52 protein-coding genes (1 of these 52 cut by a window edge) are annotated in these 54,688 nt (G+C 68.7%); 15 read left to right on the plus strand and 37 right to left on the minus strand.

Translation table 11 applies throughout. The features are described 5' to 3' along the window. Window positions 1-82 precede the first annotated feature (82 nt). From ACS5NL_RS02670 to ACS5NL_RS02690, 5 genes are all read right to left on the minus strand, one after another. A complete protein-coding gene (locus tag ACS5NL_RS02670; protein ID WP_439352042.1) occupies window positions 83-700 on the minus strand; it encodes a HEPN family nuclease in 618 nt (205 codons plus the stop codon). Between the two features lie 21 nt (window positions 701-721). Beyond that, a complete protein-coding gene (locus tag ACS5NL_RS02675) occupies window positions 722-2,566 on the minus strand; it encodes a glutamine--tRNA ligase/YqeY domain fusion protein (RefSeq protein WP_439352043.1) in 1,845 nt (614 codons plus the stop codon). A gap of 35 nt (window positions 2,567-2,601) precedes the next feature. After that, window positions 2,602-4,215, minus strand: a complete 1,614-nt coding sequence (locus tag ACS5NL_RS02680) for an XVIPCD domain-containing protein (RefSeq protein ID WP_439352044.1) — start codon at window positions 4,213-4,215, stop codon at window positions 2,602-2,604. Window positions 4,216-4,226: 11 nt separating this feature from the next. Next, window positions 4,227-4,724, minus strand: coding sequence for a hypothetical protein (locus ACS5NL_RS02685; RefSeq protein WP_439352045.1), 498 nt, complete (start codon window positions 4,722-4,724; stop codon window positions 4,227-4,229). Window positions 4,725-4,807: 83 nt separating this feature from the next. Continuing rightward, a complete protein-coding gene (locus tag ACS5NL_RS02690; RefSeq protein ID WP_439352046.1) occupies window positions 4,808-5,392 on the minus strand; it encodes a hypothetical protein in 585 nt (194 codons plus the stop codon). A 176-nt stretch (window positions 5,393-5,568) separates the two neighbouring features. On the opposite strand from ACS5NL_RS02690, the gene ACS5NL_RS02695 reads away from it, so the two are divergent. The 4 genes from ACS5NL_RS02695 to ACS5NL_RS02710 are packed head-to-tail and all read left to right on the plus strand — an operon-like array spanning window position 5,569 to window position 7,891. Continuing rightward, window positions 5,569-6,096, plus strand: coding sequence for a GbsR/MarR family transcriptional regulator (locus ACS5NL_RS02695; RefSeq protein WP_439352047.1), 528 nt, complete (start codon window positions 5,569-5,571; stop codon window positions 6,094-6,096). 39 nt (window positions 6,097-6,135) lie between these two features. Continuing rightward, entirely contained in the window at window positions 6,136-7,041 is a 906-nt protein-coding gene (locus ACS5NL_RS02700; RefSeq protein WP_439352048.1) for an NAD-dependent epimerase/dehydratase family protein, read from the plus strand. Next, a complete protein-coding gene (locus tag ACS5NL_RS02705) occupies window positions 7,038-7,415 on the plus strand; it encodes a DoxX-like family protein (protein ID WP_439352049.1) in 378 nt (125 codons plus the stop codon). Before ACS5NL_RS02700 ends, ACS5NL_RS02705 begins: the two co-directional genes overlap by 4 nt. Beyond that, window positions 7,412-7,891 carry a DUF2269 family protein gene (locus tag ACS5NL_RS02710; RefSeq protein ID WP_439352050.1) on the plus strand — a complete coding sequence of 160 codons (480 nt, stop codon included), beginning with the start codon at window positions 7,412-7,414 and terminating at the stop codon, window positions 7,889-7,891. Before ACS5NL_RS02705 ends, ACS5NL_RS02710 begins: the two co-directional genes overlap by 4 nt. 16 nt (window positions 7,892-7,907) lie before the next feature. Here the strand turns inward: ACS5NL_RS02710 and ACS5NL_RS02715 are convergent, their stop codons facing one another. Then, complete coding sequence (locus ACS5NL_RS02715) at window positions 7,908-8,852, minus strand: glutaminase (RefSeq protein WP_439352051.1); 945 nt, start codon at window positions 8,850-8,852, stop codon at window positions 7,908-7,910. Between the two features lie 130 nt (window positions 8,853-8,982). On the opposite strand from ACS5NL_RS02715, the gene ACS5NL_RS02720 reads away from it, so the two are divergent. Further along, a complete protein-coding gene (locus ACS5NL_RS02720; protein ID WP_439352052.1) occupies window positions 8,983-9,354 on the plus strand; it encodes a hypothetical protein in 372 nt (123 codons plus the stop codon). A gap of 22 nt (window positions 9,355-9,376) precedes the next feature. On the opposite strand, the gene ACS5NL_RS02725 is transcribed toward ACS5NL_RS02720, so the two are convergent. Genes ACS5NL_RS02725 through ACS5NL_RS02735 form a run of 3 tightly spaced genes read right to left on the minus strand, consistent with a single transcriptional unit; the run spans window position 9,377 to window position 12,350 of the window. After that, the gene (locus ACS5NL_RS02725) at window positions 9,377-11,185 is read right to left on the minus strand and encodes a monovalent cation:proton antiporter-2 (CPA2) family protein (protein ID WP_439352053.1); all 1,809 of its coding nucleotides are present in this window, start codon (window positions 11,183-11,185) and stop codon (window positions 9,377-9,379) included. Then, window positions 11,182-11,733, minus strand: coding sequence for a glutathione-regulated potassium-efflux system oxidoreductase KefF (gene kefF / locus ACS5NL_RS02730; RefSeq protein WP_439352054.1), 552 nt, complete (start codon window positions 11,731-11,733; stop codon window positions 11,182-11,184). Before kefF ends, ACS5NL_RS02725 begins: the two co-directional genes overlap by 4 nt. 11 nt (window positions 11,734-11,744) lie before the next feature. Next, window positions 11,745-12,350: a DUF924 family protein gene (locus ACS5NL_RS02735; RefSeq protein WP_439352055.1), complete on the minus strand. Its 606-nt coding sequence runs from the start codon at window positions 12,348-12,350 to the stop codon at window positions 11,745-11,747. Between the two features lie 133 nt (window positions 12,351-12,483). On the opposite strand from ACS5NL_RS02735, the gene ACS5NL_RS02740 reads away from it, so the two are divergent. Further along, window positions 12,484-12,939 (plus strand): hypothetical protein, encoded by a 456-nt coding sequence (locus ACS5NL_RS02740; protein WP_439352056.1) that lies wholly within the window; start codon window positions 12,484-12,486, stop codon window positions 12,937-12,939. A gap of 70 nt (window positions 12,940-13,009) precedes the next feature. Here the strand turns inward: ACS5NL_RS02740 and hutG are convergent, their stop codons facing one another. From hutG to hutU, 5 genes are all read right to left on the minus strand, one after another. After that, the gene (gene hutG / locus ACS5NL_RS02745) at window positions 13,010-13,948 is read right to left on the minus strand and encodes a formimidoylglutamase (protein ID WP_439352057.1); all 939 of its coding nucleotides are present in this window, start codon (window positions 13,946-13,948) and stop codon (window positions 13,010-13,012) included. Further along, window positions 13,945-15,150, minus strand: coding sequence for an imidazolonepropionase (gene hutI, locus ACS5NL_RS02750; protein ID WP_439352058.1), 1,206 nt, complete (start codon window positions 15,148-15,150; stop codon window positions 13,945-13,947). Before hutI ends, hutG begins: the two co-directional genes overlap by 4 nt. After that, on the minus strand, window positions 15,147-15,713 hold the full coding sequence (locus ACS5NL_RS02755; RefSeq protein WP_439352059.1) for a HutD/Ves family protein: 567 nt from the start codon (window positions 15,711-15,713) through the stop codon (window positions 15,147-15,149). The genes hutI and ACS5NL_RS02755 overlap by 4 nt, the downstream gene beginning before the upstream one ends. Window positions 15,714-15,718: 5 nt before the next feature. Continuing rightward, the gene (gene hutH, locus ACS5NL_RS02760; RefSeq protein ID WP_439352060.1) at window positions 15,719-17,263 is read right to left on the minus strand and encodes a histidine ammonia-lyase; all 1,545 of its coding nucleotides are present in this window, start codon (window positions 17,261-17,263) and stop codon (window positions 15,719-15,721) included. An 83-nt stretch (window positions 17,264-17,346) separates the two neighbouring features. Beyond that, the gene (gene hutU / locus ACS5NL_RS02765) at window positions 17,347-19,044 is read right to left on the minus strand and encodes a urocanate hydratase (RefSeq protein WP_439352061.1); all 1,698 of its coding nucleotides are present in this window, start codon (window positions 19,042-19,044) and stop codon (window positions 17,347-17,349) included. Between the two features lie 104 nt (window positions 19,045-19,148). Here hutU and hutC point away from each other — a divergent pair, with 104 nt between their 5' ends. Next, entirely contained in the window at window positions 19,149-19,856 is a 708-nt protein-coding gene (hutC, locus tag ACS5NL_RS02770; protein WP_439352062.1) for a histidine utilization transcriptional repressor HutC, read from the plus strand. Between the two features lie 52 nt (window positions 19,857-19,908). On the opposite strand, the gene ACS5NL_RS02775 is transcribed toward hutC, so the two are convergent. The 4 genes from ACS5NL_RS02775 to ACS5NL_RS02790 are packed head-to-tail and all read right to left on the minus strand — an operon-like array spanning window position 19,909 to window position 22,778. Then, on the minus strand, window positions 19,909-20,724 hold the full coding sequence (locus ACS5NL_RS02775; RefSeq protein ID WP_439352063.1) for a LytR/AlgR family response regulator transcription factor: 816 nt from the start codon (window positions 20,722-20,724) through the stop codon (window positions 19,909-19,911). Continuing rightward, entirely contained in the window at window positions 20,721-21,824 is a 1,104-nt protein-coding gene (locus ACS5NL_RS02780) for a sensor histidine kinase (RefSeq protein WP_439352064.1), read from the minus strand. The genes ACS5NL_RS02775 and ACS5NL_RS02780 overlap by 4 nt, the downstream gene beginning before the upstream one ends. A 44-nt stretch (window positions 21,825-21,868) precedes the next feature. Beyond that, a complete protein-coding gene (locus ACS5NL_RS02785; protein ID WP_439352065.1) occupies window positions 21,869-22,177 on the minus strand; it encodes a 2TM domain-containing protein in 309 nt (102 codons plus the stop codon). 46 nt (window positions 22,178-22,223) lie between these two features. Further along, window positions 22,224-22,778 carry a DUF6622 family protein gene (locus ACS5NL_RS02790; RefSeq protein WP_439352066.1) on the minus strand — a complete coding sequence of 185 codons (555 nt, stop codon included), beginning with the start codon at window positions 22,776-22,778 and terminating at the stop codon, window positions 22,224-22,226. Between the two features lie 199 nt (window positions 22,779-22,977). Between ACS5NL_RS02790 and ACS5NL_RS02795 the strand changes: the two genes are divergently transcribed. Together ACS5NL_RS02795 and ACS5NL_RS02800 are read left to right on the plus strand one after the other, a co-directional pair. Beyond that, a complete protein-coding gene (locus ACS5NL_RS02795; RefSeq protein WP_439352067.1) occupies window positions 22,978-23,550 on the plus strand; it encodes a hypothetical protein in 573 nt (190 codons plus the stop codon). Window positions 23,551-23,563: 13 nt separating this feature from the next. Continuing rightward, a complete protein-coding gene (locus ACS5NL_RS02800) occupies window positions 23,564-24,388 on the plus strand; it encodes an undecaprenyl-diphosphate phosphatase (RefSeq protein ID WP_439352068.1) in 825 nt (274 codons plus the stop codon). Here ACS5NL_RS02800 and ACS5NL_RS02805 read toward each other — a convergent pair. Genes ACS5NL_RS02805 through mutS form a run of 4 tightly spaced genes read right to left on the minus strand, consistent with a single transcriptional unit; the run spans window position 24,372 to window position 30,579 of the window. Next, window positions 24,372-26,285, minus strand: coding sequence for a PAS domain S-box protein (locus ACS5NL_RS02805; protein WP_439352069.1), 1,914 nt, complete (start codon window positions 26,283-26,285; stop codon window positions 24,372-24,374). The genes ACS5NL_RS02800 and ACS5NL_RS02805 overlap by 17 nt on opposite strands. A 33-nt stretch (window positions 26,286-26,318) precedes the next feature. Next, window positions 26,319-27,155: an alpha/beta fold hydrolase gene (locus tag ACS5NL_RS02810; RefSeq protein ID WP_439352070.1), complete on the minus strand. Its 837-nt coding sequence runs from the start codon at window positions 27,153-27,155 to the stop codon at window positions 26,319-26,321. Further along, window positions 27,155-27,982, minus strand: coding sequence for a proteasome-type protease (locus ACS5NL_RS02815; protein WP_439352071.1), 828 nt, complete (start codon window positions 27,980-27,982; stop codon window positions 27,155-27,157). The genes ACS5NL_RS02810 and ACS5NL_RS02815 overlap by 1 nt, the downstream gene beginning before the upstream one ends. Continuing rightward, entirely contained in the window at window positions 27,979-30,579 is a 2,601-nt protein-coding gene (gene mutS / locus ACS5NL_RS02820) for a DNA mismatch repair protein MutS (RefSeq protein WP_439352545.1), read from the minus strand. The genes ACS5NL_RS02815 and mutS overlap by 4 nt, the downstream gene beginning before the upstream one ends. A gap of 151 nt (window positions 30,580-30,730) precedes the next feature. On the opposite strand from mutS, the gene ACS5NL_RS02825 reads away from it, so the two are divergent. Next, the gene (locus tag ACS5NL_RS02825) at window positions 30,731-34,027 is read left to right on the plus strand and encodes a PAS domain-containing protein (RefSeq protein ID WP_439352072.1); all 3,297 of its coding nucleotides are present in this window, start codon (window positions 30,731-30,733) and stop codon (window positions 34,025-34,027) included. A gap of 7 nt (window positions 34,028-34,034) precedes the next feature. Here ACS5NL_RS02825 and ACS5NL_RS02830 read toward each other — a convergent pair whose 3' ends face one another. Further along, window positions 34,035-34,970: an inositol monophosphatase family protein gene (locus ACS5NL_RS02830; RefSeq protein WP_439352073.1), complete on the minus strand. Its 936-nt coding sequence runs from the start codon at window positions 34,968-34,970 to the stop codon at window positions 34,035-34,037. Window positions 34,971-35,111: 141 nt separating this feature from the next. On the opposite strand from ACS5NL_RS02830, the gene ACS5NL_RS02835 reads away from it, so the two are divergent. Both ACS5NL_RS02835 and cysE read left to right on the plus strand, forming a co-directional pair. After that, window positions 35,112-35,861 (plus strand): RNA methyltransferase, encoded by a 750-nt coding sequence (locus ACS5NL_RS02835; protein WP_439352074.1) that lies wholly within the window; start codon window positions 35,112-35,114, stop codon window positions 35,859-35,861. 31 nt (window positions 35,862-35,892) lie between these two features. Continuing rightward, on the plus strand, window positions 35,893-36,663 hold the full coding sequence (gene cysE / locus ACS5NL_RS02840) for a serine O-acetyltransferase (RefSeq protein ID WP_439352075.1): 771 nt from the start codon (window positions 35,893-35,895) through the stop codon (window positions 36,661-36,663). Here the strand turns inward: cysE and ACS5NL_RS02845 are convergent, their stop codons facing one another. From ACS5NL_RS02845 to yjgA, 4 genes are all read right to left on the minus strand, one after another. Beyond that, a complete protein-coding gene (locus ACS5NL_RS02845; RefSeq protein ID WP_439352076.1) occupies window positions 36,664-38,403 on the minus strand; it encodes a chorismate-binding protein in 1,740 nt (579 codons plus the stop codon). It lies immediately after the preceding gene. Between the two features lie 77 nt (window positions 38,404-38,480). Then, the gene (locus ACS5NL_RS02850) at window positions 38,481-38,957 is read right to left on the minus strand and encodes an FKBP-type peptidyl-prolyl cis-trans isomerase (RefSeq protein WP_439352077.1); all 477 of its coding nucleotides are present in this window, start codon (window positions 38,955-38,957) and stop codon (window positions 38,481-38,483) included. Window positions 38,958-38,975: 18 nt separating this feature from the next. Continuing rightward, complete coding sequence (mog, locus tag ACS5NL_RS02855) at window positions 38,976-39,569, minus strand: molybdopterin adenylyltransferase (RefSeq protein ID WP_439352078.1); 594 nt, start codon at window positions 39,567-39,569, stop codon at window positions 38,976-38,978. Next, on the minus strand, window positions 39,562-40,233 hold the full coding sequence (gene yjgA, locus ACS5NL_RS02860; RefSeq protein WP_439352079.1) for a ribosome biogenesis factor YjgA: 672 nt from the start codon (window positions 40,231-40,233) through the stop codon (window positions 39,562-39,564). Before yjgA ends, mog begins: the two co-directional genes overlap by 8 nt. 42 nt (window positions 40,234-40,275) lie before the next feature. Here yjgA and pmbA point away from each other — a divergent pair, with 42 nt between their 5' ends. Next, window positions 40,276-41,700, plus strand: a complete 1,425-nt coding sequence (gene pmbA, locus ACS5NL_RS02865) for a metalloprotease PmbA (RefSeq protein WP_439352080.1) — start codon at window positions 40,276-40,278, stop codon at window positions 41,698-41,700. 18 nt (window positions 41,701-41,718) lie between these two features. After that, a complete protein-coding gene (locus ACS5NL_RS02870; RefSeq protein ID WP_439352081.1) occupies window positions 41,719-42,609 on the plus strand; it encodes a DMT family transporter in 891 nt (296 codons plus the stop codon). 3 nt (window positions 42,610-42,612) lie between these two features. On the opposite strand, the gene ACS5NL_RS02875 is transcribed toward ACS5NL_RS02870, so the two are convergent. The 4 genes from ACS5NL_RS02875 to lysA all read right to left on the minus strand — a co-directional run bounded on the left by ACS5NL_RS02875 (window position 42,613) and on the right by lysA (window position 46,336). Then, window positions 42,613-43,227: a hypothetical protein gene (locus ACS5NL_RS02875; protein ID WP_439352082.1), complete on the minus strand. Its 615-nt coding sequence runs from the start codon at window positions 43,225-43,227 to the stop codon at window positions 42,613-42,615. A gap of 67 nt (window positions 43,228-43,294) precedes the next feature. Continuing rightward, window positions 43,295-44,506: an ABC transporter substrate-binding protein gene (locus ACS5NL_RS02880; RefSeq protein WP_439352083.1), complete on the minus strand. Its 1,212-nt coding sequence runs from the start codon at window positions 44,504-44,506 to the stop codon at window positions 43,295-43,297. Between the two features lie 104 nt (window positions 44,507-44,610). After that, entirely contained in the window at window positions 44,611-45,057 is a 447-nt protein-coding gene (locus tag ACS5NL_RS02885; RefSeq protein WP_439352084.1) for a GatB/YqeY domain-containing protein, read from the minus strand. 40 nt (window positions 45,058-45,097) lie between these two features. Next, window positions 45,098-46,336 (minus strand): diaminopimelate decarboxylase, encoded by a 1,239-nt coding sequence (lysA, locus tag ACS5NL_RS02890; protein ID WP_439352085.1) that lies wholly within the window; start codon window positions 46,334-46,336, stop codon window positions 45,098-45,100. Between the two features lie 70 nt (window positions 46,337-46,406). On the opposite strand from lysA, the gene ACS5NL_RS02895 reads away from it, so the two are divergent. Beyond that, window positions 46,407-47,339, plus strand: coding sequence for a LysR family transcriptional regulator (locus tag ACS5NL_RS02895; RefSeq protein WP_439352086.1), 933 nt, complete (start codon window positions 46,407-46,409; stop codon window positions 47,337-47,339). Between the two features lie 51 nt (window positions 47,340-47,390). Here the strand turns inward: ACS5NL_RS02895 and rpsU are convergent, their stop codons facing one another. From rpsU to ACS5NL_RS02925, 6 genes are all read right to left on the minus strand, one after another. Beyond that, the gene (gene rpsU, locus ACS5NL_RS02900; protein ID WP_056273869.1) at window positions 47,391-47,603 is read right to left on the minus strand and encodes a 30S ribosomal protein S21; all 213 of its coding nucleotides are present in this window, start codon (window positions 47,601-47,603) and stop codon (window positions 47,391-47,393) included. 184 nt (window positions 47,604-47,787) lie between these two features. Continuing rightward, window positions 47,788-48,990, minus strand: coding sequence for a BaiN/RdsA family NAD(P)/FAD-dependent oxidoreductase (locus ACS5NL_RS02905; RefSeq protein ID WP_439352087.1), 1,203 nt, complete (start codon window positions 48,988-48,990; stop codon window positions 47,788-47,790). 4 nt (window positions 48,991-48,994) lie between these two features. Further along, window positions 48,995-50,122 (minus strand): sterol desaturase family protein, encoded by a 1,128-nt coding sequence (locus tag ACS5NL_RS02910; protein ID WP_439352088.1) that lies wholly within the window; start codon window positions 50,120-50,122, stop codon window positions 48,995-48,997. A gap of 68 nt (window positions 50,123-50,190) precedes the next feature. Continuing rightward, entirely contained in the window at window positions 50,191-51,003 is an 813-nt protein-coding gene (gene cobA / locus ACS5NL_RS02915) for a uroporphyrinogen-III C-methyltransferase (protein ID WP_439352089.1), read from the minus strand. Further along, a complete protein-coding gene (gene ybiB, locus ACS5NL_RS02920) occupies window positions 51,000-51,947 on the minus strand; it encodes a DNA-binding protein YbiB (RefSeq protein ID WP_439352090.1) in 948 nt (315 codons plus the stop codon). Before ybiB ends, cobA begins: the two co-directional genes overlap by 4 nt. Before the next feature lie 36 nt (window positions 51,948-51,983). Next, a protein-coding gene (locus ACS5NL_RS02925; RefSeq protein WP_439352091.1) for a nitrate reductase crosses the window boundary here: on the minus strand, window positions 51,984-54,688 show its 3' portion. Its footprint extends 82 nt past the window's final position; 2,705 of the gene's 2,787 nt are visible here — the last part of the coding sequence; its start codon lies off the right edge, out of view; it ends in the stop codon at window positions 51,984-51,986.

The following is a 54,688-nucleotide window of genomic DNA, read 5'->3' on the forward strand; positions in this document are numbered from 1 at the left end:
CCGCTTTGCGCGTGCGCCGCGTACTCAGATTCAGGCCAAGTTCTCGTTGGGTCATCACGCCATTGTTCCTGTCGTGCCTCGCTCATGCCATTCGGGCTTGACCGGGGGTTTTGAACACCATCCATAGGTGGTCAAGCCAGTTTTTGATGAATTTCGAGAAATCCTCTGGAGTCGCCGAAACATACTGTATGCCGTTTTCAAAGGCATGTTTTATTCCGCAGCATCCTGTTTCGTGCCTCATCCTTTTGCTGGCAAAGACTATCTCGGTTATTGGGCTACCCTTTGTATAGATGTTCCCATGGGCGAGGGCGTTTCTGATGATGGAAACCACTTGCTGCACTTTTTGGGTGTCGGTAAGTGGGGCTGATTTCCAGTTGTCGGGGGCATCCTTCCAGTTGCTGTCAGTGTGCGTTCCGTAGCGCCACGAGTTGGGGTTGTTGCTGCTGTTTACGAGGGGTGATGATGAAAAAGCCTGATTCATTAATTTATTGTGGCTTTTTATCCCTTCTGGGATTTTGCTTCCGTCGTCCGCAGGATGGCCATTTTGAAGCCGCTCAGAGGGTATGACTAGACCTGTAGATGCAATGCTAAGTAGTAAGGTGACGTCCAGGCGCTCCGCATGACAAACGTCTTCCATCAGCTTTAATAGCCGTCGGCAGCGAGTCGGAAAGTCTTGAAAAAGATTGGCGTAAGCCGTCATGCTGCATGCCTCGTGTTTTCGTTATTTCCCCCGGCTATCCTTCAACCCAGTCACCCGGTTGAACACCACCTTCCCGCCCACGCCATGGTCCGCCCGGTCGGCCACAAAGTAGCCATGCCGCTCGAACTGGAATTTCTCATCCGGCTTCGCGGCGGCCAGTGAAGGCTCCACGTAGGCGGTGACGACCTTGAGGCTGTTGGGGTTCAGGGCTTCGATGAAGTCTTTGCCGCCGGCGTCGGGGTTGGGGTCGCTGAACAGGCGGTCGTACAGGCGCACTTCGGCGCTCACGCCGCTGGCCACGCTGACCCAGGTGATGGCGGCTTTGGCTTTCACGCTGTCGGCGCCGGGGGTGCCGCTCTTGGTGCCTGGGATCACTTTGGCGTGCACTTCGGTCACGGTGCCGTTCGCGTCCCTGGCGCAGCCGGTGCATTCGATGACGTAGCCGCCCTTGAGGCGCACGACGTTGCCCGGGAACAGGCGCTTGTAGCCCTTGGGCGGCACTTCTTCAAAGTCCTCGCGTTCGATCCACACTTCCTTGCCGATCTTGAACACGCGGTCGGGCGGCGGGGTCTGGCCTTCGGCGATCGCGCTGTGGGGCAGGGCGGGCTGGGTGCAGTCTTCGGTGTAGTCGTCAGCGCCGAAGGCCTCGGCCCAGTTGGTGAGCACCAGCTTGACGGGGTCGAGCACGGCCATGCCGCGGTGGGCCTTGTTTTCCAGGTCTTCGCGCAGGCAGCCTTCGAGCGTGCTGTAGTCGATCCAGGAGTCGCTCTTGGTCACGCCGATGCGCTCGGCAAAGAGCTGGATGCTTTCGGGCGTGTAGCCGCGGCGGCGCAGGCCGACGATGGTGGGCATGCGCGGGTCGTCCCAGCCGCTGACTTTGTGGTCGTACACGAGCTGTGCGAGCTTGCGCTTGCTGGTGATGACGTAGGTGAGGTTGAGGCGGGCGAATTCGTACTGGCGCGGCGCCGGGTGCGCGAGCAGGCCGCCTTCGCACAGGCGGTCCATCAGCCAGTCGTAGAACGGGCGCTGGTCTTCAAACTCCAGCGTGCAGATGCTGTGGGTGATCTGCTCCAGCGCGTCTTCGATCGGGTGCGCGAAGGTGTACATCGGGTAGATGCACCACTTGTCGCCGGTGTTGTGGTGCGTGGCGCGGCGGATGCGGTAGATCGCCGGGTCGCGCAGGTTGATGTTGGGCGAGGCCATGTCGATCTTGGCGCGCAAGACCATGGAGCCGTCTTCGTGCGCGCCGTCGCGCATTTCGCGGAAGCGCGCCAGGTTCTGCTCGGGCGTGCGGCTGCGGAAGGGGCTGTCCACGCCGGGTTTGCCGAAGTCGCCGCGCGCGGCGCGCATCTGTTCGCTGGTCTGCTCGTCCACATAGGCGTGGCCAGCGGTGATCAGGTACTCGGCGGCGCGGTACATGAAGTCGAAGTAGTCGCTGGCCTGGAAGAGGTGGCTCTGGCCGTTGGCTTCCCACTGGAAGCCCAGCCACTGCACCGCGTCGAGGATGGAGTTGACGTACTCGGTGTCTTCCTTCTCGGGGTTGGTGTCGTCAAAGCGCATGTGGCAGACGCCACCGTAGTCGCGCGCCAGGCCGAAGTTCAGGCAGATGCTCTTGGCGTGGCCGACGTGCAGGTAGCCGTTGGGCTCGGGCGGGAAGCGGGTGCGGATCTTGGCCGGGTCGGGCTGGCCAGCGGCGTGGTGCGCGGCGTCGCCGGGGCTGCCGGCCCAGCGGCGGCCGGCGTAGGTGCCTTGCTCCAGGTCTTTTTCGATCACCTGGCGCAGGAAGTTGGAGACCTTGTGCTCCTCGCCGGTGGGGGTGGCGGGAGGATTGTTTTTAGAGGGGGAAGAGGGGGTGTTGGAGCTCATTCGCCCATTCTAGGGCGGGGGCCGGGGCAACCGGGTCAATGGGCGAGGGCAGACTCCCGCGTGAGCGCAGGCTCGGACGCTGCTGGCGTGGCGCTCCGGGTTGGCGTCTGGTCCGCCTGCACCATGCGGCCCACGGACTGGTCCACACCGGTGTTGGCCGCCACCTTGGCGTCGATCTGGGCTTCGCGAAGCGGCTCGCCCTTGGCCTGCTGGGCGAAACAGATTTGGCCGTCCTTGACTTTAAGGTGGTCAATGCAAGGCATGCCCTGTTCGCGGGCTTCGGCGGCCACTGCATGCACTGTGTTGTCCATGCCCTGGTCCCAGGCGAGCTGGTGGCGGTCGGCCAGGGCACGCACGTGACGCTCGCTGTCGTTGAGCAGTTGCTGGCTCGTTGGCGAAAGGGCGGGTCGCGATTCGTTCGGCTGCTGTTGCGGCTGCTGTGCCTGTGGCTGTTCCGCACGCTGTGCCGGTGCGCGAGGGTCGACGTGGAGCAGGGGCGTTGTCGCACCGTCGCGGGTGATGTTCAGATCAACCACTCCGTTGCCCCGATCTACGCGAGAGATCTGGCTGCGCTCGATCTCGCTCCACTGCCCACCGATGTAGGCCGCGCCATGGCCATCACGGTTCCAGTGCACGAAATCTCTGCCCGCCACGAAAAAGCCGGCCTGAGGGCTGCCGTTGGGTGGCTGCGGACGACCTTCGGCCATCGTTTCACCACGGTCCAGCGCATGGATGAAGCGCTGCGAAGCTTCCGGTGTGAGGAACAGCGAACGCACCGTGTCGTACTGGAATCCGAAATTGGGATTGGCCGGATTAGGCTGGTGTGCGTCGACAGGTCCCACGAGCGGGTTGGCGACCACATTGGTCCAGGCCTGCGACAGCGGGTTGGTCGGCGATGCGTTGTGCAGTGCGTTGAGCACCGCAGTGCCGCGCAGGGTGTTGTCGGCGCCACTCTGGATGTAGTCCGGGTCCCCATTCGCCTGGTTGGGAAGCAGGGCGTCGATCGCCGTCTTGACCTGATCGGGCGTGGTCAGCGTTCCGGCTTCGACGCGGCGCATGATGCCGGGCCAACGTCCGTCTCCGGCCTGGTTCTGCAGCTTCATGAACATGCCGGCCAGCTTCGCCTGATCGTCGTCGGACGCGTTGCGGTAGGCGTCGGTGCGCCTCAGACGTTCGAGCGCGGAGTCTCCGTTGCCGCGAACCGTGTCCTCTGCGGTCACGCCATTGACGTGCTGCGTGTCCAGGCCATGCACGAATTCCTTGCCCTGATCGGAGGCCAGAAAACGGTTGATGTTGGTGCGATCAATGTCGTGGGCGCCGGCCGCCCGCATCTGCTTTCCCGTGCGCTGAAGGGCTTCGAGCGTGTCGTCAAATCCCGCCCGCGTCAGCTCCACGGCAGCTCGGTCTGGCTGCGTGGCCGCCCAACGCTGGTAGTTGTCGAGCATCTGGCGCGCGACTTCCGGGTGCTGCCCCAGGTCGATTTGCAGGGTGCCGAATGAGTAGCCGCTGTTGCCCACCGGGTCCATGACACCGTTGCGAACGTTGCCGGCGAAGCTCAGGCGGTAGGACACGTCACGTCCTGCAATGCTGCCTTCAGAAGAGACACCGACCGCAAAATAGGCCGCTGCCTTCAGCTCGTTGTCCGTCATGGCCTTTCCTCTTACTGGCCGGAAAGACAAGCTTCAACCCATGGCTGCTTGGCGAGCGCCTCCAGCGAAGGGTCCGGACGCTTGACGCGCTCGAAATCGGCGAAGCACTTGCCACCCTTGCCATCCAGATCGCCAAGCTTGCCGTCACACAGCCGCAAGGGGCGGTCGATGGCTTCCCAACCGACGTCGCACTGGGTACGTGTCTCGCTGCCCTGCCGCCCGCAGATGCGCGTGCGCCGCGCTTCGCCAGGTGAAACCACCTCGGCCACGACCCTGCCCTCGTAACCTGCGCCCGTCGCGACATACGACCAGGTGCCGCAGATTCGCTTTCCTCGCTGAAGCAGCAGGTAGCGGCTGCACAGGTCGGGAGAGTCATTGGGCCCGCAGGACTCCCAACTGCCTGCAAACGACGCGGTCTGCATGGATTTGTTGCCGCTCGTGGTGGTCATTGTTTGCGCGCAAGCGGTCATCGCCGCCGCGATCAACAGTGGGAGAAACAGTTTTTTCATCGATTGCCTCGCCTGTGTCGTTGGAGGTAGAAACGGGTGAGCCGTCGTGCGGCCAAGGTTGAGTAGGCTTGCCAAGGGCCGGATCACGGTGTCTTTCCGCGGAGTTTTACCCACTCTGGGTCGTCGACCATCTGGGACATGAATGATCCGAGGTGGTCGTCCTTGTGGCGGTGTACACAACTCGGTTCCGAGGCAGATGCGCCCTGCGACCACCAGCCGGTCGGAGCCTTGCTCGCGGTGATCGCCAATTGGTCGTTGGCTTCAACATCTCTTCCCATTGCGAACTGTAGAAACGCCCCTTTGTCGGTCATGACAAACATGTTCTGTTGCGCAGACACAGACACTGTCTGTGTCATGAACCGTTTGTAGTCCTGGGGGTTTTCAGGGTGTCGAAACTGCACTTGACCCTTCCGGGTGCCAATGGCCACGTAGGCGTACCCTGGGTTGTCTTCGGCCTTTCCCTGGAACTTGTTGAAGCCTGGTGACCCGCAGAGCGAAATCACGCGCTGGCTTGTCAGTTCGCAGGAGAAGCCCACAACTTCTTGGGGCTTGCAAAGGTGACGCGCCACGTGGCGAGAGGTGATGGAGTCTGCCGCAGATGCGCTGCAAGACAACGCAGCGATAGCAACAGCAAGCACTGCCGACAAAAGGCAAGATGATGGATCCATGTTCTGAATTCGCTCCGCTGAACCAACGTCGCGGCGTGTGTGACAAGCGATCGATTGTGCCTTTTGGCGCGGCAGTGGCAATACCGCGAGCAGGGGAGTCGTTCAGGGCGGTTGACTCGTTTTGTGCATTAATTTCTGTATTGACAGAAATTTCAGATCGGCGCACGATGCCGCCCATGGAACTGACCGATACCGCACGACGCTTCGTGGTCCACTGGGGTGAGATGGGCACCGCCTGGGGCGTGAACCGCACCGTGGCGCAGATTCACGCGCTGCTGTTCTTCCACGGCCGCCCGCTGCACGCCGAGGACATCGCGACAACGCTGGTGGTGGCGCGCTCCAATGTGAGCACCAGCCTGCGCGAGCTGCAGAACTGGGGCCTGATCCGGCAGACGCAGGTCTTGGGCGACCGGCGCGACTACTTCGAAACTTCCTCGGACGTGTGGGAACTGTTCCGCACCATCGTGCGCCAGCGCAAGGAGCGCGAGTTCCAGCCGACGGTGCAGATGCTTCAGTCGCTGGTGGGTACGCCGGAATTCGAGCAGGAGTCGCCCGACGCGCAGGACCGCGTGCGCGAGACGCTGCGTTTCATGCAGACGCTGGGCGTCTGGACGGACGAGATGCTGCGCCTGTCCCCCGCGACGCTGGAGAAGGTGATGCGCCTGGGCGCTTCGGTGCAGAAGTTCGTGCGCTCCGAGACCTGACCGGTCTCAGGGGCTTTTTTTTGAGATCATATTTCTGTTTTGGCAGAAATTACGGAAATCAACCAGGAGATGGCGATGAAGGTCTATGTCGTGGGCACATCGGGGTTCATCGGGCGGCACGTATCGGCCGCACTGTCGGCCGCGGGGCATGCGCTGGTGACCGGGCCGCGGGTCGATCTGGCGCAGGCGACGTCGGCGGCCGACTGGCTGCCGCGGCTACAAGGCGTGGACGCGGTGGTGAACGCGGTCGGGGTATTGCGCGACACGCGGCGGCGGCCGATCTGGCCGACGCACGCCGAGGGGCCGAAGGCGCTGTTCGACGCCTGCGCGCAGGCGGGCGTGCGCCGCGTGGTGCAGGTGTCGGCGCTGGGCGTGGACAAGAGCGAGACGGTCTACGCGCGCAGCAAGCGCGCGGCCGACGAGCACCTGTGGTCGCTGGTGCAGGCGGGCAAGCTGGACGCGGTGGTGGTGCGGCCGAGCGTGGTGGTCGGGTCGGGCGGCGCGTCGACGGCGATGTTTCTCGCGCTGGCAAAGCTGCCGGCGGTGATCCTGCCCGGGCCGGTGGCGCGCGGGCTGGCGCAGCCGGTGCATGTGAACGACGTCGCCGAGGCGGTGCGGCGCGCGCTGGACGGCGAGGCGGATGCGCTGGTGGCGGGTGGGCCGAACGCGTTGCCGCTGGTCGGGCCGGAAGTGTTCACGCTGCGGGCGCTGATCGCGGGCTGGCGCGCCGCGCTGGGCCGTTCGCCTGCGCTGGTGGCGCTGCTGCCGGACGCGCTGAGCCGGCTGAGCGCGCGGATGGGCGACCAGGTGCCGGCGGTGCCGTGGTGCACCGAGGCAATGGCGCTGCTGGCGCAACCGAACACGGGCGACGTGCAGCCGTTGACACGCCTGCTGGGCCGGGCGCCGGTGTCGGTGCGGGAATGGCCGAAGGAGCTGCGGGGATGAACCCGCTGGAGCGCTGGAGCCTGGTCGCGCTCTGGTGGGGCACGGCGCTGGTGTCGGCGCTGGGCTGGGGCGGCATCAGCCACGCGCTGGTGAGCGACGCGGGCTTGGTGCCGGCGGCCTGGGTGTCGCCGCTGGTGGCGGAGGGCATCGCGCTGGATGTGGCGATGGGTGCGTGGCTGGTCTGGCGGCCCGGCGAGATGGCCTGCCGTGCGGGCATCGTGGTGGTGCTGGGATTCACGGCGCTGGCCACGTTGCTGGTGCCGGGCGCCTGGTTGCACCCCTTCGGCCCGCTGTTGAAGAACCTGCCGATCCTCGCACTGATGGCGCGCGGCAGCGGCTGGTGGGGCATGGACGCCAGGGAGGGCGTGCGATGAACCTGTATCTCTTGCTCAAGACGCTGCACATCGTGTCCAGCGTGGTGCTGGTGGGCACGGGCTTCGGCTCGGCGTTCTATCTGTTCATGACCAACCGCAGCGGTTCGGTGGCCGCGCAGGCGGTGGTGTCGCGGCTGGTGGTCAAGGCCGACTGGTGGATGACGACGCCGGCGGTGATCGTGCAGCCGCTCAGCGGCATCGCGCTGGCGCATCTCGCGGGCTGGCCGCTGACCACGCCGTGGATCGCGCTGGCGCTGGGCCTGTATGTGCTGGCGGGGCTGTGCTGGCTGCCGGTGGTGGCGCTGCAGCTGCGCATGGCGCGCATCGCGGATGCGGCGGCGCGCAGCGGTCAGACGCTGCTGCCGATTGCCTACTGGCGCATGGCGCGCTGGTGGGAAGGGCTGGGTTACCCGGCCTTCGCGGCGATGGTGGTGGTCTTCTGGCTGATGGTGTTCAAGCCGCCACTCTGGGGCTGAGGCCGCTGGCCGGGGCTCAGAAGCTGGTGTGGCCCCAGCCGGTGGCGGCCACCAGGCGTTCCAGCGCGAAGGCGCCGAGCACCGAGTTGCCCTTGGCGTCGAGCTCGGGCGCCCAGACCGCGACCGTGCCAACCTCGGGCACCACGGCCACGATGCCGCCGCCCACGCCGGTCTTGACCGGCAGGCCGATGCGGTAGGCGAAGTCGCCCGCGGCGTCGTAGGCGCCGCAGGTCAGCAGCAGGGCGTTGACGCGCCGGGTTTCGTCCGGGCCGAGGAACTGCTCGTCCGGCTGGCCGCTGCGGCTGAGGTCGCGGCCGTTGTTGGCCAGGAACAGCGTGGCCTGGGCCAGCTGGGCGCAGCTCATCTCGGTGGCGCACTGGCGGCAGTAGTTGTCGAGCACGGCCTCGGGCTCGTTGCGGAAGTTGCCGTGGCTTTTCATGAAATACGCCATCGCCATGTTGCGGTGCGCGGTGTCGCGCTCGCTGCGGGCCACGCGCGGGTTCCAGTGCAGACCGGGCTCGTCGGCCAGCCGCCGCAGCGCGCCCAGCAGGGCGTAGTCGAGGTGGGCGTAGCGGGTGGTCAGGATGTCGGTGATGACCAGGGCGCCGGCGTTGATGAACGGGTTGCGGGGCACGCCGTTCTCGGTTTCGAGCTGGACGATCGAGTTGAAGGCCGCGCCCGAGGGCTCGCGGCCGACCCGCTGCCAGAGCGCGTCGCCCTCCAGCTTGAGCGCCAGCACGAAGGTGAACAGCTTGGTGATGCTCTGCAGCGAAAACGGGGTGTGGGCGTCGCCGACGCTGTGGGTCTGGCCGTCGATGGTGGCGATCGCGATGCCGAACTGGTGAGGGTTCACTTCGGCCAGCGCCGGGATGTAGCTGGCCACCCGGCCCTGGCCGAAGAGGTCGCTGGCTTCGCGGTGGATGTCGGCCAGCAGGGCTGGCAGGTCGTGGGGCTTGGGCATGGTGGGCGCGGATTCTAGGCGCGGGCAGCCGACAAGGGGAGCGCGGGGGGGTGTCAGCGGCTGGCGCTTTCCGATATCGTTGCAAGAATTCGTAAAAATCAGGCGAACCGCATTCAAGAGAGGCGAGAAGATGAACAAGGACAACCCGGACACCTTCGTGATGGAAGACCAGAGCGAATGGGAAGCCACCCAGGTCGACGACGTCTTTCTGCCCTCGGTGCAGGTGTTGATCCGCTGGAGCGATGTGGAGGCGGCGGTGGCGCGGGGCGCGATCGTGCCGGCCGAGGCGCACGGCCTGTGGGCCAGCTGGGCAGCGCCCGGCAGCCCGCTGCGGCGCATGGGACAGCAGATCGAGCAACCCTACCAGTCGACCCAGGTGGACGACACCGAGATCGACGACCTGCCGCCCCTGCCGCCCGCCGGTGGGGGCATGAAGTCCGTGGTGATGTTGCTGCTGGGCGTGGGCGTCGGTGCCGCGCTGATGTTTGCCATCGGCCGCTGAGCGGCTTTTCCCTTCCTCCTTCTCAGTCGGGCTGGTTCCAGCCCTTGGCCGGCGCATGCTGCCGCTGCTGCGCCAGGTCTTCCTGCATCTGCCGCTCAAACTCCTCGCGGGCCTCGCGCATGCGCTTGATGATGTCGTCGCGGTCGTCTTCCTGGCGCGCGGTCCGGGCCTGACGCACGGCCTTGACCGTGTGCCGCCGGAAGTCGTCGGCCAGCTGCCGCGCATGGAAGCGGTCGAAACCCAGCAGCTCCAGCGTGGCGCGGGCGCTGCGCAGCGAGCTCTCCAGCACCTCGCGCTGCGCGTGGTGCACATGCGCGTCGACCAGGTCCATCTCGTGCACCGCGTCGAAGGCGCGCGCGACGATCGGCAGGTCCGGATGGCTCTCGTGCAGCTCGTGCGCCAGCCGCGTGGCCTGCGCGGCGTCGTCGATGGCGATCACGAAGGCGCGAGCCTTGCCCACGCCGGCCGCGCGCAGCAGGTCGGGCTGGCTCGCGTCGCCGAAATGCACCTTGAAGCCGAAGCGCCGCGCGGAGTCGACGGTGTCGGCGTCGTGGTCGATCACGGTCGGCTTGATGCCGGCGCTCAGCAGGGTACGGGCGACGATCTGGCCGTAGCGGCCGAAGCCGGCCAGCAGCACCGGCGACTCGGCGTCTTCGATGGTGTCGGCCGGCCTGTCGTCGCCGTCGGGCCGGCTGCGGCGGTCGAAGGCGATCAGCAGCAGCGGCGTCGTCACCATCGACAGCGCCGCGATCAGGGTCAGCAGGTCGGCGGTGGCGGCGGGCAGCACCGACGAGGCCTTGGCCGCGGCCAGCACCACGAAGGCGAACTCGCCCACCTGCGACAGCAGGATCGCCAGCAGCGAGCGCTGCGAGCCGGTGAGCCGGGCGACCGGGCCGAGCAGCCACAGGCCCAGCGCCTTGAGCGCGACCACCAGCACCAGACCGACGATCACCTGCAGCGGTGCGGTCAGCAGCAGGCCCAGCTGCATGCTCATGCCGACCGCGATGAAGAACAGGCCCAGCAGCAGGCCCTTGAACGGCAGGATGTCGTTCTCCAGCGCGTGGCGGTATTCGGAACTCGCCAGCAGCACGCCGGCCAGGAAGGCGCCCAGGCCCATCGACAGGCCGACATAGTCCATCAGCGCTGCGACGCCCAGCACCAGCAGCAGGGCGAAGCCGGTGAACAGTTCGCGCACCTGGATGCGGGCGACGAAGCGCATCGCCGGGTAGGCCACGTGGCGGCCGATCACGATCACCCCGGCAATGGCCGCGGCCTGCAGCAGCACACCACCGTGTGCCGCGCCGTGGCCGGCCTCGGGAGCGGCAGGCGCAGCGGTGCCCAGCACGGCGGCCAGCGCCAGCAGCGGGATCGCGGCGATGTCCTGGAACAGCAGCATTGCAAAGCCCGTCTGCCCGACCGGGCGCGGCATCAGGTTGCGCTCCTGCAGGATCGCCACCGCGATCGCGGTCGACGAGAGAGACAGTGCCAGCGCCGCGACCAGCGACGCCTGCCAGGTCCAGCCCAGCAGCAGGCCCAGGGGCATCAGCAGCGCCGCGCAGACCAGCATCTGCAGCGCGCCGCCGCCGAACACGGCGGTGCGCATGGCCCACAGGCGCTGCGGTTCGAGTTCGAGGCCGATCACGAACAGCATCAGCACCACACCGAGTTCCGACACATGCAGGATCGCGGTCGGGTCGCTCACCAGGCCGAAGCCGACCGGGCCGATCACCATGCCGGCGACCAGGTAGCCCAGCACCGAGCCGAGCCCGGCGCGCACCGCCAGCGGCACGAAGACCAGCGCGGCCAGCAGGAACAGGATGGCCTGGGTCATGCCGCACCTTCGCCCAGCGCGATCTGCGCCTGCGACAGCCGCTGCAGCAGGCCGCCGCAACTGGCGCTGACCTCGGCGTGCGAGTTGGCGTGGCCGCCGTGCACCACATAGGGCTCCAGCCAGTGCATGCCGCAGAAGCGCGCCGTGTGTTCGATAGGCGCCACGAAGTCCGCGAACGGCCGACCGTGTGCGCCGCCCGGCGTGTAGTCGCTCAGCAGGCCGCCGGCGCTGGTGACCCACCAGGCGGTCTTGCCGCGCAGGGCCTGGCCCTCCGGCCCGTAGGCCCAGCCGTAGCCGAGCACCTGTTCGAACCAGTGTTTCATCAAGGCCGGCACGCTGTACCAGTGCACCGGCGAGAGCCAGACCACCAGATCGGCCTCCAGCAACGCGGTGCGTTCGGCGGCGATGTCGATGTCGAAGTCGGGATAGAGGTCGTAGAGCGCGCGCACCGTGGTGTCGGGCTGCGCCTCCAGGGTGCGGCGCAGGGCCTGGGTGACCAGCGAGGCGCTGGCGCGTGGGTGGGCGTGGATGACGAGGGTCTGGGGCATGGGGCCAGGGATCACTGCCCGAAACGCGGGCCGTTCTGCAGGAAGGCTTCTTCTTCGGGCGTGCTGGTGCGGCCAAGCACGGCGTTGCGGTGCGGGAAGCGGCCGAAGCGCTCGACGATGCCGGCGTGTTCGCGCGCGGCCTTCAGGTTGCCGTCCAGCCGCGCCTGCAGCGCGGGCGGACTCTGCCGCCACAGGCTCTCGAACTTGATCACGCATTCGTCCTGCAGTGTCGGGCTCTCGGCGTGCATCAGCGGCATGTAGAAAAACACGCGGCCGACGGTGGGCAGCTCGGTGTCCTGTTCCAGCGCCAGGCTCTGCAGCACCAGCCGCTGCGCCCGGCCGTCGCCAGCGAAGGCGCGGGCCTGCCCGCGGTGGGCATTGCGGGTGAACTGGTCGAGCAGGATCACCAGCGCCAGGCGCGAGCTGGTGGCGCTCTCCCATTCGGTCAGGCCACCGTCGAGCACCTGTTCCACCAGGGGGCCGAAGCGCAGGCGGATCTGTGCGTCCAGTTCCTGACCACCCCGGAACCACAGCCCGCTGCGGTCGTCGGACGGCCATCCCAGGGCCAGGCCGTCGCCAAACCAGAAGTCGAGAATGTCTTGCGGATCAGGGGTCATGCGGGAAAACCAGGGGTGCGCTGTTACGAATGGCTACGAGATTGACGGTGCGTGGGGTGCAGGTTACCGGCAATCGTCCTGTAATCAGGGCTCGGGTTGCGATTCCAGCCCCGAGAACATGGAGAACCTCACGATGAACACCCTGACACACCGCCTTGAACGCTCTTCTCACTGGGCCCGTGGCCTGGCGACCCTGGGCCTGGTGGCCGGCGCCTGGGCATTGACCGTGGCCGCCAGCAGCGCCCACGCCCGCAACGATGTCTACTGGTCGGTGGGTGTGAACGGCCCTGGCGTCACCATCGGCGCCTCGAACGCCCCCGTGGTGGTCGCCTCGCCCCCGGGCTACTACTACGATCCGCGCCCGGTGGTGGTCCAGCCGGCGCCCATCTATGTGCCGCGCCCACCCGTGGTGTATGCGCCGCAGGTGGTCTATGGCCCGCCGGTCGTGTACGCACCCCGTCCGGTGGTGATCAGCGGTCCCAGCTACTGGGACGATGACCGCGGTCGAGGCCACTGGCGAGGCCGTGGTCATGGCCACGGGCACGGCCGCGACTGGGACGACGATCGCCGCGGCGGCCACTGGCGTTGAATGGTTCCCGCGCTTTGCCGCTGCGCGGGTGGCTGATCCGGCTGCCCGGCGCCGGATCGCAGGCTGCTTTTCACCCGCGGGCCATGCGGGCCGCGATGCGGGCGGCGAGCCGGGCGGTCACACCGGCCGGGTCCAGCGCGGGATTGAGTTCCGCGATGTCGCTGGCGACCAGGCGTCCCGTCGCCAGCACCTGATCGATGAAGGTTTCGACCTGGGCCAGTGGCAGGCCCAGGGTCGACGGCGCCGACACCCCGGGCGCGACCGGCGCCGGCAGCACGTCCAGGCACACCGTCAGGTACACGCCGTCGCAGGCTTGCAGCGCCTGGGCGAGTGATGCCTGTGCTTGGGCCATCTGCGCCGGACTCTGCAGGGCCTCATCCAGCCAGTAGCGCACGCCGAGTTCGTCCGCGCGGTCGAACAGCGCCCGCGTGTTGGCGAAGCGGCTGATGCCCAGCACGCAATAGTCGAACGGGCGGCCCTGAGCCGCGCACCATTGCGCGATCTGGCGGAACGGTGTGCCCGAGTTGCCGCGCGCCGCCTGCCGCAGGTCGAAGTGCGCGTCGAGGTTGACGATCAGCGGTTTTTTCAGGTCCGGCCGGGCGCGCATCAGGCCCTGGAACGTGCCCCAGGCGACCTCGTGACCACCGCCGAGCACCAGCGGCCGGCAGCCCTGCGCCATCACCGCCGCCACACGCTGCGCCAGCGCCTCCTGCGCGGTGTCGAGTGCGTCGTCGGTGGCGGCGTCCGGACATGCCACGTCGCCCGCGTCCCACAGCGCCGGCTCGCCCAGCACCGGCATGTTGGCCAGCGCGCCACGCAGGGCGTGCGGGCCTTGTGCGGCGCCGGGCCGCCCGCCGTTGCGGCGCACGCCTTCGTCGACCGCGAAGCCGATCAGTGCCACGCCGTCGTGCGACGCGGCGTCGAAGGTCTGGACCCGCTGGTGCCAGCGGGTGCTGTCGCCGGGTTCTTCGGTGTCCACGCGGCCCTGCCAGACGAATGGGGTGTTCATGCGCGCTCCTGTCCCGCCGCCACAACGCGGCGGCAAGGGTTGTGGCCGAACCAGTAGGCCAGTTCGTTCGGGTGGTCGAGGTCCCAGGCGACGAAGTCGGCGCGCTGGCCGGCGGCGAGTTGTCCGCGGTCGCGCAGGCCGAGGGCGCGGGCAGCGTTCGTCGAGATGCCGCGCACCGCTTCGAGCGGCGTGAGGCGGAAGAAGGTGCAGGCCATGTGGGCCGCCAGCAGCAGCGAGAGGCCGGGCGCGGTGCCGGGGTTGTGGTCGGTGGAGACCGCCATCGGCACGCCGGCCTCGCGCAGCGCGGCGATGGGCGGCAGCTTCGTTTCGCGCAGCATGTAGAACGCGCCCGGCAGCAGCACGGCGACCGAGCCGGCCGCTTTCATTGCGGCGATGCCGTCGGCGCTCAGGTGTTCCAGGTGGTCGCAGGACAGGGCGCCGAACGACGCCGCCAGCGCGGCGCCGCCCTGGTCGGAGAGCTGTTCGGCGTGCAGCTTGACCGGCAGACCCAGCGCATGCGCCGCGTCGAACACGCGGCGCGTCTGCGCGGGCGTGAAGCCGATGGTTTCGCAGAAGGCGTCGACCGCGTCGACCAGGCCCTCGGCGTGCAGCCGGGGCAGCCATTGGCAGACGGCGTCGATGTAGTCGTCGGCCCGTCCCTCGAATTCGGGCGGCAGGGCATGCGCGCCGAGGAAGGTGGTGCGCACATCGATGCGCCGGTCGCTGCCGATCTGGCGTGCGACGCGCAGGCAGCGGGCTTCGGCCTCCAGCGACAACCCGTAGCCCGACTTGATCTCCAGCGTGGTCACGCCCTCGTCCATCAGTGCCTGCGCGCGCCGGGCGGCGAGGGTGAACAGCGCGCTTTCGCTGGCGGCGCGCGTGGCGGCGACGGTGGAGCGGATGCCGCCGCCCGCGCGGGCGATGGCCTCGTAGCTGGCGCCGTTCAGCCGCATCTCGGCCTCGGCCGCGCGGTGGCCGCCGTAGACCAGGTGGGTGTGGCAGTCGATCAACCCCGGGGTGACGAGCAGGCCGCCGAGGTCGTGTTCCTGCGCCGCCCGACCGGCCTCGGGCAGGGCGGACAGCGGACCGGCCCAGACGATGCGCTCGCCCTCGGTGAGCAGGGCGCCGTCGTCGACCAGGCCCCAGCCGTCGCCGGTCAGCGTGGCGAGGCGGGCGTGGTGCCAGAGTTGCGGGGTGTTCATGCGGTGGCGTCCTCGTGGCAGAACCACCAGCCGGGCAGGGCGGTGGGAGCGTCGGGTTCAAAGGTCCAGCGCACGCCGTCGGCGGGGTCGGCCGTGAGCAGGGTCAGGGCGGGCAGCGCGCGGGCATCGGGGCCGGCGCGCCAGGTGCCGGCCACGCGGGTGAACAGGCCCGCCAGGCCGTGGCGCGGCGGCTGCCAGGGGCCGTCGACGGGCTGCAGCGCACCACGCCCGCCGCGTCGCATCAGGTTGAGGTCGCGCACCGGGCCGCCCAGCAGGCGGCAGCCGGGTGCGGCGGCGCCGTCGAACACCAGCGGCGCATCGCCGGGGCGTTGCTCGACGGCCGGGCGATCAGCGAAGTCCAGCGCGACACCGTCGCCGTCCAGCACCACGAAGTGGCGGACCACGCCGGGGTAGGCCGAGAACGGGCCGTCGCCGGCGATGTCCGCCACGCTGAGGCGGCAGCGCCAGTCCTGCGGCGAGGGCCAGGCCAGCAGCTCGCGCGTGAAGCCACCCCCGTTGCGCCAGGGCACGGGGGCAACGTCGCGGGTGCTCAGTTGCCGCATGGCGCTCAGTGGGTCCAGAGGCCGGCGAGGGCGTCGCCGTTGCCGTCGGTCGCGTGGCCTTGCAGCACCAGGCCGCGCGCGGCCTCGATGTCGGGCGCGAACAGGCGGTCGCGGTCGTAGAACGGCACCTGTGCGCGCAGCGTGGCGTGGATGGCCTGCAGGCGTGGCGAGGTGGCGAGCGGGCGGTGGAAGTCCACGCCCTGTGCGGCGGCCAGCCACTCGATGCCGAGGATGGTGGCGGTGTTGTCGGCCATCTCGGCCAGGCGGCGCCCGGCGTAGGTGGCCATGCTCACGTGGTCTTCCTGGTTGGCGCTGGTCGGCAGGCTGTCGACGCTGGCCGGGTGGGCGTGCGACTTGTTTTCCGAGGCCAGCGCGGCGGCCGTGACGTGGGCGATCATGAAGCCGCTGTTGAGGCCCGGGTTGTCCACCAGGAAGGGCGGCAGGCCCGAGAGTGTGCTGTCGATCAGCAGCGCAATGCGGCGCTCGGAGATGGCGCCGATCTCGCTGATCGCCAGCGCCAGCGTGTCGGCGGCGAAGGCGACCGGCTCGGCGTGGAAGTTGCCACCGGACAGCACTTCATTCGTGTCGGTGAACACCAGCGGGTTGTCGGTCACGGCGTTGGCTTCAATCAGCAGCGTGCGCGCGGCGTTGGCAATCAGGTCGCGGCAGGCGCCCATGACCTGCGGCTGGCAGCGCAGGCTGTAGGGGTCCTGCACGCGCTCGTCGTTGTCGCGGTGCGACTGGCGGATCTGGCTGCCCTGCAACAGGGTGCGCGTGACGGCGGCCTGGGCGATCTGGCCGGGCTGGCCGCGCGCGGCGTGGATGCGCGGGTCGAAGGGGGCGTCGCTGCCCTTGGCGGCGTCGACGCAGAGCGCGCCGATGGCGGTGCCGGCTTCGAGCAGGCGCTCGGCCATGAACAGGCCGTGCAGCGCGAGCGCGGTCGAGACCTGGGTGCCGTTGATCAGCGCGAGGCCTTCCTTGGCGGCCAGCGTCAGCGGCGCGATGCCGGCGGCCTTCAGCGCCTCGGCGGCCGGGCGCATCTGCCCGTTCACGCGCACCGGGCCTTCGCCCATCAGCGCCAGCGTCATGTGCGACAGCGGGGCGAGATCGCCCGAGGCGCCGACCGAGCCCTTGACCGGGATCACCGGCATCACGCCCGCGTTCAGCAGCGCCAGCAGGGTGTCGATCACGACCGGGCGCACGCCCGAGAAACCGCGCGACAGGCTGGCCGCCTTCATCAGCATCACGAGCCGCACCGTGGCGTCGCTCATGGGTTCGCCGGTGCCGACCGAGTGCGACAGGATCAGGTTGCGCTGCAGCTGTTCGAGTTGCTCGTCGGGGATGCGGGTCTTGGCCAGCTTGCCGAAGCCGGTGTTGATGCCGTAGGCCGCGTCGCCTTTTTGCACGATGGCGTGGATGGCGGCGGCCGAGGCGGCGATGCCGGCGTGGGCCGCGTCGGTCAGTGCGACGGTCACGGGCTGCTGCCAGACGGCGCGCAGGTCGGCCAGGGTCATCTGGCCGGGGTGAAGAGTCAAAGCGTTCATGGACATGGTGTGCAGGAGTGAAGTGTCTTCGGACCAGTGGCGCGGTGGAACCGGCTTTGCCGGGCCACAGGCGCCGCGGGGGGAGCCAGTTACCCGATCATGGGGAGTTTCAGGCCTTGTTTTTTGGCCGTGGCAATCGCCAGTTCATAGCCCGCATCGGCGTGGCGCATCACGCCCGAGCCGCAGTCGTTCACCAGCACACGCGCCAGGCGTTCGGCCGCGGCGTCGGTGCCGTCGGCCACGATCACCATGCCCGAGTGCTGCGAGTAGCCCATGCCCACACCACCACCGTGGTGCAGGCTGACCCAGCTCGCGCCGCCGGCGGTGTTGAGCAGGGCGTTGAGCAGCGGCCAGTCGCTCACGGCGTCGGTGCCGTCCTTCATGGCTTCGGTCTCGCGGTTGGGGCTGGCGACCGAGCCGGTGTCGAGGTGGTCGCGGCCGATCACGATGGGCGCCTTGAGTTCGCCGTTCTTCACCATCTCGTTGAAGGCGAGGCCGGCGATGTGCCGCTCGCCCAGGCCCAGCCAGCAGATGCGTGCGGGCAGGCCCTGGAAGGCGATGCGTTCGCGCGCCATGTCGAGCCAGCGGTGGGTGTGGTGGTTGTTCGGGAACAGCTCCTTGATCTTGGCGTCGGTCTTGTAGATGTCTTCCGGATCGCCCGAGAGCGCGACCCAGCGGAACGGACCCTTGCCCTCGCAGAACATGGGGCGGATGTAGGCCGGCACGAAACCGGGGAAATCGAACGCGTTTTGCACGCCCCGGTCGAACGCGACCTGGCGGATGTTGTTGCCATAGTCCACCGTGGGCACACCCATGGCGTGGAAGTCCAGCATGGCCTGCACGTGCACCGCACAGCCCTGTGCGGCCTCGACGGTCAGCCGCTGGTGCTGCGCCGGGTCCTTCTGCGCGGCCTTCCACTGCGCCACCGTCCAGCCCACCGGCAGGTAGCCGTTGATCAGGTCGTGGGCCGAGGTCTGGTCGGTCACGATGTCGGGGCGGATACCGCCGGCCTTGGCGCGCCTCACCAGCTCGGGCAGCACCTCGGCGGCGTTGCCGAGCAGGGCGATGGAGACGGCTTCCTTCTTCGCGGTGTGCTCTTTGATGAGTTCGAGCGCGTGGTCGATGTCGCGCGCCTGTTTGTCGACGTAGCGGGTGCGCAGGCGGAAGTCGATGCTGCTCTGCTGGCACTCGATGTTGAGCGAGCAGGCGCCGGCCAGCGTCGCGGCCAGCGGCTGCGCGCCACCCATGCCGCCCAGGCCGGCGGTGAGGATCCACTTGCCCGAGAGGTCGTTGCCGTAGTGCTGCTTGCCGGCTTCGACGAAGGTCTCGAAGGTGCCCTGCACGATGCCCTGGCTGCCGATGTAGATCCAGCTGCCGGCGGTCATCTGGCCGTACATGAACAGGCCCTTGCGGTCCAGTTCGTTGAAGTGCTCCCAGTTGGCCCACTTGGGCACGAGGTTGGAGTTGGCGATCAGCACGCGCGGCGCGTTGCTGTGGGTCTTGAACACGCCAACCGGCTTGCCCGACTGCACCAGCAGGGTCTCGTCGTCGTTGAGGTCTTTGAGCGAGGCCAGGATCTGGTCGAAGCAGGCCCAGTCGCGCGCGGCGCGGCCGATGCCGCCGTACACCACCAGGTGCTGCGGGTTCTCGGCCACCTCGGGGTCGAGGTTGTTCTGCAGCATGCGGTAGGCGGCTTCGGCGATCCAGTTCTTGCAGCTCAGCTGGTTGCCGCGCGGGGCGCGGACGACCCGGGTCGGGTCGAGGCGGGGATCGGTGTTGGTGCTCATGGGTGTCTCCTTCTGTCCGGACAGGTGAATGCCTTGATGGGCTTAAATGTATATACAAATTGTGCCGAAGTAAACTGAACTGTCAAGTCAATAACCCTGCGGCGATGAGCACCACCCCGACCCTTCCGGCCTATCAGCGCGTCAAGCAGCATGTGCTGGAGCGCATCCAGAACGGGCAGTGGAAGGAGGGCGACGCGATCCCGGGCGAGGAAGCGCTGGCGCGCGAATTCGGCGTCTCGCGCATGACGGTCAACCGGGCGATCCGCGAACTGAGCGACGAACAGATCGTCGAGCGGGTGCAGGGCTCGGGCACCTATGTGGCGCAGCAGAAGTACCAGTCGACGCTGGTCGCGATCCGCAACATCGCCGAAGAAATCGCGGCGCGTGGGCACCAGCACCGCAGCGAACTGCACAGGCTCGAACGCGTGAAGGCGGGCGAGGCGCTGGGGCGGGCCTTTGGCGTGAAGCCCGAGGCGACACTGTTCCACTCGGTGGTGGTGCACTTCGAGAACGGCCAGCCGATCCAGGTCGAGGACCGGCATGTGAACCCCGAGGTCGCGCCGGATTACCTCGCACAGGACTTCACCACGCAGACGCCCAACGCCTACCTGATGCGGGTCGCGCCGCTGCAGGGCGTGAGCTTTGCGATCGAGGCCTGCCTGCCGCCGGCGGGCATCGACGAGATGCTGGCGATGCCGGCGAACGAGCCTTGCCTGGTGTTGCGGCGGCAGACGCGGTCGATGGGGCGGGTGGCGTCGGTGGCGGCGATGTGGCACCCGGCTTCGCGGTACCAGTTCACCGGGAGTTTTTGAGACTCCCCCCTGCGCCGCTGCCCTGGAACCAGGCCCCTGTCTCGGGATGGGCCTACATCGCCTTGAAGCGACCCGCGTAGAGCCGGCTGACCGGTATCCGCTCCTTCAACCCGCGCACTTCCAGGCTGAGCTTGCCGGCCTCGTCGCGGTGCACGCTGCGGATCGCGGTGGCACGCACCACGGTGCCGCGGTGCACCTGCCAGAACACGCTCGCGTCCAGCTGCGGCAGCAGGTCTTTGAGCGGGGTGCGGATCAGCAGCTCGGCCTCGCCGGTCAGGACCCGCACGTACTTGTCGGCGGCCTCGAAACACAGCACCTCGTCGACCGGCACCAGGCGGATCTGCTGGCCGACGCCGGCCTGGATCACGCGCAGCGGTTCGACCGCGGCGGTGCCCGACGGTGCGAGCAGCGCGCGCAGTTTCTCCAGCGTCGCGTCCAGCGGCACTTCGACGGCCGTTGAAGGTGTGGCCGGTGCCGCGCGCTGCGCCAGCAGAGCCTGCACCCGCTGCACGGTGCGCGCCAGCCGGTCGGCCTGTACCGGCTTGAGCAGGTAGTCGACCGCCTGCGCCTCGAAGGCCTGCACGGCGTACTGGTCGTAGGCAGTGACGAACACCAGGGCGGGAAACGGCGCACCGTCGGCAGGCCATTCGTCGGCCAGTTCGGCCGCGGCTTCGAGCCCGCTCATGCCGGGCATGCGGATGTCCATGAACACCACGTCGGGGCGCTGCGCCAGTGCCTGCTCGACCGCGGCCGCGCCGTGCCCGGCGGTGGCAATGATGCGCAAGTCGGGCCAGGCGCGCGCCAGTTCGGCCTGCAGCGCGGCGGCCAGCAGCGGTTCGTCTTCGGCGATCAGGGCGGTGGCGTTCATGCGGGTTCGGCGTGGTTCAGCGGCAGCGTGAGACGGATGGTGGTGCCCGCACCGGGGCGGCTCTCGACAGCCACGCGGCCCGGGCCGCCGGGCAGGCTGTCCATGCGCTCGCGCACCTGCGACAGGCCGAAGCCGCCGTCGCGGCGGGGTGTCGGGGTCGCCGTGGTGTCCATGCCGATGCCGGTGTCGGCGACCTCCAGGGTCAGCGTGTCGCCATCGCGGGCCGCGCTGACGGTGATGCGGCCGCCTTCGACCCGCGGCTCCAGCCCGTGGCGGATCGCGTTCTCGACCAGCGGCTGCAGCAGCAGCGGCGGCAGCGCCTGCGCCTGCAGATCCTCGGGCAAGTCGAAATCGAAAGCCAGCCGCGGGCCCATGCGCACCGCCATCAGTTCGAGGTAGTCGTTCAGGCGGGCGAATTCGTCGGCCAGCGTGTGCGGGCCGGTGGCGGCGTCGCTGCGCGAGGCACGCAGCGTGGCGCGCAGGTAGTCGTTGAGCCGGTCCAGCATCTGGATCGCGCGCGGCGGGTCGATGGCGATCAGCGCACGCAGGTTGGCCAGCGTGTTGAACAGCATGTGCGGCTCCAGCTGGCTCTCCAGCAGCTTCAGCCGCGCTTCGGTGGCCTGGCGGCGCAGGTCGTCGGCCTTGGCGCGCTGGTAGAAGCCCAGCACGAAGAAGCCCGAGATCACCAGCCCGGACACCCAGAAGCCCAGCAGGCGCAGCGGCGACTGGTGGACCATGTCCCAGGTCGATCGGCCCGCGTAGGCATCGCCGACGGCGGTGCCCAGCGCGTAGCCCACCGTGCTGCTGACCAGCAGGTAGCCCAGCATGCGCAGCGAGGGGGTCCAGTAGTGCGGTGGCGCGGTGCGCAGCCAGCGGCGCAGGGCGATGCGCACCGGATCGCTGAGGAACCAGATCGCCGTGCTGATCGCGTAGCTGTAGACCAGGGCGATGTCCAGCGGGTGCGTGCGAGCGCCGGAGCCCCAGAGGATGAGCGCGATCGCCAGCGCCACGGCCCAGACCACCAGCAGGCGGCGCAGGGTGCGTTCGCGCACGCCGGCCGGCAGCCAGCCGAACAGGCGGTTGGCGATCAGGCGCTTCATGGTGTGGTCATCTGGTTGGGGGCGGGTGGGACGCGGCGATTCTGTCACGCGCCTCCGGCCGCCGGATGCTGCCGGCGGGTGGCGATGCGCTCGCGCTCGGCCTCTACCATGCGTTCGCGCAGGCCGCTGCCGGTCAGCAGCACGCGCAGGCCGTGGATCGTCAATCCCAGCCCCCAGCCCAGCGCCACGCCGACCGGCAGGTGCCGGCCGTTCGCATAGGCCAGCAGGCTCAGGCCGCCGATGACGGCGAGGTAGACGGTGGCGTGGGTCAGCCAGCCCAGGCGGGTCTTGACGGTGCGGCGGGCCTGGCGGTCGAGATCGCGGGAGAGGTCGTTGGCGTGGGGGGTGTTCATGGTGGGCTCCTGGAAAAAGAGGGAAGAGGACGAAGTTGGGATCGGGTCAGGCGCAGGCCGGGGTGTCGGGCCGGCGGGCGGCCAGCTGCCACAGCGAGAACGGGCGGGCGGCGAAGTAGCCGGTGAGGGCGCCGTAGCCGGCACACATCGACAGGGCAAAGGCGGGTTCGAGGCGCAGGGTCGGCTGCATGGCGAGTTCGACGCCGATGCCGTACTTGAGGAAGAAGATCGCCAGGATGGTCAGCAGCGGCATCACGCTGCCGGGGACCACGAAGCGGTCGGTGACCGGGTCGTGGCTGGTGCCTGGGCGCGGGCCGGAGCGGGTGCCCAGCAGCATCAGCACCGCGACGGCGGCCAGCCAGACCAGCAGGCCGGGGGCCAGCCAGGGGCTGGACGACAGGTCCCGGGCCAGGCTGAAGAGCGAAAACAGCGCCAGGCCGATGGCCGGGGCCACGGCGCGGCGCCAGGCAAGACGCCGGGTGCGCAGCTGCGACACGCCCAGCAGGACCAGGGCGGCCAGCAGGCCCCAGACCCAGTGCGGGGTCTTCTGCACGATGGTCAGGGCGGCTTCGGGGTGGTCGGTGAGCAACTGGAACAGCATGGTGGTCTCCGGTGGGTGGGTCGATGGAACGCACTGTGCCGGTGGCCCGGCGCCGATGCCATCACGGCGGGACGGAACGGCCGGATCGGTGCGCGAAACGTTTCCTGACGGGAGCGAAACGCGGGCCTTCCTACAATCGCCCGTCCGGCTGCCCCCGCGGCGGCCACCCTTGTCGGACCTGAACAGGACCCTTTCCCCCATGCACCAACCGATTCCGTTGCGCCGCCGGCTGGGCCTCGGCGCCCTGATGGCGCTTGCGCTGGCCGGCTGCGGCGGGCTGCCGACCGGCCCGCGCCAGATCGACATCAGCGAGAGCCAGCTGCTGGCGCGCGTGTCCAGCCAGTTGCCGGTGAAGCAGCGTTACCTCGGCCTGTTCGAGGTCACGCTGGACCAGCCCCGCCTGCGCCTGTTGCCCGAAGAGAACCGCATCGGCACCGACGTGGCCTACCGCATCGAGGTCGCGCTGCCCGGCATGGCCGACATCAAGGGCCGGCTGGAGATGAGCTATGGCCTGCGCTTCGAGCCCGCGGACACCACGCTGCGGCTGTCGCAGGCGCGCATCGAGCGGCTGGACGTCGACGGGCTCAATGCCGCGCAGGCGGCGCAGGTCAAGAAGGTCGGTGGCCTGCTGAGCGAGGACCTGATGAAGGAGGCGGTGGTGCACCGCTTCAAGAAAGAAGACCTCGAATCGCTCGCGGGCCGGGGCTACAAGCCCGGCGCGATCCGCGTGGTGCCCGGCGGCCTGCGCATCCAGCTCGACCCGATCCAGTAACCCGGCCTAGAACATGGACCTCATTTTTCTGATCAAGACCGCCCTGATGGGCGTGGTGGAAGGACTGACCGAGTTCCTTCCGGTGTCATCGACCGGCCACCTGATCCTGGCGGGCTCGCTGCTGGGTTTCCACGACGAACGCGCCAAGGTGTTCGAGATCGCGATCCAGACCGGCGCCATCCTCGCGGTGATCATCGTCTACTGGCAGCGCATCCGCCAGACCATCATCGACCTGCCCAGCCAGCGGCAGGCGCAGCGTTTCGCCCTCAACGTGGTGATCGGCTGCGTGCCGGCGGTGGTGCTGGGCCTGCTGTTCTCCAAGGCCATCAAGGCGCACCTGTTCAACCCCACCTCGGTCGCGCTGGCCTTCATCGTCGGTGCCTTCGTGATCCTCTGGGCCGAGAAGCGGCCGGCGTCGGCCGTGCGCGTGCGGTCCGTCGACGAGCTCACGCCGGTCGATGCGCTCAAGGTCGGGCTGGCGCAGTGCTTCGGCCTGGTGCCGGGCACCAGCCGCTCGGGCTCGACCATCATCGGCGGCATGCTGTTTGGCCTCTCGCGCCCGGTGGCCACCGAGTTCAGCTTCTTCCTGGGCATCCCGATCCTGATCGGTGCCGGGGCCTACGACACCTACAAGGCGCGGGCGTTGCTGTCGGTGGCCGATGCGCCGATGTTCGCGGTCGGCCTGCTGTTCTCGTTCCTCAGCGCCTGGGTCTGCATCCGCTGGCTGCTGCGCTACGTCGCCAGCCACAGCTTCACGCCGTTCGCCTGGTACCGGATTGCCTTCGGGGCGCTGATCCTGCTGTCGGCCCACTTCGGCTGGGTCAACTGGACAGGGTGAAGCTGAACGTGGCGCCCTCGCCGGGGGCGCTGTGCGCTTCCAGCGCACCACCGTGGCGCTGGACGATGCGGCGCGCGGTCGCCAGGCCGATGCCCAGGCCGGCGAACTCGTTGTGCTGGTGCAGGCGCTGGAAGGGCTGGAACAGCTTGTCGGCGCGGCTCATGTCGAAGCCCGCGCCGTTGTCGCTGACGCAGATCTGCCGCTGACCCTCGTGCAGCCGGGTGAACACCCGGATCCGCGCATGCTCCGCGGCGGAGGTGTATTTCCAGGCGTTGTGCAGCAGGTTCTGCATCAGGGCCTCGATCAGCGGCGGATCGGCCAGCGCCTCGATGTCGGGCTCGACCGACCAGTCGACCCGGCGCTGCGCGTCCGAGGCCGCGAGCTCTTCCAGCTGGCGCTGCGCGATGCTGCTGACGTTCAGGGGCACGCGCTGCATCTCGCCGCGGCCGTACTGCGACAGCTTGAGCAGGCCGTCGATGAGTTCCCCCATCTTCTTGCTGGCGGCCATGATGCGCGCGAGGTGGTCGTGGTTGGTCGTGCCCAGGTCGGGGTGGTCTTCCTTGAGCGCCTGCGCGAAGCCGTTGATGATGCGCAGCGGTGAGCGCAGGTCGTGGGCGACCGCGTAGGAATAGCTCTCGAGTTCGTCGTAGGCCTGCTTGAGGGCCTGCGTGCGGTTCTCGATGCGCTGTTCCAGCGAGGCGTTCAGGCGCTGGACTTCCAGCTCGATCCGCTTGCGGTCGGTGACGTCCTGCGTGACGCCCAGCACGCGCACCGCGTTGCCTTTGTCGTCGCGCTCGAACTCGGCCTTCACCGCGTGCCAGTACTCGCGGCCCTCCAGCACCACGCGGTACTCGATCTCGTAGGGCGCCTCGCCCTTGACCGCCATGGCCCATTGCCGCTGGACCCTGGGGCGGTCGTCCGCATGGATGTGGTTGAGCACATCGCTGATCGCGTACTCGGTTCTCGGAAAGCTCAGGAATGTGTTGCTGCCCATCAGGCTGGCGATGCGACCGGTGGCCATGTCGGCCTGCCAGGCACCCATCTGGGCCAGTTTCTGCGCCTGGTCGAGCAGGTTCTTGCTGGTCCGCAACGCCTCTTCGGCCAGTTTCTGTGCGCTGATGTCCTGGGCCACGGAGATGAAGTAGTCCGGCTGCCCGTGCGACTTGCGCACCAGGGCCACGGTCAGCTGGGCCCACACGGTGTGGCCGTCCTTGTGGAAATAACGCTTGACCAGGGTGTAGGCCGAACGGCGGCCGGCCAGCGCTTCCTGCAGCATGGCCAGGTCGGGAGCCAGGTCGTCGGGGTGGGTGATGTCCTGGAAGCGCAGCGTCTCCAGTTCCTCCTTGCTGTAACCGATCATGTGGCAGAAGGTCTGGTTGGTGCGCAGCAGGTGGCCGTTGACGTCGACGTGGCTGATGCCCGAGGCCGCGTGCTCGAAGGTGTCGAGGAAGCGCTGCTGGTTCAGCTGCGCCTCGCGGATCACGTCGTGCATGCGCTGGTTCTGGCGCTGCATGAACCCGATGGTGCCGATCACCACCGCCTGCGTGGTCAGGTGCCAGGCATTGAGCCAGAAGGCCTCGGCAAGGTTGCTGATCGCCAGCCTGCCGTAGGGCTCGACCATGAAGAAGTTGACCAGCACCGTGCCCAGCAGGGCGCTCAGGACGCCGGGGCCCACGCCGCCGTACAGGGCCGACAGCGCCACGGCCAGCGAGGCGGTGACGAAGCGGCCACCCGAATCGGCCGGGGCCAGGGCAATGCGGATCCAGACCGCGAGCACCGTCAGGACGATGGCTGCACCGTGGCGCCGCCAGGCCGGCCGTCCATGCGGCAGCCAGCGCTGGTCTGGGACCCGGGACACATTGCCCGGGGCGTGCAGGTCGTTGGATCTGGCGCTCATGTCAGCGTCCGATCCTACTCCCGGGACGGAGCGTCAGCCTGACAGAGCCTGCAGGACGCTGTCGATGCAGGCGGCGGTGTCCTGCGGCCGTTCCATGGGGAACAGGTGGCTGCCCTCGACCATGCGCAGCCGCCCGGGGTGCGGGCCGACCAGGCGGTGGGTCATGGACATGCCGACCTGCTGCATTTCCAGCGACTCGGTGCCGCCCAGGAACCCGACCGGGCACGGCAGGGGATGGCGGCGCAGCAGGCGGTCCAGGTTGTGCGGCAGGGTGTTGTAGATCGCGGTTTCGATCTCGCGGTCGAACGCCAGCACGCGCTGGCGTCCGTGGGGGGTGTCTGCGTCGACCGTGCCGTGTTCGATGTAGTCGCGCAGCACCTGCGGGTCCCAGCGGGCGAAGGCCTTCTTGTGGGCGAAGTGGTCGAAGGCCGACTGCGCGTCGGACCAGGCGCTGCGGCGCTTGCGGCTGATCTTGCCGGGCGAGATCGAACCCACCAGCTGGGTGCGCTTGGCCAGTTCCAGCGCGCGGGCGCGCCAGCCGCCGAGCACCGGCGAGTCGATCAGCAGCACCCCGCGCACGCCGTGGCCGCCGAGCTGCGGATGCCGCGCGGCGCACATGAGGCTCAGGAATCCGCCCAGCGAATGGCCGACCAGCCAGGCCGGCCGGCCATGCTTCTCGATCTCGGGACCGGCGAAGTCGGCCAGCTGCTGCACCAGGTGCGGCCAGTTGCTGCTGACCGGGTACTTCGGGTCGTGACCGAACTTCTCCACCGCCCGCACCGCATGGCCCCGCGCCCTCAGCGACTTGAACAGCACGCCGTAGGTGCTGGCCGGGAAGCTGTTGGCGTGGGAGAAGATGATCAGGGACATCAGATCAGCTTTTCCTTGGGGTTGGTGATCTTCTTGAGGGGCAGGCTGCGCGTGTTGCAGCCCATGAGCGGCACGCCGGTCGGGGCGCCGTCCCAGACCGGGTCCTCGATGCTGTCGAACACCTCGCGCAGTTTCTGCCCCCAGGTGCTGTGGACCATGCGGAAATACGGGTTGTTCTCGTCGATGCAGGTGATGCGGTCGCTCTGCAGCTTGCCTGCTTCGTAGACCGCCATGTCCAGCGGCAGTCCGACCGACAGGTTGGACTTGAGCGTGCTGTCCATGGAGACCAGCACGCACTTGGCGGCTTCGTCCAGCGGTGTGTCGGGGGTGATCACGCGGTCCAGCACCGGCTTGCCGTACTTGGATTCGCCGATCTGGAAGAACGGCGTCTCGGGCGTGGCCTCGATGAAGTTGCCGGCCGAATAGACCTGGAACAGCCGCATGCCTTCGTTGCCGATCTGGCCGCCGAAGATCATGGAGACGTTGAAGTCCACACCGGCGCGCTTGAGCGAATCACCGTCGCGCTCGAACACATGGCGCACCGCCGAACCCAGCACGCGCGCGGCGTCGAACATGCTCCTGGCGTTCCAGATCGTGACCGGTGCTTCGTCTTCGTCGCCGGGCAGCTGCTCGACCTGCAGGATTTCCCGCACCGACTGCGAGATCGACAGGTTGCCGGCCGAGAGCAGGCACATGAAGCGGTCGCCCGGCTTCTCGTAGACGATCATTTTGCGGAAGGTGCTGATCTGGTCCAGGCCCGCGTTGGTGCGCGAGTCGGAGAGGAAGACCAGTCCGGCCTTGAGTTTGACGGCGACGCAGTAAGTCATGGTTTCGTGGCGAGTTTCTTGAGGGCGTACAACTGGTCCAGCGCTTCGCGCGGACTCAGGGTGTCGGGGTCGATGGCGGCCAGCGCGGCGAGCACCGGCGGGGTCTCGGGTTCGGGCGCGGCTGGTGGCGGCGCGAACAGGTCGACCTGCACGCGGCTGCTTTCGCTGTGCGCCTCCAGCGCGGCCAGTGCGTGCTTCGCGTGCTGCACCACGGCACCGGGCACGCCGGCCAGGCGCGCGACCTGGATGCCGTAGCTGCGGCTGGCCGGGCCGGGCTCGATCTGGTGCAGGAACACGATGCCGCTCTTGCCACCGCCTTCGACCGCGCTGACATGCACGTTCACCGCGCCGTGGTGGCCGGCCGGGAACTCGGTGAGTTCGAAGTAGTGGGTGGCGAACAGCGTGAAGCAGCGCGCCTTGTCGTGCAGGTGGGCGGCGATGCCGCCCGCCAGCGCCAGGCCATCGAAGGTCGAGGTGCCGCGGCCGATCTCGTCCATCAGCACCAGACTTTCGGGGGTCGCGGCATGCAGGATCTGCGCCGCCTCGGTCATCTCGACCATGAAGGTCGATTGCGCGTTGGCCAGGTCGTCGGCCGCGCCGATGCGGGTGTGGATGGCGTCGATCGGGCCCAGGCGGCAGCTCTGCGCGGGCACGTAGCTGCCCATGGACGCCAGCAGCACGATGACCGCGACCTGGCGCATGTAGGTGCTCTTGCCGCCCATGTTGGGGCCAGTGATGACCTGCATGCGCTGCTTGCCGCCCAGCACCGTGTCGTTGGCGATGAAGCTGCCACCGGTGGTTTCATTGAGACGCGCCTCGACGACCGGGTGGCGGCCACCGCGGATCTCGATGCTGGGCTCGGGCGCGAAGCTGGGCTCGTTCCAGTTCAGGGTCAGCGAGCGCTCGGCCAGCGCGCACAGCGCGTCCAGCGCGGCCATGGCGCGCGCCAGCTTCGTCAGCGGGTCGATCCAGGCCTGCAGTTCGTCGAGCAGCAGCTCGTACAGGTATTTCTCGCGCGCCAGCGCCCGGTCCTGCGCGGAGAGGGCCTTGTCTTCGAAGGCCTTGAGCTCGGGCGTGATGAAGCGTTCGGCGTTCTTGAGCGTCTGGCGGCGGCGGTAGTCGTCCGGCACCTTGTCGATCTGGCCCTGCGTGACCTCGATGTAGAAGCCGTGCACCTTGTTGAACTGCACGCGCAGGTTGGCGATGCCGGTGCGGGCGCGTTCGCGGGTTTCCAGGTCGATCAGGAAACCGTCGCAGTTGGTCTGGATGGCGCGCAGCTCGTCCAGTTCGGCGTCGAAGCCGTCGGCGATCACGCCACCGTCGCGCACCAGCGCGGCCGGTTCGGGCTGGATGGCTTGCGCCAGCAGCTCGGCGCAGCCGGGCGGCGGGGTCAGGTCGGACGCGATGCGCTGCAGCAGGGCCGGCGCGTGGACGCCCAGGCCGGCGGCCAGCGCCTTCGACAGGTGCATCGACCGCGCCAGCGTGGCCGTCAGACCCACCAGTTCGCGCGGCCGCACCTGGCGCAGCGCGGTGCGGGCGGTGATGCGCTCGACGTCGCTCGATCCCTTGAGTTCGGCCCGCAGCGTCTGCCACAGACCCCCGCGCAGCAGGCCGATGGCCGCCAGCCGCTCGCGCGCCTGCGTGCGTTCGCGGCGCGGCTCCAGCAGCCAGCTGCGCAGTGCGCGGCTGCCCATGCCGGTGTGGCAGGTGTCCAGCAGCGAGAACAGCGTCGGGCTGGTCTCGCCGCGCAGGGTGTGGGTGAGTTCGAGGTTGCGCCGGGTGTTCAGCGGCAGGTCGATCAGCTCGCCGCTGCGCGCCACCTGCAGGCTCTTGACGTGGGTGAGGGCGCGGCCCTGCGTGTGTTCGGCGTAGGCCAGCAGCGCGGCGGCCGCGGCGTGGGCATCCTTCAGTTCCTGCGCGTCCCAGGCGCCCAGGCTGGCGGCCTGCAGCTGCTCCAGCAGCTTGCGTTCGCCCAGTCCGCCGTCAAAGGCCCAGGCCGGCCGCACCACCGCGACCGCGCGCTGGCCGCTGGGCAGGGGCTGGGCTGTCAGCTGTTGCAGCGATTTCTCAAACGCAGGCGTGACCTCGGCGCTGTAGAGCAGCTCGCCGGGGCCGACGCGGGCGATCCAGTCGCCCAGTTCGTCGCTGGCGCACTGGGCCAGGAACACGATGCCCTGCGTGACCGACAGCCAGGCCAGGCCCATACCCTGGCGGGCGCCGGGGTGCACCGCCATCAGCATGGCTTCGGTCTTCTCGGACAGCAGCTCGGTGTCGGTCAGGGTGCCGGGCGTGACCACGCGCACCACCTTGCGTTCCACCGGCCCCTTGGCCGTGGCCACGTCGCCGACCTGCTCGCAGATCGCGACCGACTCGCCCAGCTTGATCAGGCGCGCCAGGTAGCTCTCGACCGAGTGGAACGGGACGCCGGCCATGATCACCGGCTCGCCGGCCGACTGGCCGCGCTGCGTGAGCGTGATGTCCAGCAGCCGCGAGGCCTTTTCGGCGTCGGCGTAGAACATCTCGTAGAAATCGCCCATGCGGTAGAACAGCAGCGTGTTCGGATGCCCGGCCTTGAGGGCCAGGTACTGCTGCATCATTGGGGTGTGGCGGTCCAGCGGGGCGGTCAAGGCGGGCTCGGAAAACGGGGCGGAAAAGCGAACTACTTTAGCAGTTCGGGCTCTTCCCCTGCCTGCGGCGGTGCCCCACAATGGGTCGGTTTGCCACCCGTGTCGCCCCGTCTTCCGCCACATGCCGTCTGATCTCCCCGAAACCCCGCCGTCCAGCGGCATGCCCGCCGCGGCGTCCTCCCTGCCTTTTGACCGGATGTTCGAGGCCTCGCCCCTGGCGGCCTGCCTGACGCGCCGCTCGGATGGCTGTTTTCTGGCGGTCAACCGGGCCTGGGAGGCGCTGACCGGCCTGTCGCGCGCGCAGGTGCTGGGCAAGACCACCGTCGAACTCGGTCTGTGGCCACAGGCGCAGGACCGGGAGCGCTATGTCGGTGCCCTGCCCCAGGGTGAAGAGCCGCGCTGTGCGACCCTGATCCGGGGGCAGATGCGCCATGTGCGCATGCTCACCTCCGAGCTCGACGATGGCCCGGAGCCCGCGCTGCTGGTCTACCTGCTGGACATCAGCCCCGAAGTGGAGGCCGAGAAGGAGCGTGACCGCACGCAGGCCGCCCTGCAGGCCGCGAACCGCGACCTGCAGCAGCAGGTCGAGCTGCACGGCGCCATCGAGAAGATCGCCCAGGTCGGCCACTGGACCAATGCCCCGAACGACGAGGACGTGATCTTCTCCCCCGGTCTTTACGAGATCACGGGTCTGTCGCCCAGCCCGACGCTGCGGCGGGCCCAGGGCCGGGGCGGCATCCACGCCGACGACCTGCCGGCCTGGCTGGCGGCGCGCGAGGCGCGCGACGGCCGCGAAGTCGAGTTCCGCTGGACGCGCCCGGACGGGCAGGTGCGCTGGATGCGCACCCGCATCAGCCAGACCGCGGTCAAGGGCATTCCGCGCACCGATTTCGGGGTGGTGCAGGACATCACGCCGCAGCGCGACGCCATCCGTGCGCAGGCCGAACAGCTGAGCCTGCTGCAGAACATCACGGCCCGCGTGCCGGGGGTGGTGTTCCAGGGCAGCGTGCCGATCCGGGGTTGGGGCGGATTTCAATATGTCAGCGACACGGTCCGCGAACTGCTGGCGCTGGAGCCGTCGCAGCTCTATCAGGATGCGCGGGCGCTGTTCCTGCGGGTGCATCCGGACGACGTGGTGGCGATGAACACCTCCATCTGGGAGTCCTCCTCGCAGCGGACCTTCTGGCGCGAGGTGTTCCGCGTGAACCACCCGACCAGGGGCCTGCGCTGGTGCAGCGCCGAAGGTCTGCCGCAGCTGCAACCCGACGGCTCCGTGCTGTGGCACGGGTATGTCCACGACGTGACCGAGGCCCGCCAGGCCGCGCAGGAACTGGAGCGCCAGCACCGCATGCTGGACGCGGTGCGTCTGGCGCAGGCGGCCTACATCGAGGCGGACGACAAGCGCCAGGCCTTCGAAGGCCTGCTCAGGGCCTTCCTCACGGTCACCGAGAGCGCCTTCGGATTCGTGGGCGAGGTGCTGCACGACGGCGCCGGGGATCCCTACCTCAAGACCCATGCGATCACCAACATCGCCTGGAACGAAGCCACGCACCGCATGTTCTCCGAGCAGATGGACGCCGGGCTGGAGTTCCGCAACCTCAAGACCCTGTTCGGGCACTCCCTCGTGACCGGCGAGACCTTGCTCACCAACGACCCTGCGTCCCATCCGCGCAGTGCCGGCCTGCCGCCAGGGCATCCGCCGATGCTGTCCTATCTGGGCATTCCGCTGGCGCTGGGCGGCAAGCTGATCGCCATGGTGGCGCTGGCCAATGCGCCGGGCGGCTACCGCGAAGAAGATGTGGAATTCCTCCAGCCGCTGCTGGGCACCGTGCGCCAGCTGGTGCTGGCGCGCCGCGGACACGCCGAACGGCAGCGCTCGCGGCTGCAGCTCCAGGCCACCAGCGCGCTGCTGGCCGACAAGAGCGCGGCCTTGCAGGTGACGCTGGACAGCATCAGCCAGGGGCTGTCCAAGATGGACCAGCAGGGACGGGTGCTGGTCTACAACCGGCGCCTGCTGGAGATGCTGGACCTGCCCGACGAACTGATGTCCCGGCAGCCGACGCAGGACGAGGTGGTGGACTACCAGACCACGCGCGGTGACTTCGGCCCGGACTACGGCCTGGTCGATCCGCAGGCGCGCCAGTACGTCGCGGACGACTCCGGTCCCGTGCCCGATCGTTACATGCGCCGCACCCGCGACGGCCGCGCGCTGGAGATCCGCACCCGGCCGCTGCCCGAGGGCGGCATGGTGCGCACCTACACCGACGTCACTTCCTACGTCGAGGCCGAGGAGGCGCTGCGGGACGAGCGCCAGCGCCTGGAGTGGGTGCTGGAGGCCACGGGGCCGGGCATCTGGGAACTGGACGTCACGACCGAACAGCTGCTGTTCAGCGAACGCTGGGCCGCGCTGCTCGGCTACCGCCTGGAAGAGCTGCAGCCGACCACGCGGGACACCTGGCGCACCCTGGTGCACCCCGACGACCTCGGGAGGGCGCAGTCGCTGCTGCAAGTCCATCTGCGGGGCGAGACGCCGGTGTACGACTGCGACCTGCGCATGCGCCACAAGCGGGGTGACTGGCTCTGGTTCAACGACCGGGGCCGGGTGCACCAGCGCGACGAACACGGCGCTCCCCTGTACATGTCGGGCACGCTGCTGGACATCCACCTGCGGGTGACCGCGCAGGAGGAAGTCCGTGCGCTCAACGCCAGCCTGGAGCGGCGGGTGGCCGAACGCACGGCGGAGCTGGAACGTTCGATGCGCGACATGGAGGTGATCTCGTATTCGATCGCCCACGACCTGCGGGCGCCGTTGCGCTCGGTCAACGGCTTCGCCTCGCTGGTCGAGGAGCTGGACGGCGAACGGCTGAGCCCCGAGGGGCGCATGATGTTCGTGCGCATCGTCGCGGCCTCGCGCAACATGGGCCAGATGATCTCGGACATGCTGGAGCTGCTGCGGGTCGTGCGGGTCGAGATCGAGCCGGTCGCGGTCGACATGAACGCGCTGGCCCGTTCGGTGGTCGAGGCGCTGGCGCCGGGGGTTCCCCATGCGCGCATCCAGCTGCACCCGCTGCCGCGCGTGATGGGGGATGCCAAGCTGCTGCGCCAGCTGCTGGCCAACCTGATGGACAACGCCCTGAAGTACTCGCGCCACCGCAGCGAACCGGTGATCGAACTGGGCTACGACAGCGGGCGCAATGCGTTCTACCTGCGCGACAACGGCATGGGTTTCGACATGGCGCATGCCCACAAGCTGTTCGGCCTGTTCCAGCGCCTGCACGCAGGCGCCTCGGCGCCGGGCGGCACGGGGGTGGGGCTGGCGATCGTGGCGCGCACGCTGGAGCGCCATGGCGGCCGCATCTGGGCCGATGCCGAGCCCGGGGTCGGCGCCACCTTCTGGTGGAGCCTTCCCCTGGTCTGAGGACCGCTCAGAACGGGGCGACGTGCGCCGTGGGCGGGAAGTCGTCCGCCGGCGGCTGGTCGCCACCGGGGGCGCTCGCGGCGGCGGCCGGCAGCTGGCCGGCCTGGCGCACCGCGGCCTTGTCGCCGGCGCTGGCGAACTTGCTGTACTTGCCGGTCAGACCGACCAGCTGGCCGTAGATCTTCGGATTGGCGGCCATGCACTCGCGCTGCTCCAGGAAGTCCGATTCGCCGGTGAAGTTGCCGATCAGGCCGCCGGCTTCGGTCACCAGCAGGGCGCCTGCCGCCACGTCCCAGGGCGAGAGACCCATTTCAAAGAAGCCGTCGGTCATGCCGGCGGCCACGTAGGCCAGGTCCAGCGCGGCCGAACCGGGGCGGCGCAGGCCGGCGCACCGGGGCATCACGTCGGCAAACATCTGCATGTAGGTCTGGAAGGCGTCGCCCGGGCGGAACGGGAAGCCGGTGGACAGCAGGCATTCGCGCAGCGAGTTGCGCTTGGCCACACGGATGCGGCGGTCGTTGAGGTAGGCGCCGCGGCCGCGGGTGGCGCAGAACAGGTCGTTGCGGGTCGGGTCATAGACCACGGCCTGTTCGATGCGGCCGTTGACCATGAGCGCGATGCTCACGCAGTAGACCGGGAAGCCATGGATGAAGTTGGTGGTGCCGTCCAGCGGATCGATGATCCAGACGTGGTTCTTGTCGCGGCCCTTGCCTTCGCGCCGTCCGGATTCTTCGGCCCAGATGCCGTGGTCGGGATAGGCCGTCAGCAGGGTGTCGATGATCACAGCCTCCGCCGCATGGTCGACCTCGGTGACGAAGTCGTTGGTCTGCTTGACCGAGACGCGCACGGCATCGACGTCTAGCGAGGCGCGGTTGATGATGGCGCCGGCGGCACGGGCGGCCTTGATGGCCACGTTCAGCATGGGGTGGAGGGTGGACGACATGAATTGTGTTCCTTGACGGGCCGCAGGGCGGCCATGGGCAGGGGCAAGAGCGGGGGAGCGCGGGTCCCGGCGATGCGGGGCGGCGACAATGGCGCACATTTTACCGGGCGCGGCCGATCCCCGCCGAGAAGATTCCACACGATGCGCACGAGATTCATCCTGATCCAGACCAGCCACGCCGGCAATGTGGGCGGCGCCGCCCGCGCCATGAAGGTCATGGGCTTCGACGAGCTGGTGCTGGTCGCCCCGCGCTGGCCCAACGTGCTGCGCCGGGAAGAGACCATCCAGCGGGCCAGCGGCGCCAACGACGTGCTCGCCGGGGCGCGCATCGTCGAGACGCTGGACGAGGCGCTGGACGGCGTGAGCCACCTCTGCGCCACGGCCATGACGCCGCGCGACTTCGGCCCGCCCACGCGGGCCCCGCGCGAGCACTTTGAGCAGTTCCTGGCCGAGGCCGCCGCGCCGGACGCCGTGCAGCCCGAGGGCATCGCCTTCCTGTTCGGTTCGGAGCGCTTCGGCATGCGCAACGAAGACGTCTACCGCTGCCACGCCTGCCTGTCGATTCCGACCAGCGAGGGCTTCGGCTCGCTCAACCTGGCCGCCGCGGTGCAGCTGATCGCCTACGACTGGCGCCAGGCGCTGGGCGGTTTCGCGCTGCCGCCGACCACGCCGGAGCGGCCCGCGGCCGACGCCGCCTCGGTGGCGGGCATGCTGGGCCATCTGGAGCAGGCGCTGGTGGCGGTCGATTTCCTGGACCCGGACGCGCCCAAGAAGCTGATGCCGCGGCTGAACGGCCTGTTCAACCGGGCGCAACCCACGCCGGAGGAAATCCACATCCTTCGCGGTGTTGCCAAGGCCATGCTGCAGACCGCCGAGCGCGCAAAGCGCTAGACTGGTTGCCCGTTCACATACTCCCGGCCCCATGTTCGCCCGCATCCGATCCGACATCCAGTGCATCCTCGAGCGCGACCCAGCCGCGCGCAGCACCTGGGAGGTCATCACCTGTTACCCGGGGCTGCATGCTGTCTGGCTGCACCGTCCGGCGCACTGGTGCTGGACGCACGGCTTCAAGTGGCTGGGACGCTTCACCTCTCACCTGGGCCGCTGGCTCACCGGCATCGAGATCCATCCCGGCGCGAAGCTGGGCGAGCGCGTGTTCTTCGACCACGCGATGGGCACGGTCGTCGGCGAGACCGCCGAGATCGGCGACGGCTGCACGATCTACCAGGGTGTGACCCTAGGCGGCACCTCGCTCTACAAGGGCACCAAGCGCCACCCCACGCTGGGCAAGGACGTGGTGGTCAGCGCGGGCGCCAAGGTGCTGGGCGGTTTTGTGGTCGGCGACGGCGCCAAGATCGGCAGCAACGCGGTGGTGATCAAGCCGGTGCCCGCGGGCGCGACCGCGGTCGGCATCCCGGCGCGCATCATCCCGAGCAAGTCGGGCGAGAGCGCCGACGTGACCGAAGCCCACCCGAAGTTCCAGGCCTACGGCATCACGCAGGAAGACGACCCGCTGTCGCAGGCGATGCGCAGCCTGATCGACAGCGCGGCCGGACAGGAGCACCAGATCGCCCTGCTGTGGCAGGCGATCGAGAAGCTGTCGCTGACGCAGAAGGGCGACTGTGTGCCGGACGGTGCGGCGCGCAAGGAATGTTTCGAGGCCGAGAAGCTGAACCAGCTGGTCGGCAAGTGATCAGGCCGGCGGTGCTGCCGGTTCCAGCGTTGCGTCGAGCCAGCCGCGCAGGCCGTTGAAGAAAGCCAGGCCCTGGGCCTGGGCCAGCCGCTCCACGGGGATCACCGCCTCCTTCAGCCGGCCCTGTGCCAGCAATTCGCGCCGGTAGGTGCCGGGCAGCAGGCCGCCGTCCAGTGACGGTGTCCACCACTGCCCGTCCAGCCGCACGGCCACGTTGCCGCGGGTGAACTCGGTGAGTTCGCCGCGCTGGTTGAACAGCAGGTGATCGAACACGCCGGGATCGGTGGGCGCGAGCGCTTCGTAGTGCGCGCGCCGGCTGGTCTTGTGCTGGATGAACTCCTGCAGCGCTTCTTCGGTGTTCAGCGGCGCAGGCGCCAGAGCCACCCGCACGGGCGTGGGGGTCTCGGTCATGGCGTAGGCCTGGGCGTCGGCCCGGCCCGATGCATCCAGCAGCAGGCGCACGCGCCACAGGCCGCCGGGATGGGCCAGGCGCACGGTGTCCAGGGTGCGTTCCACCGCCGCCAGGTCGAAGCGGTGGCCGAAGTGGGCGGCGCTGTGGCGCAGGCGGTCGAGGTGGTGCGCCAGCAGCCAGTACGCGCCCTGTTCCAGTCGCAGCGTCTCCAGCAGGTCGAACGGCTCGCCGATGCGGTGCAGGTGGCGGCTCTTGGTCATCAGTTCTCTCCATTCGGCGGCGGGGTCGGCGCACACGGTCAGGCCGCTGCCCACGCCGTAGCGGGCGCGCCAGCGGGTGCCGTCGCCAGCGCCGCCGGCCCGGTGCAGGCAGAGCGTGCGGATCGGCACATTGAAGGTCGCATGGCCTCCCGGACGCACCACGCCGAGAGCCCCGCAATAGAAGCCGCGCGGCGCGTCTTCCAGCGCGGCGATGTGGTGCATGGCGCGCCGCTTGGGCGCCCCGGTGACGCTGCCACAGGGGAACAGCGCGGCCAGCACGTCGGTCAGGGTGGTGTCCGCACGCGTCCGGGCCGAGATGCTGGAGGTCATCTGCCACACGGTGGGCCAGGCTTCCACCTCCAGCAGGCGGTCCACCCGCACGGAGCCGGTCTGCGCCAGGCGACCCATGTCGTTGCGCAGCAGGTCCACGATCATCACGTTCTCGGCGCGCTCCTTGGCGCTGGCGTGCAGCGCATCGCGCGCGGCCCGGTCGAGCGCAGGATCGCTTTCGCGCGCGGCGGTGCCCTTCATCGGGCGGCAGCCCAGGCGGCCGCCCTGCGGATCGGGTTGCCAGTCAAAGAACAGCTCGGGCGAGGCGCTGAGCACCTGGCGCTGCGCGCTGTCCATCCACAGCAGATAGCCGCCGCCCTGGTGGCGCCGCAGCGCGTCCATCCAGCCGCCCGGGGAACCATCCAGCGTGCCCTGCAGCGCCGTGGTGAGGTTGATCTGGTAGCACTCGCCGTCCGCCATGGCCTGCCGGGCGACTTGCGCCTGGTGCAGGTAATGCGGGCGGTCCCAGTCCGGGTGCCAGTCCACGGATGCCGCGGCCTCCTGTGACCCGCAGGGCCCGTCTTCAGGGGCCTCATAGACGCCAAACCAGGCCAGCGGCCAGGCCGCATCGGCCGGCCGCACGGGCAGGGCCGGGTCGAACGCCGGCGCCGCCTCGTAGGCCAGCCCGCCCACGCACCAGCGGCCGGCCATGGCGTGGGCCTGGACCCGTTCGATGGCCGGGCGCACCTGGTCGACGGACCAGGCTTCGATCACTTCCAGCGGGTGGCCAAAGCCCATCCGCAAGCGGGCGCCGGGCGCAGCGCCCGCCGACGTGTCGGGAAAGTCGAGGACGGCGCGCAGGGCGGTGCCGGTGGTCAGTGGTGGTGGCCGTGCGCGCCGTGGGCGTGGCCGTGGGCGACCTCTTCTGCCGAGGCGGCCTTCACCTCCAGCACCTTGAGCTGGAACGTCAGGGTCTGGCCGGCCAGCGGGTGGTTGCCGTCGAGGTGCACGGTGTCGCCCTTGATCTTCACGACGGTGAAAACCTGGTGGCGGCCCTGCTCGTCGTGGCCTTCGAGCTGGCCGCCGACCTTCACGCCGGGCGGGAATCCGCTCTTGGGGATGGTGGTGACCAGCGACTCGTCGCGTTCGCCGAAGGCATCGGCGGGCGCCAGCTGGACCGTGGTCTGGTAGCCGGCGGCCTGGCCTTCGAGGGCTTTTTCAATGCCGGCCAGCGTGTTGCCGTAGCCGCCGTGCAGGTAGCTGCGCGGCGTCTTGCCGTCTTCGAGCAGCTTGCCTTGCGCATCGGTGGCGCGGAAGGTGAGGGTGACGACGGTGTCTTTGGTGATGTTCATGGTGTCTTCGGGATGCGATCAGCGGGCGGGACGGACGGCGGTCTTGGGGCGCCAGCCTTTGATGACCTCGTCGTGGGTTTCCAGGTACGGCCCGCCGATCAGGTCGATGCAGTAGGGCACGGCGGCGAAGATGCCATTGACCCTGGGCGTGCCGTCGGCGTTCTTCAGGCCTTCGAGCGTTTCGGCGATCGCCTTGGGCTGTCCGGGCAGGTTGATGATCAGGCTGTTGTCGCGGATCACCGCGACCTGGCGCGAGAGGATGGCGGTGGGCACGAAGGCCAGGCTGACCTGGCGCATCTGTTCACCGAAGCCGGGCATTTCCTTGTGCGCCACCGCCAGCGTGGCTTCGGGCGTCACGTCGCGTTGGGCCGGGCCGGTGCCGCCGGTGGTCAGCACCAGGGCACAACCTGCATCGACCAGGGCGATCAGGGCTTCGCTGATGAGGGTCTGCTCGTCCGGGATCAGGCGCTCGTCGAAGGTGATCGGGTTCTTCAGCGCCTTGCCCAGCCACTCCTTGAGCGCGGGCAGGCCCTTGTCTTCGTAGACGCCGCTGCTGGCGCGATCGCTGATGGAGACGATGCCGATGCGCACCGGGTCGAAGGCGTCACTCATGGTTGTCCTCTGCATCGCTGTCGGTGTCTGCTTGCTCATCGTCGTCGCGCGCGAGCGCGGCCCGGACCAGCTGGAAGATCTCGCGGAAAGCCTTGCCGTGGCGCTGTGCCTCGCCCGGGCGTTCGGACACGCCCTGCGCGTCCTTGCGGGCCTGGCGGATCAGGGCGCGCAACTGCTGCACGTCGGCTTCCGGGTCGGACTGCAGCCATTCGGTGAGCGCAGCGTCGTCGGCGATCAGGCGGTCGCGCCAGTGCTCGGCCTGGTGCAGCGCCAGGGTCTCGCGCGCCGAGGGCTTGCGCTGCTCTTCGAGCGCGGCTTCGATGCCGGCAATCGTGGCGTCGTCGAGCTTGCGCATGAGCTTGCCGATGAACTGCATCTGGCGGCGCCGGCCCTCGAAATTGGTGATGCGCCTGGCTTCCTGCAGCGCGTCGATCAGCTTGTCGCCGATGTCTTCGTGCTGCTCGCGCAGCTTCGCCATCAGGTCGCTGCGCAGGGTGAGCAGACTCTCGCCCAGCGCCTGCAGGTGGTCGCTGTGCTTCTTGAGGTCGGTCTTGCTCATGTCGACCGAACCCTTGAGTTCGCGCTTGAGTTCGAGGTCCAGTTCGCTGCCGGAAGCGACGAATTGGCCGCGGACGAAGTAGCCTTTTGTGGGTTTGCGGGACATGGGAGGGGGGAGAAGAGGGCGGCAAGTATCATAGCCGCCGACATGAAAAACACCGCCGCCACTCCCTTTTCGACCCCTGCCGACCCCGCTTCGCCGCTGGCCGGGTTCCAGTATTCGCGCAGCCGTTTCGAGGAGGTGGTGGATCTGGCCCTGCAGCATGCGAAGAAGCTGGGCGCTGCCGACGCCGCGGCCGAGGTGTCCGAAGGCGCAGGCCTGAATGTGGGCGTGCGCAAGGGCGAGCTGGAAAACGTCGAGCGCAACCGCGACAAATCGCTGGGCGTCACGGTCTATCTCGGCCACCGCCGCGGCAACGCCTCGACCTCCGATTTTTCGCCCGAAGCGATCCGCCAGACCGTGCAGGCGGCCTACGACATTGCGCGCTTCACCGCCGAAGACCCGGTCGCCGGGTTGCCCGACGCGCAGGACGTGGCCGACAGCTTCCCCGACCTGGACCTGTTCCACCCCTGGGCCATCACCTCCGACGAGGCCGTGCGCATCGCCCTGGCCTGCGAACAGGCGGCCTTTGCCACCAGCCGCAAGATCAGCAACAGCGAAGGCGCGAGCGTCTCGGCACAACAATCGCATTTCTTCAGCGCCCAGATGCGTGGCGGCGAACGCGGCAAGCCGGGCATCTTCAGCGGCGGCTACGCCAGCTCGCGCCACAGCATCTCCGTCGCGCCGATCGCCGGCCGGGGCGCCCACATGCAGCGCGACTACTGGTACAGCTCGGTGCGCGCGCCGCAGGAGCTGGCCACGCCCGAAGCCGTGGGCCGTTACGCCGCCGAGCGCGCACTCGCCCGCCTGAACGCCCGAAAGATCGCGACCACCGAATGCCCGGTGCTGTTCGAGTCGCCGCTGGCGGCCGGGCTGCTGGGCGCCTATGTGCAGGCCACCAGTGGTGGCGCGCTGTACCGCAAGACCACCTTCCTGGCCGGCAGCCTGGGCAAGAAGGTGACGGCGCCGCACCTGGACATCGTCGAAGACCCGCACATCATGGGCGGCAAGGGCAGTGCGCCGTTCGACGACGAAGGTGTGAAGACGGTGCGCCGCAAGGTCCTGTCGGCCGGCAAGGTGCAGGGTTATTTCCTCTCGACCTATTCGGCCCGCAAGCTGGGCATGCGCACCACGGGCAACGCCGGCGGCTCGCACAACCTCACGCTCTCCAGCCGCCTGACGCAGCCCGGCGACGATCTCAAGGCCATGCTGAAGAAGCTCGGTCGCGGCCTGTTCGTGACCGAGCTGATGGGCCAGGGCGTGAACTACGTGACCGGCGATTACTCGCGCGGGGCCTCGGGCTACTGGGTCGAGAACGGCGAGATCGCGTTCCCGGTGCAGGAAATCACCATCGCCGGCAACCTGCGCGAGATGCTGCTGGGCATCGAGGCCGTGGGAGCGGACACCTACACCTACGGCTCCAAGACCGTGGGTTCGATCCTGGTCAACCGGATGAAGCTGGCCGGTAGCTGAAGCCCGGCGCTCCATCGCATGAGGCCCGAGGCGCTCGCGGTCGTGGCCGCCGCCAGCTGGGCGGTCTCCAGCCTGTTTTCCGCACCACCGGCGCAGCGCCTGGGCGCGTTCGCGTTCAGCCGCTGGCGCATGCTGTTTGCCAGCGCCATCCTGTGGGCGCTCGCGCTCGCCGGGGGTGGCTGGCGCGGGCTGGATGCGGCCGCGGTCGGACTGCTGGGACTGTCCGGCGTGATCGGCATCTTCATCGGCGACACAGCATTGTTCGCCTGCATGAACCGCCTCGGTCCCCGGCGCTCCGGGGTGCTGTTCGCGACGCACGCGGCGTTTTCTGCGCTGCTGGCCTGGCTGTTCCTGGACGAGGTGATCCGCGGCTGGATGCTGGTGGGTAGCAGCCTGCTGGTGGGGGGCGTGATGATGGCCGTGCTCTGGGGCAAGCGCGAAGACGAGTCGCACGGCTGGGAACAGACCCGCGGTCGGCTGGCGGTTGGTGTGGCGCTGGGCCTGCTGGCGGCCCTGTGTCAGTCGGTGGCGACGCTGATGCTCAAGCCGCTGATGGCCACGGGAGTCGACGCCGTCAGCGCTTCGGCGGTGCGCATGAGCCTGGCGCTGGTGGCGCACGGCATGTTGCTGGCGTCGGGCTGGTCGGGGGCGCGGGCCAGGGCGCCGTTGCGGCTCCGGGATGCCCTGCTGGTCTTCCTGAGCGCGGCGGTGGCGATGGCGCTGGGCATGACGCTGATCCTGTATGCCATGCGCCATGGTCAGGCGGGACTCGTGGCGATCTTCTCGTCGGTGACGCCGGTGCTGCTGTTGCCCCTGCTCTGGGCAGTCTACCGGCGCCTGCCGGCCGCTGGCGCCTGGGTCGGCGCGGCGCTGGCGGTGGGTGGGACGGCGCTGATCCTCACCCGGTGAGCTTCAACGGGAGCAACGCTCCTGGAACCGTTGCTCGAAGCGCTCGAGATCCTTGAGCTCCCCTTCCGTGGGGTTGGGGCGTTGTTTGCGGTTCTGAATCGACAGCCGCATTTCCGAGCATTGCTGCCGGACGCGGTCCTGATCGGCTTTGGCAAGCATTTCGCGCTGCTGTTCCTCCGCGCTGGCCTCTCTCTGCTGGCTTTTCTGGGCGTACTGGTCGTTGCGGGCCTTGTTTATGGCCTGCATGTTCTCGTCGGCGCAGTCGCGCTCGAAGTTCTGTCGCAACTCCTGCACAGTCGATGCGCTGAGCCCCCGGTTGGGTGCGGTCCGGATGCCTTCCTTCATGGTCTGGCAGCGGGGGCTCAGGTACTTCAACTCTTCGCCTGCGCGCTCCACCCGCTGGATCGGCCGGTTCGAGACGGGCGGCTGCGCCACCGGGCCGAAATAACGCAGTTCGGTCTTCTGCGCCCAGGGGCAAGGCGAGTTTGACCGGTAGGCGACGCCCCTGTCGGTTTTGCAGGCGTAGGTGGTCTCTGCCAGAGCGGGGTCACTGGAGAAGTGGGCGAGCAACACCAGGGCAGCACCGGTGAGACCGTTTGAGAGCACGCGCGAGAACACTTCTTCCTCCTTGGAATTTTGAAACGAAGTGTGTCACTCTAGCATCCGGTGGTGGCGTGGCGGGCGGTCACTTCTTGCGTTGCACCACCAGGTTGCGGCGCGCGTCTTCCGGGTAGGCAAAGGTGATGGCGCCACCCTTGACCTTGCCCATCACCAGCATGTTGGGCGTGATGGCGTCCTTGTCGTCGACGCTGAATGGCTTGTCGTAGGTCGACGCGACGCCGTAGTAGACCCGCGAGATGTTTTCCAGCGCAGCCTTGATGGCGGGGCCGTTGAACTTGCCGTCGCGGATGCCCAGCAGCGCGTAGGTCAGCAGGTAGGTGGTGTCGTAGGACTGGGCCGCCGCCATCGGTACGGCGATCTTCTGCTTGAACTTGCGGTTGTAGGCCGAGAGGAAGGCCGCGCGGCGCTCGTTGCTGGGCTCGGCGATGAAGGTCTGCGCCATCAGCGCCCCGTCGGCCGCGGCCTTGGCGCCGTCGATGAAGAACGGGAACGACAGGGTCCAGGCGCCGACCTGCGGCACGTCCCACTTGATGTCGCGCTTGCTGTTGGCGATGACGGCGTTCTCCGGGCCGACGGTGTAGCTGAAGATGACGTTGGCGCCGGCCTCCTTGGCCGCCGACATCTCCTTGGTGAGGTCCTTGATGCCGAGGCCGAAGCGGGCCACGAACACCGGCTTGAGCTGTTTGGCCGCCAGTGCCGCTTCGACGTCCTTGAGGCCGGCCTCGCCATAGCCCGTGGTGTCGGCAAAGATGGCGACCTTGGTCCAGCCGCGCTTGACCAGATCGTCGACCACGAAGGGCGCCTGGATGGCGTCGCGTGCAGAGGTGCGGAAGATGTAGCTCTGCGGAGCGGGGAATTTCGCGGTCAGCGGCGTGCCGGTGGCGCAGGGGATGATCAGCGGCATCTGGCCGTTCTGGAACACCTCCAGCGACTTGGCTGCCACGCCGGTGTTGCAGAAACCGATGGTGGCGATCACGCCCGGGGTGTTGGCCACCTCCTGCGAGGCCTTGAGCCCCGCATCGGGGTTGCCCTGGTCGTCCTTGATCACCAGCTCCAGCGGGCGGCCCAGGTAACCGCCGACCGCGTTGATCTCGTCCACCGCCAGCTGAACGCCGTGCAGCATCGGGTTGCCGAAATCCGAAGAGGGACCGCTGAACGGGCCGATCACGCCGATGCGCACCGGCATGCCGCCCTGGGCATGCGCGCTCGACACGGTCAACAAGGCTGCGGCCAGAAACCCGAGGGTGGCGGACAGGCGGACGAGGGAACTGGACACGGGCACCTCCAAAAAAGTGCCGCGAGTGTAGGCAGGGCCGGGTCGGCAGCGTGACCCGGTTTACCCTGAAGCCGCGCGGTTGGCGCGCAAAAGTTTGCGTTGCGTCAACCCGCCAGCGCGGCCTTGACGGCGGCCGACACCTGGCCCATGTCGGCCTTGCCGGCCAGCTTGGCTTTGACCGCGCCCATGACCTTGCCCATGTCGCCAGGACCCGTGGCGCCCAGCCCGGTCACGATGGCCTTCACTTCAGCGGCCACTTCCTCGGCCGACAGGCGGGCCGGCAGGTAGGCCTGCAGCACCTTCATCTCGGCGCTTTCCTTGTCGGCGAGGTCCATGCGGTCGGCCTTGGTGAAGGCCTCGATGCTGTCCTTGCGCTGCTTGATCAGCTTGTCGACGATGGCGACCACCATCGCGTCGTCCAGCTCCACGCGCTCGTCCACTTCCTTCTGCTTCATCGCAGCCGTCAGCAGGCGGATGGTGCCCAGGCGCTCCGTGTCCTTGGCGCGCATCGCGGTCTTCATGTCTTCGGTGATCTGTTCTTTCAGGCTCATGGTCGTTTCTCGCGGAGTTTGGTCAGAACCAGCGATTGTCTCAAACCTGTTCCAGGGCCAACAGCTCGTCCACCGTCTGGCGGCGGCGGATCAGGCGGTGGCTGTCACCGTCCACCAGCACCTCGGCCGCCAGCGGGCGGCTGTTGTAGTTGCTGGACATGGAGGCGCCGTAGGCGCCCGCGTCGTGCAGCACCAGCAGGTCGCCCACCTTCGCCTGCGGCAGCGCACGCGTGAGCACCACGCCGCCCTCGGCCTGGGTGAACACGTCGCCCGATTCGCACAGCGGGCCGGCGACCACGGTCTCCACCGTTGCGCGCGGCGTGTCGTCGGCCGGGATCAGGCCCATGCCGTGGAAGGCGCCGTACATGGACGGGCGCATCAGGTCCGAGAAGCCCGCGTCGACCAGGGTGAAGCGGTTCGCGCCCATGGGCTTGGTCGCGCGCACCTCGGTCACCAGCACGCCGGCCTCGGCCACCAGGAAGCGGCCGGGTTCGATTTCGAGATGCACGGCGTGGCCCAGCTGGGCCGCAATGGCGCGGCGTGCGTCGTCCCAGAGGCTGAAGTAGTGCGCGGTGTCGATGCGCGGTTCGCCTTCGCGGTAGGGAATCGACAGGCCGCCGCCGGCCGAGATGGCCTGCAGGTCGGTGCCGGCGCGCTTCACGAGCTGCACCATGGCGTGGCAGACCTCCTGCAGGTGCGCATAGTCCACGCCCGAGCCGATGTGCATGTGCAGGCCGACCAGTTGCAGGCCGTGCTGTTTCACCGCCGCCAGGGCGTCCTCCAGCTCGGCGTGCCAGATGCCGTGCTTGCTGTGTTCGCCGCCGGTGTTGGTCTTGTTGCTGTGGCCGTGGCCGAAGCCGGGGTTGATGCGCAGCCAGACGGGGTGGCCGGGCGAGACCGTGCCCAGCTGGTGCAGCATGTCGATCGAGCCGGCGTTGACCGGCACGCGGTGTTCGACCACGGTGGCCAGCGTGGCGTGGTCGAACAGGTCGGCGGTGAAGACGATGCCCGAGGCGCCTTGGTCGTTCACGTCAGCGGTGAAGCCGGCGGCCAGCGCGCGCAGGATCTCGCCGCGCGACACCGCGTCGACCACCACGCCCTGCTCGCGCATCAGGCGCAGCAGGTGGATGTTGGAGTTGGCCTTCTGGGCGAACCGGATGGTGTCGAAGGCGCGCAGTTCGGCGATGCGGGCGCGGATGGTCGCGGCGTCGTAGACCCAGAGCGGGGTGCCGTGCTGGCGTGCGAGGGACTGGAGGAGGGTGTCGGAGAAGGGGTTCATGGGCGCCGATGATCCCGGTTCTGGTCATATTGGGCAATGCCAGATAATTCGATGTCAATTCATTTTTGATATGAAAGTCAGCCACCGCCAGATCGACTTCTTCCGCGCCGTCATGGGCACCGGCCACGTCACGCGCGCGGCCGAGTTGCTGCACACCTCGCAGCCCACGGTCAGCCGCGAGCTGGCGCGGCTGGAACAGGTGCTGGGTTTTGCCCTGTTCGAGCGCGCCAAGGGGCGCCTGAAGCCCACGCTGCGGGCGCTGGCGCTGATGGAAGAGGTGGAACAGTCCTATGTCGGGCTGGAGCGCATCGCCGCCACGGCGGTTTCATTGCGGGCCTACGCGCACGGCCGGCTGCAGCTGGCCTGCCTGCCGGCGCTCTCGCACGCGCTGCTGCCCGATGCGATCCGGCGCTTCGCGCTGCAGCAGTCCGAGGCAGCGGTGGGCCTGACGCCGATCGAGTCGCCGCAGCTCGAAGCGGCCCTGTCCGAGCAGCGTTTCGACCTGGGCCTGTCCGAACGCCACGAGGCGCCGGCCGCCTGCACGCTGCAGACCCTGCTGGTGGCCGACGAAGTGGCGGTGCTGCCGGCGGGCCATGTGCTGGCGCGGAAGGCGGTGCTGGCGCCGGTCGATTTCGCGGGCCAGTCCTTCATCAGCTTCGCGCCGACCGATCCCTATCGCCAGCAGGTGGACGCGCTGTTCGCGGCGGCCGGCGTGGCCCGCGACCTGCGGCTGGAGACGCCGAGCGCGGTGTCGGTCTGTGCCCTGGTGCGACAGGGGCTGGGGCTGGGCATCGTCAACCCGCTGACGGCGCTGGAGCTGGCCGGCAACGGAACGGAGGGCGGCATGGTGGTGCGGCCGCTGACGGTGAGCATCCCGTTCCACGTGGCGCTGATCCGGCCGAGCTGGCGCACCGAGCACCCGCTGCGGGCCGGCTTCGAGGCGGCGCTGGCCGAGGCGGCCGCGGCCCTGAAAACCCGGCTGACCAGGACCGCACAGGCGTAAAAAAACCCGCTGCAGCGTCCTGAGCGGGTTTTTTGTGAAGCGACTGACGGATCAGTACAGCTTCTTGGGCAGCTGCATCGAGCGCACGCGCTTGTAGTGGCGCTTGACGGCGGCGGCCTTCTTGCGCTTGCGCTCGGCGGTCGGCTTTTCGTAGAACTCGCGGGCGCGCAGGTCGGTCAGCAGACCCAGTTTTTCGATGGTGCGCTTGAAGCGACGCAGAGCGACGTCGAACGGCTCGTTGTCTTTAACACGGATGGTCGTCATTGAAGGAGAGATTCCAGAATGCACAGAAAGAGGATGAACGGGAAGATCGGGCCCAGGCATCGTTTCTGCAAAGTTCCCCCGCCTGTTAACTAGTATTGGCCGACGGGGGTTTGCCAGCAAAGCCTTGGATTATAGCGTCCTGCGGGAAGAACGCCAGCCCCGTTGTGGTTGGGCTGAACGGTGTTCAGAGTGCTGTTGCGCACGCATGCGCGCTGGCCCAGGCCCACTGGAAGTTGTAGCCACCCAGCCAGCCGGTCACGTCGACCACCTCGCCGATGAAGTACAGCCCGGGCTGTTTGGACTCCATGGTCTGCTGCGACAGTTCGCGCGTGTCCACGCCGCCGAGCGTGACTTCGGCCTTCTTGTAGCCCTCGGTGCCGGTGGGCACCAGTTCCCAGCGGGCCAGGCGTTCGGCCAGCCGGGCCAGGGCCTTGTCGCTGCATTCGGCCACCGGGCGCTGCCATTCGGTGTCCTGTGCCACCCAGGCCTCGGCCAGGCGGGACGGTACCCACTGCGCCAGTTCGTTGGCCAGCAGCTTGCGCGAGCGCTGCTTGGCCTCGGCCAGCGCCGCCGGCAGGTCCACCTCGGGCGCGAGGTTGATGCGGATCGGTGTGCCGGGCTTCCAGTAGCTGGAGATCTGCAGCACCGCCGGGCCGGACAGGCCACGGTGGGTGAACAGCAGGTCTTCGGCGAAGACGATCCTGTTTTTCTTGTCGCCGGTCTCGATCAGCACCGGCAACGCCAGGCCCGCGAGTCCGGCGTAGGGCGCCCAGCCCGCACCGTCGAAGGTCAGCGGCACCAGGCCAGGGCGTGGTTCGACGGTGCGCAGGCCGAACTGTCTGGCCACGCGGAAGCCGAAGTCGGTCGCACCGATGGCCGGGATCGACAGGCCGCCGGTGGCGATCACCACCTTGCGGGTCTGCACCACGCCCCGGTCGGTGTCGAGTTCGTAGCCGCCGTCAGCGGTCACGCGCAGGGCCTTCACACCGCAGGGCTGCCGGCGCTCCACGCCCCCGGCCGCACACTCGGCCAGCAGCATGTCGATGAGATCACCGGCCGAGCGGTCGCAGAACAGCTGGCCCTTGTGCTTTTCGTGAAAGGGGATGCCGTGCTTCTGCAGCAGCGCGATGAAGTCGGCCGGTGTGTAGCGCGAGAGCGCCGAGCGGCAGAAGTTCGGGTTCTCTCCGACGAAGTGCTTGTGCGGCTGGCGCACATCGATGTCGCGGTTGGTGAAGTTGGCGCGGCCGCCGCCGGAGATGCGCACCTTCTCGGCCACCTTCTCGCTGTGGTCGAGCACCAGCACCTTCAGGCCGCGCTGGCCCGCCAGGCCTGCACAGAACAGGCCGGCCGCGCCCGCGCCCACCACCACCACATCAAAGCTCTGCACCGGGTCAGCCTTTCCAGACGAAGGGGAACTTCACCTGTTTCCAGAACCCGTCGGGCACGTAGTCGCCCAGCACGCCATACAGACCCGGCCATTCCCGTTCGCTCTTGACGGCGGTGCCGAACAGGTGGTCGAGGAAAGCGAAGTGCGCCGCGTAGTTGCGGTCCAGCGCTTCCTGGTCCTGGCTGTGGTGCCAGTGGTGGAAGTTGGGGGTGACGATCAGGTAACGCAGCGGACCCAGGCGCACGCTGACGTTGGCGTGGTTGAACACGGCCTGGAAACCGACCACGATGATGTAGGCGTCGATCACGTCCTTGGAGAACCCCAGGGTGAAGATCGGGGCCAGCACCAGGGTGCGGGTGATCAGGATTTCGATGACGTGCTGGCGCGAGCCGGCCAGCCAGTCCATGTGCTTGGCGCTGTGGTGCACCGCGTGCAGGCGCCACAGCATCGGCACCTCGTGGTAGGCGCGGTGGGTCCAGTACTGCACCAGGTCGGCCACCAGGATGATCAGCGGCAGCGCGACCCAGAACGGCAGCGCGGCGACCCAGCCGCGGATGCCGTCGCTGGCGGCCCAGCCAAACAGCTTGTGCACCAGCAGGTTGGTGGCCAGCAGCATGAAGCCGATCAGCATGTGGTTGACGATGAAGTGGTGGAAGTCGGTCTGCCACTCGGGGCGGAACACCGGCTGGTCCTTGCGCAGGCCGAACAGCTTCTCGATGAAGATGAAGATCAGCGCCGAGCCCAGCAGGTCCAGGATGAACCAGTCCAGGCCGATGTAGGGCGTGTGGTCGGGGAAGTTGGGGTCGACCTCGACCTTGTGGCCGCCCAGCAGGGCGCACAGCAGCACCAGTGCGAATGCCGTGCCGGCCAGCCAGGGCGCGCGGCGGAACACCAGGTTGACCAGGCTGAGCGCGCCGGCGACCACCAGCGACCAGAACAGCAGCTGGCGGATCATCGCCACGTCGTAGCTCTTGCGCAGCTCGGGGGTGGTCAGGTATTCGGGGAAGTGGAAGGCCATCACGCCCAGGAAACACAGGCAGGCCAGGGTCAGGGCGATGACGCCGGTGACCATGCCACGGCCCGTGTGCAGGCTGCCGTGGCCGTCCACGAAACGATTGAGTTTGTCGAGCAAGGGAATCCTCCGCTGGCGGCCTGGAGCCGCTCCTTGTATTGGGGTGCGCGGAGTGTAGCGAGGCGGATTCAGGCCGCGCGCAGATTCCCGGTCAGTCCCTTGGCCGACACCGCCGCGATCCCGCGCACCACGTCGCCGACCACGATCACCGAGGGGCTGCCCAGTCCTTCGCTGGCCAGGGTGGCGCTGAGCGCGCCCAGGGTGCAGACCGCGTGGCGCTGCTGCGGCAGGCTGGCGTGCTGGATGATGGCCAGCGGCGTGCTGGCGGGCAGGCCGGTCAGCAGGTCGGCCTGGATCTGCGTGGCGCTGGAGACGCCCATGTAGATCACCAGCGTGAGCTTGGCGTCGCGCGCGGTGGCGGCGAGCTGTTTCCAGTCGGTGCCGCTGTCCCCGGGTTTGGCGTGGCCGGTGATGAAGACGACGCCGTGCGCGTGGTCGCGGTGCGTGAGCGGTGCGCCCAGCGAGGTGAGACCGGCCAGGCCGGACGTGATGCCGTTGAGCACCTGCACCTCGATGCCGGCTTCGCGCAGGTGTTCCACCTCTTCACCGCCGCGGCCGAAGATGAACGGGTCGCCGCCCTTGAGGCGCACCACGATTTCGCCTTCGCGCGCGGCCATGATCATCAGCTTCTCGATGAAGGCCTGCGGCGTGCTCTTGCAGCCGCCGCGCTTGCCCACATGCACGATGCGGGCGTTCGGCGAGGCATGGGTCAGCACACCATCGCTCACCAGGTCGTCGACCAGCAGCACGGTGGCCGCGGCAATCGCCCTGGCGGCCTTGATCGTCAGCAGTTCCGGGTCGCCCGGGCCGGCGCCGACGAGGGTGACGGTGCCGGGGTTGAAGCGGGTTTCGGACGTGATGACGGTGGCGGGTGCGTTCATGGTGGGCTGACCTCTGCGGTGCGGCTTGTCTCTGTGGTGGACTGGCGGCGCAACTCTTGCAGGATGTGTGCCACCTGCAGGGCGATGGGGGTGGGCACCGGCAGGCGGCCCTCCAGCACGTCGCGGATGTAGGTCGCGGTGGCGTCGGCGGAGATGTCTTTGGGCAGTTCGGGCAACGCGACGAGCGAGCCTTCCTGCGCGGGCTGCAGCAGAACGCGTTCGCCATCGCGGAAGGCGTCCATCTGCGGCGTGCGGCGCGCATCGGCCACGGGTTCGCCTTCGGTGCCGCGCAGCAGCAGGGCGTGCGCGCCCACCAGCGCGAAGGTCTCCGACATGGAGACGGCGTACTCCGGGTGGGTGTAGCTGCCCACGATCAGCGCCGGGCCTTCGCAGGGGTTCATCAGCTTGACCAGGCTGTGCGCCGGGTTGCGCAGGCCGACCGCGCGGCGCACGTCCAGCAGGCGCTTGAGGCCGGGGTGCAGCACCTCGGTGGGCACGAAGGCGCATTCGCCTTTCGCCAGAGTGTCGACCGACGAACGGGCTGGCTGACCGAGCGCCGCGAACACCGCTTCGCTGGTGATGCGTTTGTCTTCGGTGGCGGTGCCATGCACCAGCACCGCGGCGCCCTCGCGCGCCAGCAGCAGCGCCAGCAGCGGGGTGAGCACCGGCAGCTTGCGTGCACCGTTGTAGCTGGGCAGCACCACCACGGGTGCACCGGCATCGGGCAGGCGCTGCAGACGCTGGTGCGTGGCGTCCAGGAAGCCGGCCATTTCTTCCGGCGTCTCGCCCTTGATGCGCATGGCCAGGCAGAAGCCGCCGATCTCCAGATCGGTCACGCTGCCGTCCAGCACCTGGCCGAACAGGTCGGCGGCCTGCTCACGGTGGAGTGAACGGGCGCCGTCTTTGCCGCGGCCGATTTCCTTGATGTAGTGACTGATGCTCATGGCCTGCGATTGTCCGGCAGCTCAGATGACCATGGGTTATATGGCGACGAGCGACGCGGGCACTGCTTTCACCAGCCTGCGCAATTCCGGGATGCAGGAGCCGCAGTTGGTGCCGCATTGGAGCTGGCCTTGCAGCCCGGCCAGGCGCTGGTCGTCGGTGCCACCGCAGCGCGGCAGGGCGCCGCGGATCGCGTCTTCGCTGACGTTGAAGCAGGTGCAGACTTGCGGGCTCTTGGCCACCACGGCGATCGGTGCCGACGCGCTGGGCATCAGCAGCAGGCGGCCGTAGCTGCCGGCGGGCAGTTGATCCTGCAGCAGGGTCTTGATCCAGCCTTCGGCGCTGGTGTCGCCGGCCAGCAGGAACGCCTCCAGCGTGATGGCATCGCGGTCTTCGCCGGTGCCGCGCACCAGGCGCGCGGTGCGGCGCTGCTGGCGGCGCTTGTCCACGTAGCGCAGTGCGTCCGGGGCGTTCAGCCCCAGCAGCGCTTCGATGCGGTCCACCACCTCCGGCGGCGGCGCTTCCGGCGACGCGGCGCGGAACAGCACGCCGGTGCGTTCGCGGCCGAACGGCACACAAGACGCGAAATCGAACGAAGGCATCAGCGCGCGCAGCTCGGTCAGTGCCGTCAGCGCCGAAGCCTCGGGCAGCCAGGCCACGCCCAGCAGGGTCCAGGGCAGCTCGGCCTTGAGGATCTTCACGGCCGCGTGCTTGAGCTCGGGCTGCTTGGAGGTGGGGCAGTAGGCCGAGGTGGTGAGGGCGTTGACGCCCGCCAGCGGTTCGCCCTGGCTGCTGCGGCCGCTCAGGTACTCCGGTCCCCAGTGCATGGCGATGAAGGCCTGCGTGGTGTGGACCGTGCGCGAGGCCTGCACCGGCAGCACGATGGAGCCGCGCTTGCTGGTCACGTGCACCAGATCGCCGTCCTTGAAGCCGCGGCGCTCCATGTCCTGCGGGTTGAGCTGAACCGCGGGCTCGGCCACGTGGCCGAACAGGCGGCCGATGGTGCCGGTGCGTGTCATGCCGTGCCAGTGGTCGCGCAGGCGGCCGGTGGTCAGGGCGAAGGGGAAGCGCGATTCCCGCTGCTCGGCGACCGGCTGGTAGGGCAGGGCGGCGAACTTGGCCTTGCCGTCGGCGGTGGGGAACACCCCGTCGGCGTAGAGACGTTGCCTGCCGGTCTTGTCGCCTTCGCGCAGCGGCCACTGTTGCGGGCCTTCGCTGTCCAGCATGGCGTAGCTCAGGCCGGTGATGTCGAGGTCGCGGCCGCGCGTGGATTCGCGGTGTTCGAGCCAGATCTGTTCGGGCGATTCGTAGGGGAATAGCGAAGGCTGGCCGGGGCGCAGCTGCGCTTCCAGCCGGCGCGCCACGTCCACCGCGATGCGCCAGTCGTGCCGCGCCTCGCCGGCCGCGGGCACGGCGGTGCGCGTGCGGCTGATGCGGCGTTCGCTGTTGGTGACCGTGCCGTCTTTTTCGCCCCAGGTGGTGGCGGGCAGCAGCAGGTCGGCGAAGTCGCAGGTGGCGGCGGTGGAAAACGCTTCCTGCACCACCACGAACTCGGCGCGCTCCAGCGCGCGGCGCACGGTGGCCTGGTCGGGCATGGACTGCGCCGGGTTGGTGCAGGCGATCCACAGCGCCTTGATCTCGCCGTCGGCCGCGGCCTGGAACATCTCCACCGCCGTCTTGCCAGGTCTGCTCGGCACGTCGGCCACGCCCCAGAGCGCGGCGACTTCCGCGCGGTGCGCGGGGTTGGCAAGGTCGCGGTGGGCGCTCAGCAGGTTGGCCAGGCCACCGACTTCGCGCCCGCCCATGGCGTTGGGCTGGCCGGTCAGGCTGAAGGGGCCGGCGCCGGGTTTGCCGATCTGGCCGGTGGCCAGGTGCAGGTTGATGAGGGTGGCGTTCTTGGCGGTGCCGCTGCTGCTCTGGTTCAGGCCCTGGCAATACAGGCTGAGAGTGGCGGGCGAGGTGGCGAACCACTTGGCGGCCGTGAACAGGTCTTCTTTCTTCAGGCCGCAGGTTTGCGCCACCACATCGGGTGTGCAGTCGCGCACCAGCGCCTTGAGTTCGTCAAAGCCGTTGGTGTGCGCCGCGATGTAGGCGTTGTGAATCCAGCCTTCCCACAGCATGACGTGCAGCAGGCCGTGGAACAGCATCACGTCGGTGCCCGGTTGCAGCGGCAGGTAGAGGTCGGCCAGTTCGGCGGTGTCGGTGCGGAGCGGATCGGCCACGATCACCTTCATGGCCGGGTTCTGGCGGCGCGCTTCTTCGATGCGGCGGAACAGGATGGGGTGGGCGTAGGCCGCGTTGCTGCCGACGATGAACAGGCATTGCGCGTGGTTCACGTCGTCGTAGCAGGCGGGGGGCGCGTCGGCGCCCAGCGTGGCCTTGTAGCCGGCGACTGCGCTGCTCATGCACAGGCGCGAATTGGTGTCGACGTTGTTGGTGCCGATCAGGCCCTTGGCCAGCTTGTTGAAGACGTAGTAGTCCTCGGTCAGCAGCTGGCCGCTGAGGTACAGGCCCACGGCGTCGGGGCCGTGCTCGCGCACGATGCGGCCGAACGTGCCGGCCACCTGGTCCAGCGCCGCGTCCCAGCCGATGGCCACAGGCGGCTGGCCGCGCTGCAGCCGCTGCAGGGGTTGCAGCAGCCGGGTCTGGCGCGTGATGGCGGGCGTGGCCGTGAGGTGCAGCGTGCTGCCCTTGGTGCAGAGCTTGCCGAAGTTGGCGGGGTGATCCGGGTCGCCGCGCACAC

It is taken from the genome of Hydrogenophaga sedimenti (assembly GCF_051857515.1).
Classification (GTDB): domain Bacteria; phylum Pseudomonadota; class Gammaproteobacteria; order Burkholderiales; family Burkholderiaceae_C; genus Hydrogenophaga.

What these genes read in the sequence shown, in the direction of transcription:
- ACS5NL_RS02805 (WP_439352069.1), bottom strand. Translation starts at nt 26,285, where the DNA reads ATGAGCGCCAGATCCAACGACCTGCACGCCCCGGGCAATGTGTCCCGG.
- ACS5NL_RS02715 (WP_439352051.1), bottom strand. Translation starts at nt 8,852, where the DNA reads ATGCCCAAGCCCCACGACCTGCCAGCCCTGCTGGCCGACATCCACCGC.
- ACS5NL_RS02740 (WP_439352056.1), top strand. Translation starts at nt 12,484, where the DNA reads ATGAACACCCTGACACACCGCCTTGAACGCTCTTCTCACTGGGCCCGT.
- ACS5NL_RS02695 (WP_439352047.1), top strand. Translation starts at nt 5,569, where the DNA reads ATGGAACTGACCGATACCGCACGACGCTTCGTGGTCCACTGGGGTGAG.
- ACS5NL_RS02785 (WP_439352065.1), bottom strand. Translation starts at nt 22,177, where the DNA reads ATGAACACCCCCCACGCCAACGACCTCTCCCGCGATCTCGACCGCCAG.
- cobA (WP_439352089.1), bottom strand. Translation starts at nt 51,003, where the DNA reads ATGAACGCACCCGCCACCGTCATCACGTCCGAAACCCGCTTCAACCCC.
- ACS5NL_RS02795 (WP_439352067.1), top strand. Translation starts at nt 22,978, where the DNA reads ATGCACCAACCGATTCCGTTGCGCCGCCGGCTGGGCCTCGGCGCCCTG.
- ACS5NL_RS02825 (WP_439352072.1), top strand. Translation starts at nt 30,731, where the DNA reads ATGCCGTCTGATCTCCCCGAAACCCCGCCGTCCAGCGGCATGCCCGCC.
- hutG (WP_439352057.1), bottom strand. Translation starts at nt 13,948, where the DNA reads ATGAACACCCCATTCGTCTGGCAGGGCCGCGTGGACACCGAAGAACCC.
- ACS5NL_RS02815 (WP_439352071.1), bottom strand. Translation starts at nt 27,982, where the DNA reads ATGACTTACTGCGTCGCCGTCAAACTCAAGGCCGGACTGGTCTTCCTC.
- yjgA (WP_439352079.1), bottom strand. Translation starts at nt 40,233, where the DNA reads ATGTCCCGCAAACCCACAAAAGGCTACTTCGTCCGCGGCCAATTCGTC.
- ACS5NL_RS02845 (WP_439352076.1), bottom strand. Translation starts at nt 38,403, where the DNA reads ATGGGCTTTGGCCACCCGCTGGAAGTGATCGAAGCCTGGTCCGTCGAC.
- ACS5NL_RS02775 (WP_439352063.1), bottom strand. Translation starts at nt 20,724, where the DNA reads ATGAACGCCACCGCCCTGATCGCCGAAGACGAACCGCTGCTGGCCGCC.
- ACS5NL_RS02705 (WP_439352049.1), top strand. Translation starts at nt 7,038, where the DNA reads ATGAACCCGCTGGAGCGCTGGAGCCTGGTCGCGCTCTGGTGGGGCACG.
- pmbA (WP_439352080.1), top strand. Translation starts at nt 40,276, where the DNA reads ATGAAAAACACCGCCGCCACTCCCTTTTCGACCCCTGCCGACCCCGCT.
- ACS5NL_RS02690 (WP_439352046.1), bottom strand. Translation starts at nt 5,392, where the DNA reads ATGGATCCATCATCTTGCCTTTTGTCGGCAGTGCTTGCTGTTGCTATC.
- hutU (WP_439352061.1), bottom strand. Translation starts at nt 19,044, where the DNA reads ATGAGCACCAACACCGATCCCCGCCTCGACCCGACCCGGGTCGTCCGC.
- ACS5NL_RS02735 (WP_439352055.1), bottom strand. Translation starts at nt 12,350, where the DNA reads ATGACCCCTGATCCGCAAGACATTCTCGACTTCTGGTTTGGCGACGGC.
- ACS5NL_RS02800 (WP_439352068.1), top strand. Translation starts at nt 23,564, where the DNA reads ATGGACCTCATTTTTCTGATCAAGACCGCCCTGATGGGCGTGGTGGAA.
- hutI (WP_439352058.1), bottom strand. Translation starts at nt 15,150, where the DNA reads ATGAACACCCCGCAACTCTGGCACCACGCCCGCCTCGCCACGCTGACC.
- kefF (WP_439352054.1), bottom strand. Translation starts at nt 11,733, where the DNA reads ATGCCCCAGACCCTCGTCATCCACGCCCACCCACGCGCCAGCGCCTCG.
- ACS5NL_RS02790 (WP_439352066.1), bottom strand. Translation starts at nt 22,778, where the DNA reads ATGCTGTTCCAGTTGCTCACCGACCACCCCGAAGCCGCCCTGACCATC.
- lysA (WP_439352085.1), bottom strand. Translation starts at nt 46,336, where the DNA reads ATGAACCCCTTCTCCGACACCCTCCTCCAGTCCCTCGCACGCCAGCAC.
- cysE (WP_439352075.1), top strand. Translation starts at nt 35,893, where the DNA reads ATGTTCGCCCGCATCCGATCCGACATCCAGTGCATCCTCGAGCGCGAC.
- ACS5NL_RS02670 (WP_439352042.1), bottom strand. Translation starts at nt 700, where the DNA reads ATGACGGCTTACGCCAATCTTTTTCAAGACTTTCCGACTCGCTGCCGA.
- ACS5NL_RS02850 (WP_439352077.1), bottom strand. Translation starts at nt 38,957, where the DNA reads ATGAACATCACCAAAGACACCGTCGTCACCCTCACCTTCCGCGCCACC.
- ACS5NL_RS02720 (WP_439352052.1), top strand. Translation starts at nt 8,983, where the DNA reads ATGAACAAGGACAACCCGGACACCTTCGTGATGGAAGACCAGAGCGAA.
- ACS5NL_RS02810 (WP_439352070.1), bottom strand. Translation starts at nt 27,155, where the DNA reads ATGTCCCTGATCATCTTCTCCCACGCCAACAGCTTCCCGGCCAGCACC.
- hutC (WP_439352062.1), top strand. Translation starts at nt 19,149, where the DNA reads ATGAGCACCACCCCGACCCTTCCGGCCTATCAGCGCGTCAAGCAGCAT.
- ACS5NL_RS02895 (WP_439352086.1), top strand. Translation starts at nt 46,407, where the DNA reads ATGAAAGTCAGCCACCGCCAGATCGACTTCTTCCGCGCCGTCATGGGC.
- ACS5NL_RS02685 (WP_439352045.1), bottom strand. Translation starts at nt 4,724, where the DNA reads ATGAAAAAACTGTTTCTCCCACTGTTGATCGCGGCGGCGATGACCGCT.
- rpsU (WP_056273869.1), bottom strand. Translation starts at nt 47,603, where the DNA reads ATGACGACCATCCGTGTTAAAGACAACGAGCCGTTCGACGTCGCTCTG.
- mutS (WP_439352545.1), bottom strand. Translation starts at nt 30,579, where the DNA reads ATGATGCAGCAGTACCTGGCCCTCAAGGCCGGGCATCCGAACACGCTG.
- ACS5NL_RS02870 (WP_439352081.1), top strand. Translation starts at nt 41,719, where the DNA reads ATGAGGCCCGAGGCGCTCGCGGTCGTGGCCGCCGCCAGCTGGGCGGTC.
- ACS5NL_RS02680 (WP_439352044.1), bottom strand. Translation starts at nt 4,215, where the DNA reads ATGACGGACAACGAGCTGAAGGCAGCGGCCTATTTTGCGGTCGGTGTC.
- ACS5NL_RS02885 (WP_439352084.1), bottom strand. Translation starts at nt 45,057, where the DNA reads ATGAGCCTGAAAGAACAGATCACCGAAGACATGAAGACCGCGATGCGC.
- mog (WP_439352078.1), bottom strand. Translation starts at nt 39,569, where the DNA reads ATGAGTGACGCCTTCGACCCGGTGCGCATCGGCATCGTCTCCATCAGC.
- ACS5NL_RS02835 (WP_439352074.1), top strand. Translation starts at nt 35,112, where the DNA reads ATGCGCACGAGATTCATCCTGATCCAGACCAGCCACGCCGGCAATGTG.
- ybiB (WP_439352090.1), bottom strand. Translation starts at nt 51,947, where the DNA reads ATGAGCATCAGTCACTACATCAAGGAAATCGGCCGCGGCAAAGACGGC.
- ACS5NL_RS02830 (WP_439352073.1), bottom strand. Translation starts at nt 34,970, where the DNA reads ATGTCGTCCACCCTCCACCCCATGCTGAACGTGGCCATCAAGGCCGCC.
- ACS5NL_RS02675 (WP_439352043.1), bottom strand. Translation starts at nt 2,566, where the DNA reads ATGAGCTCCAACACCCCCTCTTCCCCCTCTAAAAACAATCCTCCCGCC.
- ACS5NL_RS02755 (WP_439352059.1), bottom strand. Translation starts at nt 15,713, where the DNA reads ATGCGGCAACTGAGCACCCGCGACGTTGCCCCCGTGCCCTGGCGCAAC.
- ACS5NL_RS02780 (WP_439352064.1), bottom strand. Translation starts at nt 21,824, where the DNA reads ATGAAGCGCCTGATCGCCAACCGCCTGTTCGGCTGGCTGCCGGCCGGC.
- hutH (WP_439352060.1), bottom strand. Translation starts at nt 17,263, where the DNA reads ATGTCCATGAACGCTTTGACTCTTCACCCCGGCCAGATGACCCTGGCC.
- ACS5NL_RS02725 (WP_439352053.1), bottom strand. Translation starts at nt 11,185, where the DNA reads ATGACCCAGGCCATCCTGTTCCTGCTGGCCGCGCTGGTCTTCGTGCCG.
- ACS5NL_RS02710 (WP_439352050.1), top strand. Translation starts at nt 7,412, where the DNA reads ATGAACCTGTATCTCTTGCTCAAGACGCTGCACATCGTGTCCAGCGTG.